The sequence below is a fragment of the Sphingobium sp. MK2 genome, assembly GCF_040170545.1.
GTDB lineage: Bacteria > Pseudomonadota > Alphaproteobacteria > Sphingomonadales > Sphingomonadaceae > Sphingobium.
This window is the reverse complement of record NZ_JAZDXA010000017.1, coordinates 1-57,671: the sequence shown is the minus strand read 5'-3', so window position 1 is coordinate 57,671 and position 57,671 is coordinate 1. Positions and strand designations below refer to the sequence as shown.

Here is a 57,671-nt window from a genome sequence, read left to right as displayed (position 1 = left end):
GAAACGCATTGACCGCTTCGGGGTGAAAAGGCGCGAGCGGATAGGCCGGGTCGGGTTCGAACCCGAACAAGGTCCGCCGCCGCGCCGCCCATTCCGCCCGCGCCGGGTGGTCCTGCGCCGGGCTGAGCGCGCTCGTCACGACGCAGCCATTGCCAAGCCCGTGGAAGATCGGCTTGCCCCGGTAAAATTCGATGCCCCGCACGATATGGGCGTGATGGCCGATGACGACATCCGCGCCCGCATCGATCGCGGCATGCGACACCGCCCGCTCATAGGGTGCCAACTGGACCGGGGTATGGACGATGCCCTTGTGTAGCGCCACCAGCACCATGTCGGCGTGGTCCCGAACGGCGGCAATGTCGCTCCTGAGCATGGCGCGTGCCTCATCCGTCAGCGTGGCCAGCGCGGCCGCGGGCGCGATCGGCGCACCGTCGGCCGTCTCGATCCGCAGCCAGGCGCATCCGGCCTTATCTTCGGTCGCCCAGCTCGCGACCGGACCCACGCAATTATAGCTGAGCAGGGCGACCCGATGTCCACCGCGCGTGACGATGGCCGGTGCGCGTGCGGCGGCGAGCGTCGGCCCCGCGCCGCAATGCGCCACACCCAGCGCCTCCAGTCCCGCCACCGTATCGGCTATGCCCTCCGCCCCGCAATCGGCGATATGATTGCCCGCGAGGCTCAGCATGGCAAAGCCTGCCTCGGCGATGACGGCCAGATTTTCGGGCGGCGCGCCGGGTGCGGGGACATCGCCTTTCAACTCTGCCCCACGCACCGTATGCGGCACCTCCAAATGGCCGATCGCCAAGTCGGCAGTGCGCAATGCAGGCGCGATCCCGGCCAGCCAATAGGCACCATCCGGCTCGTCCAGAACCAGATCGCCTGCCAGCACGATCGAAATCGCATCCTGTGTCACGCTCTTATCCGCTCCGCTTCAGAAGGACTTGCGCACGCTGACCGCGAACAGCCGCCCGATCGGGTCGCTCGCCGTCGCGTCATAACCGCCGCTGCCATTGCCACTGGGTGCCAGATTGACATAGGGCGGCGCGATATCGAACATGTTGCGCACCTCCAGCCCCAGCACGAGGCCCTTTTCGAAGAACCCGTCGGCCTGTTGGTCGCCAATCTTCCAGTTCAGCGTCAGATCGACGGGCGTATAGCTTTTCACAGATTGCACCGGATTGGTCAGGTTGTTGCGATAGCCGCCCACATGGGTCGCCAGAACCCGTGCGCTGAACGGGCCATGATCCCATGTCACGCTGGCGCGCGCCTTCAGTTTCAAGGGGTTGAAGATGACATTGCGCCGATCGACCAGCGGAGCCGCAGGCGTCACGGCGACATTATATTTGGTGAGATAGGTGCCCGACACATTGACCGTCAGCGCATCGTTCGCGCCCAGCCGCGTGTTCCAGGTGCCGGTAAAATCGATGCCGCGCGTCACCGACACGCCCAGATTCTGGCTGCGACCGTCAACGAACAGCGTGACATTCGCAGGGTCGCCGCCGGGGAAGGAGCCGCCCGCCAGCGCCACGCCTTGGGCCAGCAACTCCTGTATCCGCGCTGCGGCGGCAGCCCCGCGCAGGATGATGCTGGTCCCGGCATATTCCGCCTCATTGCCAAGGATGGTCAGGTTCGACAGATTGGCCAGCACCTGATTTTCATATTTGACGTCCCAATAGGTGATGCCGAAATTCAGATTGGGCAGGGGATCAAAGTCCGCGCCGATCGACCAGGTCGTTGCGGTTTCGGGTTTCAGGTCCAGATTGGGACCAGACAGGGCATAGCCCTGCAGCGGCGCGCCGCCCGCCGGATTCTGGTAGCTCTGGCCGAAGATATTGTTGGAATTGCCATAGATTTCAGGGATGGTCGGCGCGCGGAAGGACGTGCCGTAACTGGCGCGTAGCTTGGCCCAGCGCACGGGTTGCCAGTTGATGCCGAATTTGGGGTTGGTGGTCGATCCGACGTCGCTATATTTGTCGTGGCGCACGGCTGCGTTCAGTTCCAGCCGCTCGAACCCCGGCATCGCATTGTCCGCGCCGAAGAGGGGGATGTAGAGTTCGCCATAGACCGAATCCACCTTGCGGCCGAAATGGCGGAAGGTGATCGGGTTAGTCGGCGCGCCTCGCGCAGACCCCAGGGCGACGGTGAAATCCTGCCGTTCATAACCCGTCGCCAGCTTCACCGCGCCGCCGGGCAGGGTGAAGAGCGGTCCGTTGAGCCGGGCCTCATAGGTTTTCAGGCGACCATTGGTGGGGGCGAGGAATATCTGGTTGGCGATCGTCGCCAATAGCGTCTCGCTGGTGCGTCCCAGGCCATAGGGATCGAACGCCGCCGCAGGATCGCTGCTCGCCAGTGCCGCGTTGAGCGCCGCATTGTTGATGCCATGATAGGAACCGGAAAAATCATTGGTCTTGCCATAGCCGAACAAGGCTTCGGCTTCCCAGTCATAGGGCAGTTTGGCGCGCACGCCGGGCGTAATCTGCCAGCTTTCGGCCGATCCGAAACTGTCATTGGTCGGCACATCGTCGCGGAAATTATAATCGAGCGTATAGCTGGTGCCGGTAAAGCCCGCGGGCCGCACGAAAAAGGCATTGGTCTGCGGCACGGTCAGCCGGGCGTTGGAATAGGCCGACCGGCGATAGAAATTCCGCTTGGAATAAAAGCCGTCGTAGAAGACGCTCAGCCAATCGTTGAATTCGAACCGCCCAGTGCTGTTGACCGAGTCATAATTCTGTTCCGGCATCAAATCCTGATTGGCCAGTTCGTCGCACCGATTGATCGTGCCTGCCGCTAGCGATCCCGCATTGGCCTGCGTCACGCCACCAGCCGGGATCGCATAGGTCGTGCCATTGGCGTTGATGTTGCCGGGTGCGCAGCGCGCGATCCGGTAATCGCCGCCGCCTGACGCCCGCTGGTCGCTGGTGAAGAAGGAGCGATCATCGCCGCTTAGGTTTGATCGTTCGACATGCTCATAGGCGACCATGATCTGGCCACGATCAAACACCTTGCCGATGGCTGCGCCCAGCGTCGTTTCATGAAAATCGCCGCGCGAAGCGATGCCCGACCGGGCAAAGACTTCGCCCCCGTCCAGCGACCGACGCGGGATCAGGTTGACCACGCCAGCCACGGCATCCGATCCATAGACCGCCGATGCGCCATCCGCCACGACCTCGATCCGCTCGACACCCAAGGAGGGCAGGACCGAGGGGTCGATCGACCGGCTGTTGTTGGTCACGCGGTGGCCATCGATGATGACCAGCGTGGCATAGGGGCCGATGCCGCGCAGATTGACCGAGTTGCCATAGGTGATGTTGCCGCTGCCGCCCGATTGGCCGCGGGAATTTTCCGACACACCCAGATCGAAGACCTGCGGAATTTCCTTGATCATGCGATCGACCGTGACGGCGCTCGATGCCTCCATTTCCGCCCGGCCAAGCGTTGTTACCGTCGACCCAACGGGCGCGGCACCGCGCACGCGACTGCCGGTGACGACGATATCGGCCGTGCTCGCTTCTTCCTGCGCTGCCGCCACGCCCGATATCCCCATGGCGATCCCGCAGCAGCCGATCTGCAAAGCCGCCCGCAGGCTGATCCCATCTTTACGATTTCTGTTCATGCCATCCTCCCTCGCCGCGTTGCGCGGCCATTATCATTGCGCCGTCGTTCAATCCGCGACCGGCAGTTCGATCCACGATGCTCTCGTTCCGCCCCGCTGCACGGTGATGACCGGCGCGGGTTTCTGTTCGATATCCTTGAGGTTGCGTTGGCGCGGGTCTGCGCCCGCGATCGTCACGCGCAGCCGCGCCCCGGCCGGCACGATGCGCGACACCGGCGTCAGGTCGATCGCCAGATCCGCCTGCTGTCCCGGCGGCAAGGTCGCGACATCGGCGCGCAATCCCGAATGCCAGGGCAGCCCCATCGTGTTATAGGGCGCTTGACCCGTCTTGCGATGCGACAGCGCCAGCCGACCGAAGGCGACGACTTCCGTCGTGCCGTCGGCGGCCACCTGGTCGAGATAGGCAAAGATATTGGCGTCGGGCTTGTCCGCCGAAACACGTAACCGCACAACCGGATAGCCGATCAGCTTGGTCGCCTTGGCCAAGGGCGCGCTGGTATAGCTCAGCCCCTTGTCGTCCATCGGTTTGGCCCAAAAGGCGAAATAGTCCGCAGGTGGCAGGTCGTAGCGCACGGTGAACCTGTCCGTACCCGCCTTGCCCGACTTTGTGTCCAGCCGCCCGTCATTGACCGACCGGGCCGTGCCGCTACGCCCAGCGTCAAGGAACCAGCGGATGGGCTTCGCGGTCTCGCCGGGCAAGGCGTTGGACCGCACATAGCCGCCCTTGCCGTCCAGCCCCTCGACCCAATAGGTCGCGCGCGGTTCCGCGGCGATGCCATTGTCGACGCCTTTGAGATGATGGTCGAAATAGCGGACGACCTCGCCGGCAAAGTCGAACCCTGGCGGCGGCATGCAATGGCTGCCCGGCCCGGCGAGGAACTTCGATCCCTTCATGTTCGCTGCGCTCAGGATCGACTGGGCGGTCGGTTCGTCCTGCCAGTTGCTCCAGAAATAGGTGGCAATCCCCGCCCGCCGGATCGCGTCGAGATAGCGATAGACGCCGACCTCTTCCCAAAAGGCGTTGCCCGTCAGCGGCGACACGCTGTCGCGATACGGCATGCCATACCACAGCGCCGCCATCGGCGTATTTTTCGCATGCTGCTGCACCGCCGCCTGCAATTGCGCACCGTCGCGGTCGCCATCCACTGGCAGGCTCGCCAGATCATCGCTCAGCGGCTCGTCCGGCCGGGTGTTGAATTGTGCCGTGATCCCGCCGCGCCGAACGAAGGCATATTTGTCCAGGTCGGACGCGCCGACGAACACCGCCTTGAGCGACGGCGGCGCGGTGGTGGCGGTGTGGAAGGTGGTGCCGCCCAGATAGGAACAACCGATCATGCCGACCTTGCCGCTGGAAAAGGGCTGCCGCGCCAGCCATTCGACCAGATCATGGCCGTCGCGCGCTTCGGTCCTGTCCTGAAAACCGTGACGGCGACCAAAGGACGCGCCCTTGCCGCGGATATCGGCCACGGCGACGACATAGCCCGCCCTGATCAACGACCGTAACGCCAGCCGGTCATCGAGCGCGACTTCCCTGATCGTGTCATCCTTGTCCCGAAACCGCGCCCGATAGGGGGTGAAGACGAAGATCACCGGCAGCTTTTCGGCCGCAACCTTGTCCTCGTCGCTTGGGCGATACAGGTTGACGGCCAGCTTCGTGCCATCGCGCACCGGCACATAGACCGAGCTACGCTGCACATCGGCATAGTCCCTGGCCAGCCCCGGCATGGCGACCCCCAAGGCCGCCAGCATTGCGATCGATCGCGCCGCCTGCATCGCTCTCTCCTATTGTTGACAATTTCATCAGCGATCAGACAGGGCGATGCAACCAAAAAATCGCTGACAATATTGTTGACAATATTGTTGGATGGCGAGACTATTGGGTTATGGACGGTATGGAAAAACGGGCACCCACAGGCGTGGAAGTGGCGGATTGGGTCCGCAACCGCATCAGAAACGGGCGCTTTTCGCCGGGACAACGGCTGGTCGAGGTCGATATCATTCGCCAGACCGGCGCCAGCCGATCAAAGGTACGCGAAGCGTTGCAGCGTCTGGAAGGAGAGGGTCTTGTCCAGATAGAGGAATTTCGGGGTGCCTCGGTCAAGAGCACGGGACTGGAAGAAGTCGCGCAGATTTATCGCGCCAGGATCGCCTTGGAAGGCATTTGCGCCGGCGATTTTGCGCGCAATGCCTCGGACGAGGACAAGCGCCAGCTATGTGCGGTGCAGGACCAGCTAGACCAGTGCGTGCTTGACCGCGCGCCCGATCGCTTCGGCCGACTTAATCTCGAATGGCATCGGATCATCGTGCAAGGCTCCGGCAACATGGTCATCGCCGAACTGCTCAAACGCCTGAACGTGCCCATCCACCGGCTGCTGTTCGAAAGCTTCTACGACGAAAGCCGCCTGCGCACCGCGAACGCCGATCACAAGAAGATGCTCGCATTGCTGCTGGCGGGCGATGCGGAAGGCGCGGAAGCCGCCATGCGCGGCCATATCGCGGATGGGTTCGAAACGCTTTCAAAGATCGAGAGCGAATTTTACGGTTAGCTGATCCAATGGCGCTATTCCCTCACGGTGCGTCATTGTGGTCGCTGGACCGCGATCTCTGAGCGGTTATAATCCCAAAGTGGACTTGTACGGATTTGTGCCGGTCACCTATCTCATTATGCCACCTCGGCCTCGAAGGCGAGCGGGCTGATGCCGCCAAGATATGAATGTCGGCGGCGGGAACTAGACGTACTGGAAGATGGCAGCCTCAGGGGCGGCGAGCCTGATTGTGCTGGGCCTGCACGAAGCGGGCGGCTTCAGTCGCTTCTTGAAATGCGCAGCCAGGGTTCTGTCTGCCCAACGGGACATAGCGCGTCGGCTGCAGACGATGATCGGAGTTTGTCCGCAGACCGTCCTGGCGATCGACGCCTTTGCCCCGCCCATAGAGAACTTCCGCGATCGGCGTGACTTCGCCGCCTGGCTGGGGCTGGTCCCGTGCCAGTTTATATCGGGCGGCAACCACAGCAGTTACTCAACTGAGGGCAGCGTTTGAAGGAAGGTGCGCGCTTTTTTGCAACGATCCGTGCAAGTCATTCTATTGGATCGGTAGGGTAAGAACCGCCTAGAGAGAGCCATGGTGCGCGTCTCAAAGCCTTCCTTCCTGCCAGATTTCCTCCTGCTGTGCCTGATCGCAACGGTGGCATGTGCGTCCCTCTTCCCGGCGCGCGGTGTTGCTGTCCCGTGGGTCGAGGCCACGGCGGATATGGCAATTGCCTTGCTGTTTTTCCTGCACGGCGCGAAATTGTCGCGCGCCGCCATTCTTCAGGGTGCGGGCAACTGGCGGCTGCATCTCTATGTCCTGGCCTCGACCTACATTCTCTTTCCCGCCATCGGCCTGGCCATGGTTGCCCTGTTCCGCGGCGTGGCGGATGGCTTGCTGCTCACCGGCCTGCTCTACCTCACCCTGTTGCCATCGACGGTCCAGTCCTCGATCGCGTTTACCGCGATCGCTGGCGGCAATGTGGCGGCGGCGGTGTGCAGCGCTTCCCTGTCCAACCTCGTTGGCCTGCTTCTCACGCCGCTTTTGGTCGGCCTGTTCATGGCGCTGGATGGCGGAGGCGAAACTTTATCCTGGCGGTCGGTCCAGGTGATCGCGCTGCAACTGCTGGTCCCCTTCCTGGCGGGCCATATGCTCCGACCATGGATCGGCAGCTTTATCGACCGCCACAAGCGGGTGTTGATGCCGATCGACCGGGGGGCGATTTTGCTGGTCGTCTACAGCGCGTTCAGCGCCGCCGTCGTTGGCGGCATCTGGTCGCAGGTGGGCATCCCCGACCTGTTGCTCCTGCTGCTGCTCAGTATTGTGATGCTGCTCATCGTGATGGGCGCGAACCTGGGGCTAGCCCGCCTCGTCGGCCTGCCGCGCGCGGATAGGATCGTCCTCCTATTTTGCGGGTCCAAGAAGAGCCTGGTTGCGGGCGTGCCGATGGCGGGCGCGCTTTTCCCGGCGGCACAGGTCGGTGTCATCATCCTGCCGCTGATGATCTTCCACCAGATCCAACTGTTTCTGTGCGCCGCGCTGGCCGGTTGGTTCGCGCGACACCCGGATGATGCGCCGACCATGCAACGCCCGCCGCTTCCGCGCAGTGTGCCGGAGATTGAAAGCGCGGCGGACAAGTGCGGCCTGACCATTCCCCAAGCCTGTATGGCAGGCGTCACGGCCAATCTGGCCCTGCTGGACCGCCATGCCGACACCCTGTTTGCGACCGACCCTTCATGAAGCAGGCCGTCGAGATCGCCGCCTGTGTTCGGTCAGGGCAAATGAGCGCCATGGCGGTGCTGGACGCATGCCTTGCCGGATTAGCGGCCGAAGGGGGTCGGTTGGTTGCAGTGACGGGCATCCTGGCCGACCGGGCCCGAATGGAGGCGGCCGCCATCGACGCAGCCATCGCGTCCGGGCGCGATCCTGGGCCGCTCGCCGGTGTACCCTATGGCGTCAAGGATCTGTTCGACATTCAGGGGCAGCCGACCACCGCCGGGTCGGCCCTCTACGCCCACGCCCCACCCGCCATTGCCGATGCCGAGGCGATCGTTCGACTGCGCGGGGCAGGGGCCGTGCTGGTGGCGACGCTCAACATGGATGAATTCGCTTATGGCTTTGCAACCATTAACGCGCGGCATGGCACGACGCGAAACCCCCATGATCTAAATCGCCTTGCAGGCGGATCGTCCGGCGGGTCGGCGGCGATCGTCGCTGCGCAATATTTGCCCTTCTCGCTGGGGTCCGACACCAATGGATCGGTCCGTGTACCCGCCAGCCTGACCGGCATCTATGGGTTGAAGCCCACCCATGGCACATTGCCGATGGGTGGCGTCTTCCCCTTTGCCCATAGTTTCGACGATGTCGGCCCCTTCACACGCAGCATCGCCGACATGCAGTGCCTGTGGGATGTGTTGACCGGCGGGCATGACGTCCCGCGCGATCAAATCCGCGTCGCGCAGTTGGGTGGCCGTTTCCGTGCCAATGCCGATGAGGACCAAATTGCGGCGATGCAGGCGATTGCGCCCGACGCGCCATTGATCGACCTGCCCGATATTGCGCGGGCGCGCTCGGCTGCCTTCCTGATCACCGCCGCCGAAGGGGGCGCGCTCCACCGCGAGGCGCTCGGCCGCGATGCCATGGCGTTCGATCCGGCAACCCGCGACCGGCTGCTGGCCGGGGCGCTCCTGCCGCAAAACCTGTATGAGGCAGCCCAGGCCTTTCGCGCGGACTATAGGCAGCGGATCACCGCCCTGATCGCCGATCATGACGTGCTGCTCGCGCCTGCGACGCCTTGTGTTGCGCCGCTAATCGCGGACCCGCGCATTCTGATCGACGGCGCGCTGTCCCCCGCTCGGGCGGACCTTGGCATCCATACCCAGCCGATCAGCTTTATCGGCCTGCCATCGCTCAGCGTGCCGTTGCGCCGTCCGGGCCGTCTGCCGCTGGGGCTGCAACTGATCGGCAAGGCAGGGAGCGAGGCGACGTTGTTGCGCTTTGCCGCAATGTTGGAAGACAAGGGATTGACTGGCGTAACATCGCCGACGGACGCATATCAGGGGGACGCATAATGACGGACGTGGCGATACAGCCGGGGGGCGGGCGGCTCGAACGCTATTTCGGGCTGACGGAACGGGGGACGTCGGCCCAAACCGAAATATTGGCGGGTTTCACCACCTTTCTGACGATGGCCTATATCGTACTGGTCAATCCCGCGATCCTGGGCCAGGCCGGGATGCCGATCGCGGCTGTCGCCGCCGCCACCTGTTTTGCCGCAGCCTTCGGGTCGATCCTGATGGGACTGGTTGCCAATACACCCTTGGCGTTGGCACCGGGCATGGGCCTTAACGCCTATTTCAGTTTCACCGTCGTTCAGCAGATGGGCATCCCCTGGCCGATCGCGCTGGGATGCGTTTTCATTTCGGGCATTGCCTTTTTGATCCTAACGCTGACCGGCGTGCGCCAGATGATCGTGGCCGCCATTCCCATGCACCTGTTCGCGGCTGTCGCAGGCGGCATTGGCCTGTTCATCGGCTTCATCGGCCTTAAGAATGCGGGCATTGTCGTCGCCAATCCCGCCACCTTCGTGGCGCTTGGCGATCTCAAGGCTCCGGGTGCCGCGCTCGCCCTGTTCGGCCTGCTCGTCATCGGCGTGCTGAGCGTCTGGAACGTGCGCGGTGCGATGCTGATCGGCATCATTGCAACGACGCTGGTAGGCTGGCTGTTTGGCCAGGTGACTGTCAGTCCCGAACCCTACAGCCTGGACGCATTGACCGGCACCGCCTTCCAACTGGACCTGCCGGGCGTTTTCGGCCTGACCGGCAGCCATGGTCTTGGCCTGCTCGAAATCCTGTTCGTCTTCCTCTTCGTCGATCTGTTCGACAATATTGGCACGCTGGTCGCAGTCACCAAGCGGGCGGGCCTGATGGACAAGGCGGGGCGGATACCGAGGCTCAACCGCATCCTTATAACCGATGCCACCGCCACCATCGTCGGATCAGTGGCGGGCACCAGCACCGTCACCAGCTATGTCGAAAGCGCCGCAGGCGTCCAGGCGGGCGGGCGGACCGGACTAACGGCGGTCGTCACTGGCATCCTGTTCCTGGCCACCATGTTCGTCGCGCCCTATGCGCAGATCGTGCCGCTCGCGGCGACCGCGCCAGCGCTCATCATCGTTGGCGGCCTGATGCTGCTGCCGCTCACCGAAGTCGAGTGGGAAGACCCGCTCTCGGCGATCCCTGCCTTCCTGACCGTAGCGATGATCCCGCTCACTTTCTCGATCGCCAACGGCCTTGCCTTTGGCATCACTGCCCATGCCATATTGAAGTTCCTGCGCGGTACGGCGACCAAAGGCGACTGGTTTCTGTTCCTGCTGGCCGCGCTGTTCGTGGTCCGCTTCATCTGGATGAGCGCGGCATGATGCGGGCGCTGTTCCTCGCGCTAGGCGCGCTGTTGCTGCCGCTATCGGCGTCGGCCAGACCGCTCGACCGGACACCGCGCACCGTGGTCATGACCGCCTTCGCGCCGGAATGGGACGCGCTGGCCCATTCGATCGCGCGGCCCAAAACCCATCGCATCAATGGCCTCACGATGCTGACAGGCACCATGGCGGGCAAGCCTGTTCTGCTGATGCAAAGCGGTGTCAGCATGGTCAATGCGGCGATGAATACCCAATTGGTACTGGATCGCTTCACCGTGAAGCGGATCATCTTTTCGGGCATCGCAGGCGGGGTCGATCCCGCGCTGACGATCGGCGATGTCGTAGTGCCGGAAGATTGGGCGCAATATCTGGAGGTGTCCTTCGCGCGGCAGACCCCGCAGGGCTGGGTCGTGCCCGAACCCGTCGATGCAGAGGCACCGCCCCCTTTCGGCATGATGTTCCCGCGTGGCGTGCGGTTGGGCAACGCCACCGAAGCCTCGCGCCGCCATTATCGGCAGGCGGTCGATCCGGGCCTGCTGGCGCTCGCGCGAAAAATCGCGGCGCGCGTGACACTGCGCCGCTGCACGGACGGTCAGGCAAGCACCGCCAACTGCCTGGCCAATGACCCCAAATTCGTGGTCGGCGGCACGGGTGTCAGTGCCGGCGTCTATGCCGACAATGCCGAATTTCGGGATTATCTAGCCCAAGCGTGGAAGGCGCAGGTGTTGGACATGGAAAGCGCGGCCGTCGTGCAGGTCGCCTATGCCAATGCCATACCGACCATCGTGTTCCGTAGCCTGTCGGACTTGGCGGGGGGCGATGCGGGTGCCAACCAGATGAACACCTTCATGGCGCTGGCCTCGGTCAACAGTGCCGACGTCGTGCGCACCTTCGTCGCTGCACTGCCGGACTAGGATGATGGCGCTTTCTACCATCAGCGGCACGAACGGCATGGTGACTGCGCCCCACTGGCTGGCGGCGCAGGCGGGTTGCGACGTGCTGAAGGACGGCGGTAACGCGGTCGAAGCAGCGGTGGCTGTTGCAGCCACGTTGGCGGTGGTCTATCCCCATATGACCGGCATCGGCGGCGACAGTTTCTGGTTGGTCGCACAGCCGGACGGAACGGTCGACAGCGTGCATGGCTGCGGTGGTGCAGCGGCGCGGGCGGACCTCGGCCTCTATGCGGGGCATGGCACGGTGCCGACGCGCGGGCCGCTGGCGGCCAATACGGTGGCGGGCACCCTCTCGGCGTGGGCCGCGATATTGCAGAGCGATGGCGGGAGATTGCCGCTATCCCGGCTGCTACGCGACGCCATCGACCATGCCGACAACGGCGTGGCTGTGACCGCAGGCGGCGCGGCTATCGCGGCCGCCAAGGGCGGCGAGTTGCGCATCCAGCCCGGTGCCTATGCCGCCATCTTCGAACCCGACGGCGTTCCCTTGCGGGAAGGGGATGTTTTGCGCCAACCCGCGCTGGCGACCACGTTGCGGGCGATCGCCACCGACGGGATTGCCGATTTCTACAAAGGGGCGCTTGCCGACAAGGTGGCGCAGGATCTGGCGATGCTGGGCAGCCCAGTCGGCGGCGATGATCTGGCGATGCATCAGGCAACCCGCCCGATCCCGCTGCGCGCACGCATCGCCGGCATCGATCTGTATAACAGCGCGCCGCCGACCCAGGGCTTCGCCTCGCTGCTGATCCTCGCGCTGTTCGATCGGCTCGCGGCGGCGCAGGCGGACGGCTTTGATCATGTGCATGGCCTGGTGGAGGCGACCAAGCAGGCCTTCCTGCTGCGCGACACCCATGTCGGCGACCCGGCCTTCCATGATTTCGATTATCAGGGACTGTTGGACGATCAGGACGCGCTGGATGGCATTGCCGCGTCGATCGACCGAGGCCAAGCCATGCCCTGGCCGCGTCCATCGGCGCAGGGCGACACCTGCTGGTTTGCCGCCGCGGACAGGGAAGGGCGGGTCGTGAGCGCGATCCAGTCCACCTATTTCGAATTTGGGTCGGGCCTCGTACTGCCGCAAACCGGCATTACCTGGCAGAACCGGGGCAGCAGTTTCCGCCTGGCGACGGACGGCTGGAACGCCCTGGTGCCCGGCCGCAAGCCTTTCCATACGCTCAACCCCGCGCTGGCCCGTTTCGACGACGGGCGGGTGATGGCCTATGGCACGATGGGCGGAGAGGGCCAGCCCCAGACCCAGGCCGCGCTTTTTACCCGCTACGCCCGTTTTGGCATTGACCTCCAGCAGGCGATCAGCGCCCCGCGCTGGCTGCTTGGGCGGACGTGGGGGGAGAATAGCACGACGCTCAAGCTGGAGGACGGGTTTGACGAAGCGCTTTATGCAGATCTCGCGGCCGCGGGCCATGATGTCGAGCGGGCAGGGCCGCTGACCGCGACTATGGGTCATGCCGGTGCCATTGTCCGCCACGCCGATGGCCGCCTCGACGGCGCGACCGATCCGCGCAGCGACGGGCAGGTCGCGACATGGTGATCGCATTGCCCCCCGGCGGCTCACGTGCGGTCGCCCGCTGCGACGCACTGGGCGTTGCGCCCTATAGCGACATGGAGGGTGGCCTGTATCGCGGTTATCTGACCCCGGCCTATGCCGCGGCTCAGGAGGCGCTGGCCAGATGGATGGCGCAGGCGGGCATGGCCGTGCGCCGCGATGCCGCCGCCAACCTGATCGGCCGTTATGAAGGCACCCGGCCCGATGCTCCCGCGCTGCTGATCGGCAGCCATCTCGACAGTGTACGCGATGGCGGGCGCTATGACGGGCCGCTCGGCATCATGCTGGGCGTGGAGGCGGTGGAGGCGCTGGATTGGATGGGCCAACGCCCCCCTTTCCCGATCGAGGTCATTGCCTTTGGTGACGAAGAAGGGTCGCGCTTCCCCGCCGCCATGCTCACCAGTCGCGCCGTTGCCGGTACGCTGGCCGCCGACGCGCTCGCGATCGCCGACGCTGCTGGCGTGCCGCTGGCCGAAGCGGGTGTTAACCTCACCGACTATCTCTCCGCCGCCCGCGCGCCCGGTTCGACGCTCGCCTATCTCGAAACGCATATCGAACAGGGGCCCGTGCTGGAGGCGGAGGGGCTGGCCGTCGGCACGGTGACCGGGATCGCGGCGCAATTGCGCTATCAGGTCGTCGTCACGGGCATGGCAGGGCATGCCGGAACGAGCGCGATGCCGCTTCGGCGCGATGCTCTTGCCGGCACGGCCGAGATGATCCTGGCGATCGAAACTATCGCGCGCGACGATGCGTCCGATCTGGTGGCGACGGTGGGGCAGATTGCGGCGCTGCCTGGCGCACCCAATGTCATTGCCGGGGACATCCGTTTTTCGATCGATATAAGGTCGGGCGATGAAGCGCGGCGCGATCAGGCGGCGGAGGCGATGCTCGATACCATTGTCCGTATCGCTGAACGCCGCGGATTGGGGATCGATACCCAGCGCATCCACGACCTGCCCGCCAGTCCGTGCGATCCAGCGCTGATGGACCTGATGGACGCCGCCATTGCCGATGCGGGGCATCGGCGCTTCCGCCTCGTGTCGGGCGCGGGGCATGACGCGATGGTCATGGCCGCACATTGTCCGACCGCCATGCTGTTCATCCGCTGCAAGGATGGCATCAGTCATCATCCCGCCGAACATGTCGATCCTGCCGATGCCGATGTCGCGTTGCAGGTGATGCTCGGCTTCATCCACCGATTAGGAGCGACCTTTGACCCCGCTTGACCCTCTGCTTTTCGGTGAAATCGATCCGCCGCAGCGGCTGCTGATGGGGCCCGGCCCGGTCAATGCGCATCCGCGTGTGCTGCGCGCCATGTCGGCGGATCTTCTGGGTCAGTTCGATCCCGAGATGACCGGCTATATGAACCAGGTGATGGCGCTCTATCGCCCGATCTTCGGCACGCAGAACCATTGGACCATGTTGATCGACGGCACCGCCCGCGCGGGCATAGAGGCGGCGCTGATCTCGCTGGTCCTACCGGGCGACACGGTGCTGGTCATCAATTTCGGTCGCTTCGGCCTGTTGCTGGGCGAAATCCTGACGCGCATCGGTGCCGTCATCGAAACCGTGGACGCGCCCTGGGGGGAAGTCGTGCCGATGGCGGCGATCGCTTCCGCCATCGAACGCACCGCACCCAAAGTCGTCGCCTGCGTCCATGGCGACACGTCGACCACCATGGCCCAACCGCTCGATGGGCTGGGCGATCTATGCCGCGCGGCCGGGGCGCTCAGCTATGTCGATGCGACCGCGACCATGGGCGGGATGGAGATTGCGGCAGACCGCTGGGGTGTCGATGTCGTCACCAGCGGCCTGCAAAAATGCCTGGGTGGCCCATCGGGCTCCGCCCCCATCACGATTTCCGATCGCGCGAGCGAGCATATCTTCGCACGCCGCCATGTCGAAGCGGGAATCCGCAGTGCCGACAGCGTGGATGGGGCCGGACCGCGCATCGGCTCCAACTATTTCGATCTCGCCATGATCATGGACTATTGGTCGGACAAGCGGTTGAACCACCATACCGAAGCGACCTCAATGCTGTATGCCGCGCGGGAATGCGCGCGGGTGTTGCTCGGCGAAGGCCTCGACGCCTGCCATGCGCGCCACGCGGCAGCCGGTCGGGCGGTGAGCGCGGGCCTACGCGCGATGGGCCTGACGCTCTTTGGCGACGATGCCCACCGGATGACCAATGTGACCGGCGTTTTCATCCCGGACGGTGTCGATAATGACCGCGTCCGCATTGCCATGCGCGACCATTTCGAGATTGAGATCGGCACCGCTTTCGGCCCGCTTCAGGGACGGATTTGGCGGATAGGGGCGATGGGTTATAATGCGATGCGGCACAAAGTGCTGATAACGCTGGGCGCGCTTGAAGCCTGCCTGATGCGCGAAGGCTTCAGCCTGCCCCCCGGTGCGGCGGTGCGCGCCGCGTTGAAGGCATGGGACGCATGAGCCTGCCTCGCGACCTTGTCGGCTATGGCCAGGCGCCGCCCGATCCGTGCTGGCCCGACGGCGCGTCTATCGCCGTGCAGTTCGTCATCAATTATGAGGAGGGGGCGGAAAACAGTGTCCTCAACGGCGACAAAGGGTCCGAAGCCTTCCTGTCCGAAATGGTCGGCGCCGTCAGCCACCCGGCGCGCGCCATGGCGATGGAAAGCCTGTATGAATATGGCAGCCGTGCGGGCTTCTGGCGGCTGCATCGCCTCTTTATCGATCGCGGCCTTCCGGTGACGGTTTTCGGCGTTGCCAATGCGATGGCGATGAACCCTGCAGCGGTCGATGCGATGCTGGCGGCTGACTGGGAAATCGCCAGCCACGGTCTTAAATGGATCGACTATCAATATGTGCCCGAAGATGTGGAGCGCGCCCATATCGCGCAGGCCATTGCCCTCCACCAAAGCCTCACCGGCGCGCGCCCGCTCGGCTGGTATCAGGGCCGCACCTCGCCAAATACCGGCCGTCTCGTCGCGCAGGAAGGCGGCTTCCTGTACGACGCCGACAGCTATGCCGACGACCTGCCCTATTGGGATCATCGGCATTCGCTGCTGAACGGCGGCAAGGCCCAGTTGGTCATCCCCTACACGCTCGATGCCAATGACATGAAGTGCGTCGCGCTCAACGGCTTTACCGAAGGCGACCAGTTCTTCCGCTATCTGCGCGACACGTTCGACCAATTGCGGGGCGAAGGCGGGCGCATGATGTCGGTCGGCCTGCACGGTCGCATTGCAGGGCGACCGGCGCGCGCCGCAGCGCTCGCCCGTTTCCTGGACCATGTCATCGCCAGCGGCGACGCCTGGGTCGCGCGCCGCATCGACATTGCCCGCCACTGGATGAAGGTATACCCCGCATGATGATTGACGATCCGATCCTGCTCGCCGAAGTCACCGCCGCCTTTGCGGAATATGAGCGCGCACTGATGACGGACGACGTGCCCGCGATGGACGCACTGTTCCACAATGCGCCGACCACCAACCGTTATGGCGTGGGCGAAGTGCTCTATGGCATTGAGGAAATCCGCGCGTTCCGCAAAGGGCGGGGCGGGTCGCCCCAACGCCGACTGGGGAAAGTCGCCATCACCGTCTATGGTGATGCGTTCGCGACCGCCGATGCGGAGTTTTTTCGCGAAAACAGCGATCGGCGCGGCCGCCAGACACAAAGTTGGGTCAAGTTCTCGGATGGCTGGAAGGTCGTTTCCGCCCATGTCAGTCTGGAGGGGAACACGCATTGAGCCGCCCCAAAAATGCCCTGTTCGACCATAGTCCCTGGGTGGAGGCGCGCGCCGACGCGCGCCCTTCGTCGGGGGATCGCCATGCCGATCTGATGGCGGTTGTCCATGATGCGACAGTCGAAGAACAATTGGCGCTGATCCGTGCCCATCCCGAATTGGCAGGCAAGGCGGCGATCGACAGGACGCTGACCGACGCATCCGCTGCCGAACAGGCATCCGCCGGGCTCGATCGCCTGACCAGCCAGGAATATGACCGCTTCCATGCCCTCAACGCGGCCTATCGGGAACGCTTCGATTTCCCCTTCATCATCTGTGTGCGGTTGACGGACAAAGCGGGGATATTGGCGGCGATGGAGCAGCGTCTGGGCAATGGTCGCGATGAAGAGGTCGCAACCGCGCTCGCCCAGATTGGCGAGATCGTCCGGTTGCGCCTGGAGCAGGGCGCATGAGCGCGGCCATCGGCCTGCCCGCGCTCGAAGCGGCGCTGGCGCGGCAACTCGTCCTGATCGGCCATGGCGGCACGGACTGGACGCGGCCGCGCGTCCACCGGGAAGGCCATGTCTATGATGTGGTCATCGTCGGCGGGGGGCAGAGCGGCCTGGCCGCCGCTTTCGGCCTGCTGCGCGAACGGGTTTCCAACATCCTCGTTATCGACGAAAATCCCGCCGGGCGGGAAGGGCCATGGGACACCTATGCGCGGATGATCACGCTGCGCACACCCAAGGATCTGAACCCCATCGACTTCGGTATTCCGGCGCTGACCTACCGCGCCTGGTGGGAAGCGCAGCATGGTGCCGCAGGCTGGGACGCGGTCGACAAGATCGCACGCGGCGACTGGATGGCCTATCTGCGCTGGTATCGGCATGTGCTGGCGCTGCCCGTCCGCAACGATACGAAGCTCGCCCTCATCGAGCCGCTCGGCGATGGCCTCCATCGCCTGCATCTTGACGGCCAGTCCCCTTTGCTGGCGCGCAAGATCGTGCTGGCAACCGGCATACAGGGCGGCGGTGAATGGTATACGCCTGCCATGATCCGCGATGCTTTGCCGCGCAGCCTTTATGCCCATACCAGCGAGCCAATCGATTTTGCCGCGCTCGTGGGTAAGCGGGTCGGCATATTGGGCGGCGGGGCGTCGGCCTTCGACAATGCGAATGCGGCGTTGGGTCTAGGCGTGCGCGAGGTCGATGTCTTCATTCGCCGCCCGGTACTGCCGCGCATCAACCCGATCCGCTTCATGGAGCAAGTCGGCTTCACCGGCCGCTATCCCGCGCTGTCGGACGCGGACAAATATGCGGTAATGGCGAGCTTCTTAGGTCACAACCAGCCGCCGACCAACGACACGTTCGATCGCGCGGCGAGTTGGCCCGGCTTCGCACTGCATCTGGGCGCGCCCTGGACGGGGGTGGAGGAACGCGACGGCGGCGTCCATGTGACAACGCCCGCAGGCGATTTCACGTTCGACTTCGTCATCCTGTCTACCGGCTTGGTCAGCGATCCCGGCCTGCGTCCAGAACTGGGCCTTGTCGCACAGCGCATAGCCCGCTGGGCCGATCGCTACACGCCGTCGCCGGGTATCTCCAACGCACTGATCGACGCCCATCCCTATCTCGGCAACGGCTTTGAACTGATGCCGCGCGAAGAAGGGCAGGGCGGTGCGCTCCACGGGCTGTTTGCGTTCAACTATTCCGCGCTCATCAGCCTGGGCCTTTCCGCCTCCGCCCTGTCTGGCCTACAAGCGGCGCTGCCCCGGCTGCTGCGCGGCATCACGGACCAGCTTTTTCTGGACGATCGTACGGCGTTGGTCGCTGACCTGCTGGCCTATGACGAGGCCGAATTTGTCGGGCAATGGCCGAAGCCAACAGAGGAAGCGGCGTGATGGTCAGCCTGTCCACCCATGTCCTCGACACCATTCATGGCTGCCCCGCCGTCGGCGTCGCATTGCGGCTCTTCGACGGGGAGGGGCAATTGCTGTTTGCTGCCGTAACGGACGCCGATGGCCGCTGCCCCGGTCTGCCTACGCTGGCACCGGGGCGCTATCGGCTGGAATTTGCCGTCGCGTCTTATTTCATTGAGCGAGGCGTCGTCCTTGCCGATCCGCCTTTTCTCGATCGCATCAGTGTCGAATTCGGCATGGCGGATGCGGGCCATTATCACGTCCCCTTGCTTGTATCGCCCTATGCCTATTCGACCTATCGGGGCAGCTAAGATGAGCATTCGTTTCCTGCTGGATGGCGAGCTGGTCGAGATCGTCAATGTCGATCCCACCGCGACCCTTCTAGACCATCTGCGCTACACCATGCGCCGGACCGGGACCAAGGAGGGTTGCGCCGAGGGGGATTGCGGCGCTTGCACCGTGCTGCTCGGCGATCTGCACGGTGACGCCATCCTCTGGCGTGCGGTCAATGCCTGCATCCTGTTCCTGCCGATGCTGGATGGCCGCGCGTTGTTGACCGTCGAAAGTCTGGCCCCCGACGGCGCGCTCAATCCGCTCCAGGCCTGCATGGCCGCCAATGGCAGTTCGCAATGCGGCTTCTGCACGCCGGGTTTCGTCATGTCGCTTTATGGCCGTTGCGTGGGGGCCAGCGGCCATGACCTGCCGGTCGCCGACGTCCTGGCAGGCAATCTGTGCCGCTGTACAGGATATGGCCCGATATTGGCGGCGGCCGATGCCACCGGCCCGCTGGAGCGCGACGACACAGCGGTCATCTCGGCGCTCAAAGCTCTGTCGGACACACCGGCCGTATCGGGACAGCATGGCAACCAACGCTGGTTCGCGCCCCGCAGTAGCGCAGCGCTGGCCGACCTGCTGGTCAACTATCCTGACGCGCGGATGGTGGCGGGTGCCACCGATGTCGGTCTCTGGGTGACAAAGGGGCTACGCCATATCGACACCTTGATCTTTCTTGGTGATATCGTCGAATTGCAGGCGATCGAGGAAAGCCCTGCGGGTATCCGGCTGGGCGCTGGCGTGCGCTATGCCGATGTGCATGCTGCCTTTGCGCGCCTGCATCCCGACCTGGGAGAACTGACGCGACGGATCGGTGGATTGCAGGTCCGCAATGCCGGAACCGTCGGCGGTAATATCGCCAACGGATCGCCAATCGGCGACGGGCCGCCTGCGTTCATTGCGCTGGGCGCTGAACTGACGCTGCGCAGCCGTGACGGACGACGAACGATGGCGTTGGAAGAGTATTTTCTCGACTATGGCAAACAGGACCGCCGCCCGTGGGAATTTGTTGAAAGTCTCTGGATCCCGTGTCCCGACCCTGATGCCATCCTTCATATCACCAAATTGTCGCGTCGTTTCGACAGCGATATTTCGGCGGTTTGCGGCGCCTTTCACTTGACTGTGCAGGGCGGTACCATCAGCGCCGCGCGCATCGCCTTTGGCGGCATGGCGGGCACCCCCCGTCGCGCGCCGCTATGCGAAGCCGCGCTGGTTGGGCAATCTTTTACGCTGGCGACGATGGAACGGGCCGCCGCCGCCCTGCGTACCGACTATGCCCCGCTCAGCGACGTTCGAGGCTCCGCCGCCTACCGTCTCGACGCCGCCGCAAACTTGCTATTGCGCCTGTGGCATCGAGAACAGGGGCAGGTCGTGTCGGTCCTTGACTTGGACGCCGTCCATGGCTGATCGTGATCCCGCATGGCGCGTGCTGCCCAAGCCATCGCACCCGCATGACAGTGCCCATCTCCATGTCACCGGCACCGCGCGCTATGTCGATGACGGGCCAGAATCCTCCGATATGCTCCACCTCGCCTTTGGCCAGAGCACCTATGCCCATGCCCGCATCCGCGCCATGGACCTCTCCGCCGTCTACGCGGCGGAGGGCGTGATGCATGTATTCACCGCGGCCGATATAGTCGGCGCGAACGATGTCAGTCCGGTTGCGGGCGATGATCGCTTGCTGGCCGATGGTGAGGTCATCTACGTTGGACAAGCCATCTTCCTGGTCGCCGCCACCAGCCAGCGCGCAGCGCGCAAGGCCGCACGGCTCGCCAGGATCGACTATGAACCGCTCCCCGCCTGCCTCACGATTGAGGCCGCGCAGCTATCGAATTCGCTTATCGAACCGACCCAGCGCATGGCGCGCGGCGATGCCGATGGAGCGCTGGCCGCCGCGCCCCATAGCCTGATCGGCACCTTTGACATGGGCGGGCAGGATCATTTCTATCTGGAAGGCCAGGTCGCGGTCGCGACGCCCGGTGAGGATGGCCAGATCCATCTGCTCTGCTCCACCCAGCATCCCAGCGAAGTCCAGCATCTGGTCGCCCATATGCTTCACCGCAGTTCCGCCGATGTTACGGTAGAGGTGCGTCGCATGGGCGGTGCCTTTGGCGGCAAGGAGACGCAGGCCGCCTTGTTCGCGGCGGCGGCGGCGCTGGTGGCTGACAGGACGGGGTGCCCCGCCAAATTCCGCTGCGACCGCGACGACGACATGGTGATGACCGGCAAGCGCCATGCTTTCCGCATTGCTTATGATGTCGGTTTCGATGCGCAGGGCCACCTCCTTTCGCTACATCTGCGCCTCGCCTCGCGCTGTGGTGCTACGGTCGATCTGTCCCCGGCGATCAACGACCGGGCGATGTTCCATGCCGATAATTGCTACTGGCTGCCCGATGTCGAAATTCTGTCGGAACGCCTCAAGACCAACACCGTGTCCGACACTGCCTTTCGCGGCTTTGGCGGGCCGCAAGGGATGTTGGCAATAGAGCGCATCATGGATGATGTCGCTGCGCATCTGGGCCTTGATCCGCTGGCGGTGCGGTGCGCCAATCTTTACGGCCCTGGTCGCGATGTCGCGCCCTATGGCATGACGATCGCCGACAATATCGCGCCGCAACTCATCGCTCGTTTGCGCGCCGATGCCCGATATGACCAGCGTAGCGCCGCGATCAACGCCTTCAACGCCACAAGTCCCATCATCAAGCGCGGGATAGCGCTTACGCCAGTCAAATTTGGGATCAGCTTTACCACCACTCATCTGAACCAGGCTGGCGCGCTGGTGCTGGTCTATGCCGACGGCTCGATCCAGATCAACCATGGCGGCACGGAAATGGGGCAGGGACTCTACATCAAGGTGGCGCAGGTGGTCGCCGATGTCTTTGCCGTACCGATCGACCGGGTGCGGATCACCGCCACCCGCACCGACAAGGTGCCCAATACCTCGGCCACCGCTGCCTCGTCGGGCGCTGACCTGAACGGCATGGCCGCCTATAATGCGGCGATGACGATCCGTGACCGACTAACCGGATTTTTGGCGCGCACATTCGACTGTGCCGACACGGACGTCCACTTCACTCCGGACGGGGTAATAGCCGGGAGCGAGCGCCTGACCTTCGCCCAACTGTGCCGCAAGGCGCATATCGGCCGGATATCGCTGGCCGCCACCGGCTATTATGCTACGCCGGGCATAGCCTATGACCGTGCCGTGCATCAGGGGCGGCCCTTCTATTATTTTGCCTATGGCGCGGCGGTGGCGGAGGTCGCGATTGATACGCTGACCGGCGAGCATAAAATACTGGCCGTCGATATCCTCCATGACGTCGGCCGATCGCTCAATCGGCAAATCGACATTGGCCAGATCGAAGGCGGGTTCATCCAGGGACAAGGCTGGTTGACCACCGAGGAACTGATCTTCGATGATCAAGGTCGGTTGCTCACCCATTCGCCCGCCACCTATAAAATCCCCACTGCATCGGACCGGCCCGACCATATGACGATCAGCCTGTGGGATGGCGAGAATGTCGAGCCGACGATAAACCGATCGAAGGCAGTCGGCGAACCACCCTTCATGCTCGCCATCTCGGTCTTTTCGGCGTTGACCCGCGCCGTCGCAGCGGTCGCGCCGGATGCGCGCGCGCTCCCCCGCCTCGACGCCCCCGCCACCCCCGAACGCATATTGCGCGCTGTGACGGAGCATCGCGCGCGATGAGCGAGTGGCTGGGCTGGCTGAGGTGCGTTGCAGGCAAGGCACCGAGCGCTTTGATCAGCATCGTGGCAAGCGAAGGCTCCGCGCCGCGCGGGGCGGGAACGCGGATGCTCGTTACCGAGGAGGCGCTTCATGGCACGATCGGCGGCGGCCAATTGGAATATCGCGCAGTGGAGCAGGCACGCGCCATCCTTGCGCATTCGCCGGGCCATTGGCGGGTGCAGGATTATCCGTTGGGGCCATTGCTGGGCCAATGTTGCGGCGGGCGGGTGCGGTTGTTGATCGAACATCTCGATCCCACAGCCATGGACTGGCTGGCGGATGCGGCGGACGAACGCATTCTCGTCTCGACCTTCCTGCCGGACCGGGTGGACCGGCATGTGAGCGACCATGCCCTGCCATCCGGCCTGTCGGCGCGCGGCGATCGTCCTCGCGCGGGCGACAGTCTGGCGGAAATTATCGGGCAGCACCGCCGCCCGCTTTACCTGTTCGGCGCTGGCCATGTTGGTCAGGCCATCGCTCGCTACGCCGCCAGTCTGCCCTTTCGGTTGTCCTGGTTTGACACCCGCCCGGCATTCGAGATGATCGAGGGCGTCACCGTGGTCCCAGAAGCGGCGATCGAGCAATGCGTCGCAGACGCGCCCGATGACGCGGCCATCCTCATCCTGACCCACGATCATGGCCTCGATTATCGCCTGACCCACGCAGCGCTCAGCCGTCCGCCCTGCGCCTTTACTGGCCTGATCGGTTCCGCCACCAAAGGTGCCCGCTTTCATGCCCGGCTCACGCGCGATGGCATTGATGCGCAGGCGCGCGCACGGCTGACATCGCCGATCGGCGTGCCGGGCGTCGTGGGCAAGGAACCCGATGTCATCGCCATCGCCGTGCTGGCCCAACTGTTGCAATTGAGGGTGGCATGACAATCCGGGGCTTTCGCGGTGAACTCCTGTCGGTTTCGCGCGATCCCTATCACTACGACGATGTCATCCGCCATGAACCAGATGGGTTGCTGGCGATCGAGGATGGCATTGTCGTCGCGCGGGGCGACTATGCGACGCTAGCGGGTCGCTATCCTGGCCTCGCGATCGAGCATCTCCCTGGCCTGATCGTCCCCGGCTTCATCGACGCCCATGTCCATTATGCGCAGATGGACCATATCGCCTCGCACGGCGAACAATTGCTCGACTGGCTGGATCGCCATATCTTCCCGGCTGAAAAGGCCTTTGCCGACCGCGCCCATGCCGATCGCACGGCGGGCCTGTTTCTGGACGAACTGCTGCGCAACGGCACGACCAGTGCGCTCGTTTTTCCCACCGTACATGCCCATTCGGTCGATGCCCTGTACGACGCGGCGCTCAGCCGGAACATGCGCATCCAATCGGGCAAGATATTGATGGATATGGGACCGGACGGGCTGGCCGACACGGTCGAGAGTGCGCGCGACGAGAGCGACGCGCTGATCCGGCGCTGGCGTGGCCGTGGGCGGCTCGGCTATGCGGTGACGCCGCGCTTTGTCCTCACCTCCTCGGACGCACAGTTGCAGGTCGCGGGTGCTTTGCTCGCCGATCATCCCGACATATTGCTGCACACGCATCTGGCCGAGAATCTGCGCGAATGTGCCGCCGTGGCGGATCGTTTTCCAACGGCGCAGGATTATCTCGACGTCTATGACCGCTTCGGTCTGGTTGGCAATCGATCGGTTTTCGCCCATGGCGTCCACCTGTCCAACCGCGCCTGTACCCGGCTTGCCCAAAGCGGCGCGGGGATTGCGGTCTGCCCCAGTTCCAACCTGTTTCTGGGGTCGGGCTTCTTCGACTTCGGGCAGGCGGATGCTCATGGCGTGCGCATCGGCCTTGGCACCGATGTCGGCGCGGGCACCTCCTTCTCCTTGCTCCATACCGCAGGTCTGGCCTATCAGGCTGCCCTGTCGCGTCATTATCCGCTCGATCCGTTCCGCGCCCTCTATCTGGCGACAGCGGGCAGTGCTGCGCTGCTCCACATTGACGACCGTGTTGGCGGTCTCGAACCGGGGCAAGAGGCCGATTTCATCCTACTCGACTGTGCAGCCACCCCGCTGCTGGCGCGCCGCACGGAAAAAGCCACGCTTGCAGAACGTCTCTTCGCGCTGCAAATCCTCGGTGACGACCGCGTCATCGCGCGGACCTATATCATGGGCCAATGCGCCTGGGACCGACAAGGCACAGTATCATGACCGATCTCGACAGCTTCATCATCGGCCTGCCCAAGGCCGAACTTCATCTCCATATCGAGGGCAGCCTGGAGCCGGAACTGATGTTCGCTCTTGCCAAACGCAATGGCGTCGCCATCCCCTATACCAGTGTGGAGGATGTGCGAGCCGCCTATGCTTTTGGCAATTTGCAGGATTTTCTCGACATTTATTATGCCGGAGCGAATGTACTGCGGACGCAGCAGGACTTTCATGATCTAGCCGCCGCCTATTTCGATCGCGCGGTGGCAGACGGCGTTGTCCACGCCGAACTCATGTTTGATCCGCAGACCCATACGGATCGCGGCATCCCCTTCGCCGTGGTCATCGAAGGGCTGCTGTCCGCTTGTGGAGACGCGCAGGCGCGCCACGGCATCAGCAGCGCGCTCATCCTCTCCTTCCTGCGCCACCTGAGCGAAGAGGCGGCGTTTGAAACGCTGGCCGCCGCCGACCCCTGGCTCGACCGGATCGCCGCCGTCGGTCTCGATTCCTCCGAAAACGGCCATCCGCCCGAAAAATTCGCCCGCGTATTCGCGGCAGCAAGGGCCAAGGGTCTGCGCCTGACCGCCCATGCCGGCGAAGAAGGCCCGCCCGCCTATGTCTATGAGGCGCTGGACCTGCTCCATGTCGACCGGATCGACCATGGCAATCGCGCTTTGGAGGATGATGCGCTGGTCGAACGGCTAATGCGGGAGGAGATGACGCTCACTGTCTGCCCGCTCTCCAACCTCAAACTGTGCGTCGTGGGCGATCTGGCCGATCATCCCATCGACCGGATGCTGGACCTCGGCCTGTGCGCCACAATCAATTCGGACGATCCGGCCTATTTTGGCGGCTATATCGCCGACAATTATCGCGCTGCCGCGGCGGCGCGCGGCCTCACCCGCTCGCAACTTGGTCAGTTGGCCCGCAACAGCTTCACCGGGTCGTTCCTACCGGCCGACGCTATCGCCGCCCATCTTAAACGACTGGACGCCTATCTATGAGGCTGCTCGCGACCCTTCTCGTGCTGCTCCTGACCATCGGTCTCGCCCATGCCGACACACCCCGGCGCAAGGTCATTATCGACGATGAGGGCTTTGCGCTCATGCACCTCATGCTGTTGGAGGCACCCGACGTTGATGTGCTGGGCATCACCACCGTATCCGGCAATATATGGGCCAATCGCGCCACGGCCATGGCGCTGCGCGGACTCGAAATCGTCAACCGCACCGACGTGCCGGTCGCGCAGGGCGCGACCTATCCGCTGTTGAACTCGGAAGGCCTGACCGATCGCTGGGAAGCCCTCTATGGCAAGCTGACATGGAAGGGGGCGTGGATGAAACAGTGGGTCGAACCGACCCAGCAAAGCACGCCACCCTATTTCGGTCCCGATGATCCAGTGAACCTGCCCGAAGGCAATCCAACGACCAAGGCGCGCGACGAGATCGCCGCCAATTTCCTGATCCGCATGGTCCGCCAATATCCCGGCGAAGTGACGATCATCGCCGCCGGACCGCTCACCAATCTCGCGCTCGCCCAGCGGCTTGACCCCGCCTTCGCCACCCTGGCAAAGGAACTTGTCTATATGGGCGGCTCGCTCAATCCCCGGCAGACACTGGACAATCGCGCCGCCGCCGATTTCGCCCGCGAATTCGTTAACACGCCGCGCCGCGAATTCAACATCCGCTTCGATCCCGAAGCTGCCAGCATCGTGGCGCGCAGTCCGTGGAAAGCGATCATCGTGGTGCCGGTCGACCCTTCGACCGGCACGCAGCGCAGCCAGTCGCTGCTCGACCGCATGGCAAAGTCCGCCAGCCCTGACCTTGCCCGCTTCATCGGCGCGCTGGAACCCGGGTTCCCGCTGTGGGACGAGATCGCGGCGGGCGTCTGGCTCGACCCGACCCTCGTGACTGATCAACAGACCCTCTATGTCGATTATAACAGCCAGTTCGGCCCCGGCTATGGCGATATGCTTTCCTGGTTCGCGCCCTATCGCCCCGGCCTTGGCGAACAGCCCGCCACCGTCATACGCACGATCGATGCAGCCCGATTGGAAGCCTTGATGATCCGCCTGATGGCCAACAGCCAAGTGAAAATGACCGTCGCCAGCCAGTCTTCCCGACCCTAGGATACGCCTATGACGATCAAGCTCATCTGCCTTGATGCCGACGACACGCTCTGGCATAACATGCGGCATTTCAACGCGACCGAAGAGGCGCTGGTGGCCATGCTCCAGCCCTTTGCCGACACCCATATCGCCCGTGACACGCTCAACGCCTGCGAAGGGCGCAACCCCAAACTTTACGGCTATGGTGCCAAGGGTTTCACCCTCTCGATGATCGAGACGGCGGCCGAACTGGCCGGGGATCAGATTTCCAAAACGATGATCGAGGAGATATTGGCCGCCGGGCGCGCGTTGCTCGCGCATCCGGTTGATCTGTTCGACGATGTGGCTGACACGCTGGCGGCGCTGGCCCATCGGGGTCAGCTCGTCCTCGTGACGAAGGGCGACCTGCTGCACCAGGAATCGAAGCTGGCAGCGTCAGGGCTGGGTGACCTGTTCAGCGGAATCGAAATCGTCAGCGACAAGACGGAAAACACCTTCCGTCGGGTGTTCGCCCAATATGGCGTCGCCCCCGACGAGGCGATCATGGCGGGTGATTCCATGCGATCCGATATCCATCCGGCACTGGAGGCGGGGGCGTGGGCCGCCTACATCCCACAGGAAGGTGCCTGGGTTCATGAAATCGCGGCGTCTCCTTCCGATCACCCCCGCTTCCGTCAACTCGACCGGCTCGCCCTGCTACCTGACCTGATTGATACGATCGGTTAAAGATCGTCGGCACCCAGCCAATGTTCGGTTTGCGGCGGCAGATATCGGGCCATACGGTCGAGCAACAGTTCAGGATCATCATCGATCAGCAGCATTGCCCGGTGCCGGGGCTGGAGGAATCCTTCCCGTACCACGGAATCGATGAAGGTCGACATCGGCGTATAGAAGCCGTTGACGTTGAGCAGCCCACAGGGCTTTTCGTGATAACCAAGCTGCGACCAGCACCAGGCCTCGAATATCTCTTCCAGCGTACCGATGCCGCCGGGAAGGCACAGGAACCCATCGGCAAATTGCGCCATCATTGCCTTGCGTTCGTGCATCGTCTTGACGACGTGCAACTCGGTAAGCCCTGGATGGTCATGCTCGCGCGCACGTAGCGCTTCGGGGATGACGCCGATCACCTCGCCGCCAGCCGCGCAGACCGTATCGGCGATCACCCCCATCAACCCTACCATGCCGCCGCCATAGACAAGGCCGATGCCGCGCTCTGCCAACAGCCTGCCGACTTGTTCGGCGGCTTCACGATAGACAGGGGAATGGCCGGGCGAGGAACCTAGATAGACGCAAATTCGCATGACGCTCCCCGCATTTTAGCTCAGCCGCTCAGGCACCGACAGGGCTTCCTCGACAATGGCATCCTTCGTGCCGACTGCTTCCCAGGGGAAGACGAACCAGCGCTTATCCTCATCCCGGTCGATCATCTGTGCCCAATAGTCTACCGTCACGCGAGACCGGCTGTTGGTCACGATGACTGCGAAGCGCAAATTGTCGTCCTGGCACCCATTGTCGGCGAGCAAGCGCCGCACATAGTCGATCGTGCCGCCACTATCGTTGATGTCATCGATGAACAGCAATCGCTGGCCCGTAGCGCTCTTGGCCGCGACCTTGGCCAGGAGCTCGTCGGCAAAGCCCGGCACCTTGGAGCTATGGTCTATCGAGAGCATGGGCAGTTGCGTCTGGTGTGAGATATACACTGCGGGGACCAGACCGCCGCGCCCGATGCCGATGATGAAATCGGGTTTCCAGTCGCTTTGGTCGATCAACTGCGCCAGGCTTTGCACATCGGCCAGAAAGGCATCGTTGGTGATATAATGAAGGTGCGGCTTAGCCGATTCATGCATGACAGTTCAGTCCATTGGCGATCAAGGTTGGATATCCCGATATCGGTTCTGCACGGATTGGGCAAATGGCAGCGGACACAGGCTCACTCTTCGGCAGTGCCGTCGATCGATATCGGGTAGCTGAGTTGCGGGAAGCCGGTCTCTATCTCCTGCAATACGATACCCGCTGCATAGGAAGGTGTGCGCGCCGATGCCGTGCATAGCGCCAGCGTCATGGGCCGCAAGATCGGGTCCGAAATCTTGGTGAAGGACAGGATGCCGCGCCGAACCTCCGTGATGACGTCGAGTGACGTCAATATGCCGATGCCGACCCCTTGCGTCACCAACGAGGTGATCATCTGGATATTGTCGGACGACACCGCCCGGTCGATCTGCACGCCTGTCGCCCCTTCCAGCACGGCGATCTGCTCGTAAACGGCCAGCGGTTCGGCTGGAACGATCAATTTCGATCCGACACAGCTCGAAAAGCGCGCCTCGCGCTTGGCACCGAGCTGATGTCCTGCCGGGGTGACGAAGCCAAGCACGATCTCCACAAAGGCGCGTACCGCCAGGTCACGAACCGTCTGCGGCTCGAAGAAAATGCCGAAATCGACCTCGCCGCGTACCGTCGCCTGACGCACCGCATCATTTTCGAGCACCCGGACACCGATCGTAATGCCGGGATATTTGGTCTGGAGCGCTTGGATCGCCGTCGGGATATAGCCCTTTGCCAGAGCGTCGATGACCGCGATGTCGACATGGCCGCGCTTGAGACCGCGCAGATCCTCTATTTGCGCCCGAACATCGACCAGATTCTTTTGCCATTTGGTGCCCGCCGCCATCATGACCTCGCCTGCGGCGGTCAATCGCAGACCCGTCGGCAGCCGCTCAAACAACGGCACGCCTAGCGTGGCCTCGACATTTAATATCTGCCGATCGATCGCCGAAGCCGACACATTGAGTTCGTCGGCGGCGCGCCGGATCGATCCCAGTCGGCCTACCGCTATGAAATAGCGTAAAAAACGTGAAAGTGCCGGCATACCCACCCTATTTTTTGCAACACTGCGTCGAATTCATTGCATTTGATCGCATCACGTCAAGTCCTTAGTTGCAATGCAACAGAGCGTCTTGAGATGCGTCCAATGGATCTGGGGTGTGCAGAACCCCAATAATCGTGCGGACAGGGATGGCGGTACGTAACCGCATTGGGGGAAGCATGATGGGGCAGTTGCGCGTGCAAGAAGAGGGCTGCGACCTGGTGGCGTGCGCACGTCATTACCCTGGGCCGGGCGTCTCTGATGGTCTCAAAGTGATGTTGGTCGCTCCCTCTGCCTAACAAGCGCCTGCCGAGGCGAAGACGAGAGGGATCGATCAGCGTGACGGCCGTTCAAAGTAGCCGCTCTGAGGCCCATAAATAGTCTGTAAGAACATAAATTATCACAAGAAAATGGAGAGGAGCAGGCGAGGGTAACCAGCGGGGTGACGGTATATTTGCTGCCCCTGCGCACTAGGGGGATAATATATAGATGGCGAAATTTCACGGATTGAGCGCGCCGAGCAGCGGGTCGTACGCATCACTGACTTTGTTCACGGCCGGCCTGCTGGCCTGCACGGCGCTGACGTCGCCTGTCCAAGCGCAGGATGGTCTACCTGCCGACGCCCCGGAGCAGGGGGCAGACATCGTCGTGACGGGTGCGCTCGAAGCGCTGCCGCTCAAGGATGTCGGTTCCATTTTTGGCTTCAAAAAGACGCTCCTGGAAACCCCGCGCTCCGCCTCGACCATTAGTAGCGAGCAGATCGAACGGTTCGGCATCACCAATATCTACGATCTCGTCGCCCAGTCGCCCGGCACCTTCACAAACAGCTTCTTTGGTGTCGGCGGCGCGCTAGACATTCGCGGCACACCTGGCGAAGTCTATTTCCGCGGTGTCCGCCGTCTCGACAATCCCGGCAATTATCCCACCCCAATCGGCGCGTCCGAACGGATCGACATCGTCCGCGGTCCATCGTCCCCGATTTATGGTCCATCCAAGACCGGGGGCTATATGAATTTCGTGCCCAAATCGGCACGGGTCGCCGGCGGCGCATTGATGGGCGCGTCCGAAGGAGAGGTTAGCTATACGCGCGGCAGTTGGGACTATAATGTTCTGAAAGCCCAGGTGCGCGGCCCGGCGAAAATCGGCGCTGCCGAGTTTGGCTATAGCCTCTATGCCGAAATCGAGGATTCAGGCAGCTATTATAACAATATGTCGACCAAGCAGACGATCCTGGAAGCCGCCTTCGACAATCAGCTTACCGACAGCCTCCGCATCGAATTTGGAGGCATGTATCATAATTTCAAAGGCCAGCAGAATGGCGGCTGGAATCGCCTGACCCAGGATCTGGTCGATAACGGCACCTACATCACGGGGACCGCCAAGCCGCTCGATACTAACGGCGACGGGCAGTTGTCGCCAAGCGAATTCAACGCTGGCGGTAATTTCAACCCATTCGGTACGTTCGGGTGCGGTGGCGGCAGCACGTCCGCGGCATCCTTCACCGACGCCTGTCTTACCAGTACCTATCCCAACCTGGCACTGGAAAATACCGGCACCACGAAGCTCAGCCGCCGCAATGTCTTGACCGGCAAAAATGATCGTCTCGATAATATTGCGAAGACAGGATATTTCGACATCATTTTCGCGCCCGAAGGTGGCTACGAGATCAAGAACCAATTATTCTACGACGGCATCGATAATATGAACGAGAATGCCTATGGATTCTCGCAATTCCATAAGAGCTGGGTGATCGAAGACAAGATCGTGGTGGCCAAAAGTTTCGATACCACGGCTGGTAAAATCTCTATCCAGGCATCCCCTTCGGTGCGCTATACCAAATTCCTCCATGGCGATGATTTCAACTATGAATATTTTCACCGTGTTGATCTGACCCAAGGCTATACGCCGCTGTCCGATCGTTTGCTGTCGACGGAATGCGATTGCGATTATGCCAACTATATGAAAGGCCATTTCGTCGATTACGGCATGGCCGGTCTCGCCGACATCGATTTTAATTTCGGGCTCGGCCTGGTTCTGGGCGCGCGCTACGACAAGGTGCATGTCGAATCCACCAGCATCGTCGAAAAGCTGGAAAACGTGCCTGACGTCATTTCGGGTTCGGGCAGCAAGGGTGGCTGGTCATGGAATGCCAGCGCTTCCTACAAACTGCCCTTCGGTGTCATTCCCTATGTGACGGCTTCGCGCCAGACGACGGTGATTGCGGGGCAGGGGTCGGAAATCGATGCCGCGACTGCTGCGGGCGAGACCTTCCTTACGGCCTCCAAACTCTATGAAGCCGGTATCAAGGGCAGCTTCCTCAACAACATGCTCTATGGCGCGGTATCGGTCTACAAGCAGGAGCGGACGGACCATAATATCCAGTCGTCGACCGTCAACCAGTCGGTCGAGACCGAGGGTGTCGAGGCGGAGTTCCGCTGGTCGGTGGACAAGCATTTCCTGGTAACGGGTGCCTACACCCATACGGTCGTCACCAACCTGACCTTCCTGGACGCTGGTTCCACTTTCAGCTTCTTTGGGATCGAGGATCTGGTGAATGTCAGCGACCCGACACTGACGCTCGGCGGGCAGGTCGGCGGCCTGGTGCCCATCCCCAACAAGGCGGCCGCAGCGCGCGCGGGTATTCCCAAGAATCTCTATTCGCTGACAGGCACCTATTCATTCGACAGCGGGCTCGCCTTCTCGGCCAGCGTGGTCAAGGTGGACTCGGTCTTTTCGGGCCAGTCGCGGGTTGTGAAGCTGCCCGCCTATACACTGGTCGATGTCGGCGTATCCTATGAGATGGACAAATGGCTGTTCCGTCTGAACATCAAGAACCTGACCAACGAAACCTATTATCGCGCCAACTTCACGGAGTTGTTCGGCAGCACCATCGTCCTGCCCGAACGGCCACGCAGCTTCCAGGCGACGATTTCTCATAAATTCTGATCGGCAAGGGAGACGTCGGCCGGTGGCCGCGTCTCCCGCTCATAGAAAGGATAGGCCGTCATCATTCGCTTTCTGATACGTACCGCCACGCTGGCCAGTGCCTGCCTCCTTTCGCTGCCGCTTGGCGCAGCCCCGGTGGCCCCGGCTGATATTACCCATTGCACGCCCGGTGGTGCCTGCTCCACGCCGTTGCCGGTCCGTGTCGTCATCGTCACGATGTTCGAAATCGGTGAGGATAGCGGCGACAAGCCCGGCGAGTTTCAGCTCTGGAAGGAAAGGCGGCATCTCGATATGCGCATCCCCTTTCCTCAGTCCCATCATGACCTCTATTATGATCCCAAGACCCAGGTGCTCGGCATGGTGACCGGCATGGGCAATATCAAATCAGCAACGGCGACCATGGCACTGGGCCTGGATCAGCGGTTCGACCTGTCCCACGCCTATTGGCTGGTCGCGGGCATTGCAGGCATCGATCCGCAAGACGCATCGATCGGGTCGGCGGCCTGGGCGCGTTATCTGGTCGACGGCGACCTCGCCCATGAAATCGACGCGCGCGAAATTCCCGCAGACTGGAAGAGCGGCTATTTCGCGCTGCACAGCAAGGGGCCCGCCGATCCCAGCCCACCCGTCAGCCAGGGTGAGATTTTCGAGATCAACCCCGCCCTGCGCGATTGGGCCTATGATCTCACCAAGGACATGGTTCTGCCCGACGATCCTTCGATCCAGAAGGAAAGGGCGCGCTTCACGAACCATCCCATGGCGCAAAAGCCGCCCTTCGTGCTCAAGGGCGACCAACTGGCGGCGATGACCTTCTGGCACGGCGCGCGCCTGACCGACTGGGCCAACGACTGGGTCGATTATTGGACGCAGGGGAAGGGCGAATTCGTCACCTCCGCCATGGAGGAAACAGGTTCCTATCAGTCGATCGTCTATCTTGATCAGATCGGCCGCGTGGACAAGAATCGGTTCATGGTGCTGCGTGCGGGCAGCAACTTCACCATGCCGCCGCCCGGCGACACCGCCGCCCATTATCTGCTGACCGAAAATGAAGGTTATGCAGGCATGACCGCCGCGCTCGAAAGTCTCTATCTGGTCGGGTCCAAAGTGGTAGACGAACTGGTCGGCCATTGGGATCGTTATGAAAAGACCGTGCCCCAATAGCATGGGTCTTTCCGTCATCCGCAACGCCGACATTCTGGTCTGCATGGATGATCCCCGGCGGGAAATCGCGCATGGGGCGGTCGCGTTCCGGGATGGGGTCATCCTTGCGGTAGGGACGACCGCTGAACTAGTGCCATGGGTGGCGCAGGCCGATGCGGTGATCGATGCATCCGGGTGCGTAGTGACGCCCGGCCTCGTCAACACCCACCATCATCTCTATCAGTCGCTGACCCGTGCGCTGCCCGGCGCGATCAACGCTTCGCTGTTCGACTGGCTCAAGCGCCTCTACCCGATCTGGGCACATTATCGGCCTGATGACGTCTTTGCCGCGACCCAGCTTGGCCTTGCCGAACTGGCGCTGTCGGGCTGCACCCTGACGTCCGATCACCTTTACCTTTTTCCCAATGGCGTGACCCTGGACGACACCATCGCCGCCGCGCAGGGGATCGGCATACGCTTCCATCCCACACGCGGGGCGATGAGCGTAGGGACAAGCGCCGGCGGCCTGCCGCCCGACAGTCTGGTCGAGGATGAGCGCACGATCCTCAACGACACGATCCGCGTAATCGACCGTTTCCATGATGCCAGCGACGGCGCCATGGTCCGCGTCGGCGTCGCGCCCTGCTCGCCCTTTTCCGTCAGCCAGGGCCTGATGCGCGACGCGGCGCTGCTGGCGCGCGACAAAGGCGTGATGCTCCACACCCATCTGGCGGAGGATGCCGATGATGTGGCTTTCTCGCTCGAACGCTTCGGCTGCCGTCCCGGCGATTATGCCGAAAGCCTGGGTTGGACCGGCCCGGACGTCTGGCACGCCCATTGCGTCCAACTCGACGCGCGGGAAATCGTCCTGTTCGCGCGCACCGGCACGGGCATCGCCCATTGTCCCTGTTCCAACTGCCGCCTGGGGTCGGGCATCGCGCCGCTCAAGGCGATGTTCGAACAGGGCGTGTCGCTCGGCCTTGGCGTCGATGGATCGGCCTCCAGCGACAGCGGGAACCTGTTGCTCGAAGCGCGGCAGGCAATGCTGCTCCAACGAGCGGTCGGCGGCCCCGCCGCTTTCGATCCGCGCGACGCTTTGTTCATCGCGACCCGTGGTGGCGCGCAAATGCTGGGGCGTCCCGACTGCGGCATGATCGCGCCAGGAAAGCGGGCCGATATCGTCCTGTGGGACGGTGTGAACTTCGGCTCGACGGGAGCGTGGGACAAAGTCGCAGGCCTGATCCTTAGCCCCCCCGCAGGCGCGCGCGACGTGTTTGTCGAAGGCCGCGCTGTGGTGCGTGACGGCCAACTGGTGCAGGCCGATCGCGCCACGATCCTGCGCGCGGCCGATCGATCGCTCTCCCGCCTTATGAGCCTGGCCTGATGGCCGCCCATTCTCCGCCGTCTCGCCCGTGGAGTGCTCCATGACCCCAACCTCTCATCTGGCCATCAAAGCCGACATCGCCACGCCCAGCCGCACAATGACGGGGGCGGAGGCCCGCGATCCCGATTATTTTCCAGGGCTTGCGGTCGCGATCCCGCTTGGTGTCCAGCATGTCCTGGCGATGTTCGTCAGCAACCTGACCCCGGCGATCATCGTGGCTGGCGCGGCCGGTTTCGGTGTGGGATCGGCTGATCCGGCACCCATGATCTACATGATTCAGATGGCCATGCTCTTTGCAGGCATCGCCACGCTGATACAGACCATCGGCCTCGGCCCGGTCGGCGCGCGCCTGCCGCTCGTTCAAGGCACCAGCTTCGCCTTCCTGCCGGTGATGATCCCGATCGTCGCGGGGCAGGGGGTCGCCGCGATGGCCCAACTGACCACGGCCGCCATATTCGGCGGTCTGTTTCACGCCTGCATCAGCAGTTGCATCGGCCGCATCCGCTTCGCCCTGCCGCCGATGGTCACGGGGCTGGTCGTGCTGATGATCGGCCTGTCGTTGATGCGGGTGGGGGTGCAATATGCCGCAGGTGGCGCGGCAGTGCAGGGCACACCCGCCTATGGCGCGGCCATGAGCTGGATGCTCGCGGGCGTCGTCGTGGTCGTGACACTGGGCCTGAGCTTCTATGGGCGCGGCCTATGGTCGACGGCTTCGGTGCTGCTGGGCCTGGTCGCGGGCTATGCCGTCGCTGCGGCAATGGGGCGCGTGTCGCTTGCCCCGGTAGAAACCGCCGGGTGGTTCATGGTCCCGCAGCCCTTCCATTTCGGCTTCGCCGTGTCGTTCCCCGCGATATTGGGCTTCTGCCTGATGGGTTTCATCTCCGCGATCGAATCGATCGGCGCTGTATCGGCGATCTGCGAGGGGAGTGGCGGGCGCCCCGCCACCGACCGCGAACTGATCGGCGCGACCAGCGCGGACGGTTTGGGGACGGCGCTGTCGGGCATCTTCGGGGCGATGCCCAACACATCCTTCAGCCAGAATGTCGGGCTGATCGCGATCACGGGCGTTATGAGCCGTCATATCGTGACGATCGGCGCGCTGTTCCTCATCCTGTGCGGCCTTGCGCCAAAGATCGGGGCGTTCATCACCACCATCCCGATCGAGATATTGGGCGGCGGGGTGATCGTCATGTTCGGCATGGTCGCATCGGCGGCACTCTCGATCCTGTCCGGCGTCGATTGGTCGCAACGCAACATGCTGATCTTCGGCGTCGCCCTGTCGATCGGCATCGGGCTTGAACTGGAGCCGGACGCGGTTTCGCATCTGCCCGAAACGCTGCGTATCATCCTGACGTCAGGCGTTCTGCCCGCCGCGCTGGTGGCCGTGATTCTTAACCTGGTCGTCCCGGACCGTCTCAGCGTGGCATAGCTTCGAAGATCTGGAGATCGCGCTCCAGCGTCGCCTGCGCCGCAGCCTTGGGGCTCGCCGCCAGATAAGCGCTGCATGCCGACGCATCGATCACCAAGCAGGCAGCGACCCGTGGGCCGCCGGGGCGGTCCCGCCAAAGGCTGTCGCCGGGCAGGAAGCTATAATGCAGCCCGTTGCGCACAATCTGCTTGAGGTCCCCATAGCGCAATCCCTGTTCGGTGACGGCGCGCAGATATTCGTTGGTCATGTCGCTGCGCGATACACCCTCATCGTCGGTCGACAGCACCACCGGAACGCCCGCCTCGCGATAGAGCGAGAGCGGATGATCGCTGCCTTTCACGCCCAGGATGACGGCATTGCTGGTCAGGTTGATTTCCACCGCAATCTGGTCCCGCGCCATGCGCGCGAGCAATGCAGGCGCGTCGCTTTCATAGGCGATATCGATGCCATGGCCGATCCGCCGGGCCCCTGCAACCTGTACCGCGTCGCGGATGTGAAAGCTCAGGTCGCGCGAGGGCACCAGGCCCATCGTCAGTTCACCGGCATGAAGCGACAGCTTGACCTTTGGATGCCGGACCTTGAGGAAGGCGATCATCGCCATATGGCGCGCATAATCCCGCACCGCGACCGGATCATGTTCGGGCGCGGCGATATTGACCCCGACAAAGCGCGGGTCGGCCTCGACCAGGGCAAAGCCGAAGGCGAGTTGCGCAAACACCTGCGCTGGCGGGTTGGTGCGGATCGCCGTGTAGAGATAGCGCATCTCGACCTCGCAGCCCGGCTTGGCATTCGCCGTCCCGCACTCGGCGATCGCCGCACCCTGCGCATCATAGCTGTCATAATCGGCCTTCGCGCTGGCGATGGCGTCCGGCAAGAGTGGAACAATCCTGGCATGGAGGGCGGCAAGATCGCTGGCGTCGGCATCGGCCATCTTGACGCCGAGCGCCCAGCCTGCGCGCGCGCCGCTACCTAGTTCAACATAGGATATATGATCGGCCGCTGCCTGCTGGCGGGTTAGGGCCATGGCTTCGCCGACATGCTGACTATAGGCCGGGCCGAACGCATCGAAGGTCGCGAAGAAACGGTCATAGCCCGACACCGTCGGATCACCCACGCCCGCTTCAAAGCCGCGTGTGGAAAAGGCGTCGATCGCGCGCGAATAATGGGGATAGGCGCGTTCCAGCCCGGCCGCCGCGATCCGGCCCGGTGCGTCGCATGGCGGTTCGACAATATGATGATTGTCGGTTGCGATACACAGGCCGTCGGCCGCCGCCCAGCGCAGATAATCCTCTGCGAAATTGGCACCGCCCGCATGATTGTGCAGGTCGCCGCCCTTGGGCATCGCCTGAAGGAAAATGCGCAGACGCGGGCTGCTGCCCACGATGCTATCCAGATAGGCGGCTGTGCGCGCTTCGTTCGACATAGGGGCGACGGGCGTCCGTGCCATGACCGGCCCCGTACCCAGCATCAACGCCACCAACAGCGCAGTCGCCCGCATCATATGTCCCCCCATTTTGCGGCCCTTCTGGCGATGGAACCTGCGATGTTCAATGACGATATAGTGGACGTCCTGTTGCCAAAATCAGAGCGCTTGGGCGGAAAGACGGTATCGCGGCTTATCGACAGGGGTAGCCTAATTTTGCGATTCAACCGTCCCGTTAACGGCAATGGACGCACGGCGGAATCCTCAATAGGCCTGCGCCCACATCCAATGTGCATCGATGAACGGCGGGCGATGCGCCGCCGATCGTCCTGACTGGGTGAAAGGGTGGTGGGTGGCTGCCCGTGGAACATGGGATCGCAATAGATGGGCCTGAATTGGCGTCCGACATTACCCAGTTGCATCCTGGCGCTGAGTGCGCTGGTTGCCGCTGCGTCGGTTCTTGCCCGGCCTGATGACGTGTCACAATTGCCGACGGCAGTGACGCTGACGGGGGCGGATGTCGCCCCAGCGATCCTGGGCGACTATTGTTCGCGCTGTCATAATGACAGCGACAAGATCGCCAACCTGTCGCTCGATGATCTGCAAGATGTCGACCTGCTGCACGGCGCGAACATGGACATTTGGGAAAAGGTCCTGCGGCGCACCCGCCAGGGTGAGATGCCGCCGCTGAACAAGCCGCAGCCTACGCCCGCCCAGAGGGCCGCCTTCGTGCAATGGCTGGAAGGCGGGCTCGATGCCTATGCCGCCGCCCATCCCGATCCAGGCCGCGCCACTTTGCGTCGCCTCAACCGGGTGGAATATGCCAATGCCGTCCGCGACCTGCTGGCGCTCCGGGTCGACGTCAGCCGCGAATTGCCGCAGGATAATTCGGGTTATGGCTTCGACAATATCGCGGACGTGCTGAGCGTCTCGCCGACGCTGATGGATCGCTATATCGCGGTGGCAGGCAAGGTCGGTCGCATGGCCACGGGCCTGACGTCCCGGCGAGAATTTGTGACATCCTATGAAGTCCCCAAGGATGGGTCGGTCATGAATGCGGGTCGCCCTGCCTATAACGAGCGCGCCAGCGAGCACCTGCCGCTCGGCTCGCGCGGTGGCGGGGCCTTCACCTATTATGCCCGCTATGATGCCACCTATGAGGTCAGCGGCTGGCTGAACGCGAACACCAACAATGAAACCGACCGGCAAAAGGAAGACAAGGTCAGCGTCCGTGTACCGCTGAAGGCCGGTGCGCATGTCATCGGCCTGTCGTTCCGCCGCCAGATCGCGCCCGACGAAAGCGTCCAGACGCTACGCAACGATCTTGACAAAGTGCCAGTGCCGACCGCAGCGCCGGTGATGCTGCCGATGGACGTTTCGGTCGATGGAGTGCGCGTCGCGTCGATCGACGTGCCGTCCTACCGCATGTCGCCGCGCTATTCGCAGCAGAATTTCCCGCGCGACATACTTCAGATCGACGTGGCGGGGCCGTTTTCGCCGCGCGGGGTCGGCAAAACGCCCAGCCGCGACCGCATCTTCCTGTGCAAGCCGACGCGCGTCACCGCCGAGACCGCTTGCGCCCGGCAGATCGTCGCCACGCTCGCCCGCCGTGCCTATCGACGCCCCGTGACCGATAGCGATCTGGCACCGTTGATGCGGGTCTATGCGACCGAGAGGGGGCAGTCCGATTTCGAACATGGGGTCGAGGCGGCGGTGGAGGCCATTCTGGTGTCCCCCCATTTCCTGTTCCTGATCGAACAGGACCCGGCGGGGAGCAAGGCAGGCGGCGTCCGTCGCCTGACCGACATCGAGCTGGCGTCGCGCCTGTCCTTCTTCCTGTGGAGTAGCATCCCCGATGAAACCCTGCTGCGCCTCGCTGAATCCGGCCAGCTACAGCAACCGGGCGTTGTGGATGCGCAAGTCGCAAGGATGCTGGCCGATCCGCGATCGCAGGCGTTGACGACCAATTTTGCGGGTCAGTGGCTCTATCTGCGGAACCTGGACCAGCAGCGGCCCGATATCACCGTCTTCCCCAAATTCGACACCCGGCTGCGCAATGCAATGGCGCGCGAGACGGAGATGTTCTTTAGCCATGTGCTGCGAACGAATGCCAGCCTGCTGGATTTCATTGCGGCCGACTATACGTTCCTCAATCAGCGGCTGGCCGACCATTATGGCATCAGCGGCGTCACCGGCACCGCCATGCGCCGCGTCAGCCTGGACCCGGCATCCAATCGCGGCGGACTGCTGGGCCAGGCCAGCATTCTTACTGTGACGTCCTATGGCAATCACACGTCGGTGGTGAAGCGGGGTAAGTGGATACTCGACAATCTGCTCGCTGCGCCGCCGCCGCCGCCGCCGCCAGACGTGCCTGCCTTGCAGGACAAGCATGACGGTCGCCTGTTGACGGCGCGCGAGCAATTGGAACTGCACCGTAAAAGTCCTGCCTGTGCCGCCTGCCATGTGAAGATGGACCCGCTGGGTTTCGCGCTCGAAAATTTCGATGCTGTCGGCGCTTTCCGCCAGAGGGATGCGGGCCAGCCCATCGACGTGTCGGCACGAATGCCCGATGGTACGCAATTTGCGGGGCTAGCCGGGCTCAAGCGGATATTGCTGACGCAGAAGGATGAATTTGCCAGTGCCTTTACTGAAAGGCTGATGACCTATGCGCTGGCCCGCGGCGTGGACGCGCGCGACATGCCGGCCATCCGCACGATCGGCCGCAGTGCGGCAGCCGATGGCTATCGCATCCAGACGGTTATCAAGGGGGTCGTACACAGCGCGCCCTTCACGTTGCGAAGGACAACCGGCAAATGAGGTGGGCACGATGATAGTTCTGCGTAAGCCACTCAGCCGCCGTACCATGTTGCGCGGCGCGGGCACGATGATGGCCTTGCCATTCCTGGAAGCCATGATGCCGACGGCCAGCGCGGCTGATGTCGCGTCCCGGCCCAAGCGGCTCCAGATATTCTATTCCCCAAACGGCATGATGATGAACCAGTTTCTGCCGACGGCGCAGGGACCAGGATTTGCGCTGCCACCCACGCTGGAACCGCTGGCACCGCATCGTGCGCAGATCAGCGTCGTCACCGGCCTTGGTCATCCCAGTGCGGCGGCCATGGGGGATCGTCCCGCCGGACATGGCCGCTCCTGTCCCGCCTTCATCACCGGCGTTCATGTGCGCCAGACTGAGGGCACGGACATACGCTGCGGCATTTCGGTCGACCAACTCTATGCCGATCATCTGGGCGACGCGACCCAGCTCAGCTCGCTGGAACTGGGCATCGACCAGGCCAGCCTGCTAGGCAGTTGCGATATTGGCTATAGTTGCGCCTACACCAACGGCATTAGTTGGCGGAACCCGACCGTGCCATTGCCCGTCACCGCCAATCCGCGCGACGTGTTTGAACGCCTGTTCGGCGATGGCGACGCGCTCGATGCCAAGAGCCAGCTTGCGCAATTGCGGCGGCAATCGAGTATCCTCGATTTTGTGATGGAGGACAGCGCTCGCCTGACCGGGGTGCTGGGCATGGAGGATCGGCACAAGGTCGACGAATATCTGGAAGCGACCCGCGATATCGAACGACGCATCCAGCGCGCGATCGCATCGGGCGGCGGCGCGCAGAGCGCCGATCTGGAGCGACCGGCGGGCATTCCCGACAGTTTCGACGCACATGTCCGCATGATGATCGATCTCCAGGTTCTGGCGATGCAGGCCGACATCACCCGCATCGGCAGTTTCATGATCGGACGCGAACTTAGCAATCGCACCTATCCCGAAATCGGTGTGCCGGATTCGCATCACATGCTCAGCCATCACGGCAACAACCCGGAAAAAATGGCGAAGCTGGCCCGCATCAACCGACATCATATGGAATATTTCGCTTATTATCTCGATCGGATGAAGGCGGTGAAGGATGGTGAAGGTTCGCTGCTCGACCGGACTTTGGTACTGCGTGGATCGGCCTTTGGTGACCCCAATGAGCATGACCATATGGACCTGCCCGTTATCGTCGCGGGTGGACTGGTGCCTGGCGACCGGCATATCGTCGCTGAAAAAGGGACTACCATGTCCAACCTGCTGCTAAGCGTACTGCATCTGCTTGATGTGCCGGCGGCCCGCTTTGGCGACAGCGATGGTCCGTTCAAGGCATTGGCCGGTGGCTGATGTCACCCGCCCGATTCTCGCCTTGCTGGCGCTGCTGACGGGGTGCAGCGTTGCGCAAGCCCGCCCGGCGCAGGATGATGACAGGCTGGCGCGCGCGATCCAGGCGAACGACCTGGCCGGTGTTCAGGTGGCCCTGGCAGAGGGGGCCGACCCCAACCGGAAGCTTGCCTTTGGTGCCACGCCGCTCAGCTGGGCGGTGAACGTCCAAAATGCTGCGATGATTGGCGCGCTGCTGGCTGGTGGCGCGGGCGTTAACAATGCTGATCAGGACGGGGTCACGCCGCTGTCGCTCGCTTGTGAGTTGGGAGAGGCTATGATCGTAGCGCAATTGCTTGACGCCGGTGCCAATGTCCGCGCCACACGACCGGACGGGACAAGCCCGCTTGCCATCTGCGCCCGCTATGGCCCTTCCGACGCCGTCGCACGCATGGTGGCCATGGGGGCGGCACCGGACAGTATCGACAGCCGCGGCCAGACACCGTTGATGTGGGCGGCCGCAGCGGGCCGGACAGAGGCGATCGCCCTTCTGCTCCAGGCCGGAGCGAATCCGAACCGGGTGTCGAAGGGCGGATTCACGCCCTTATTCTTCGCGATCAAGAGCGGCGTGGTCCCGGCAACACAGGCGCTGCTCGCTGCGGGCGCGGACAGTACCTATCGTGGTCCAGAAAATACCAGCGCGGTACAACTCGCGCTCTATCAAAAAAATTTCGCTGCCGCCGCTTTGTTGGTGCCGCATGGGGTGGACGTGACGGAACGGGACCGGACCGGCGAACTACTGCTCCATGGTGCGGCGGCGGGCGGAGATGTCGATCTCGTCCGTCTGCTGCTGGCCAAGGGCGCGGATCCCAATGGCCTGACCGGCCCGTCGCGGATCACATGGGTGACGGAAGCAAATTTCGGTCGCCCGCCCCCGCCGGTGCCGCCGACACCGCCACTGCTGATTGCTGCTGCCAATGGCCGCAAGGACGTGATGGCGCTGTTGCTCGCGGCAGGGGCCGATCCGCGTTTCGTAGCAGTGGATGGCACCAATGTGCTGCTAGCCGCCGCGCGCGGAGGTAGTGCGGCCACGCTTGGCTATGCGCTGTCGCTGGCACCGGCAGTCGATGTCGCGGATGCCGACGGGATGACCGTGCTCCACGTGCTGGTGGCCGGGGGCGTCCAGCCAGAGCTTGAGGCGATGCTCCGCGTCCTGGCTGCCCATGGTGCGCGAACCGACATTCCGAGCAAATATGGTGCGACGGCCGCGCAGATGGCCGACGGAGGCATCTCCGAAGTGAAAGGAATTTTTCGCACTGTCTTTCCTGACCCGACGGCAGTGAAGATGGCGGGTGCGCTGCCCCGGACCGTTCTGACCATTGACCAGCAATAGCGCAGGGTAGACCATCGCATGACCATATCGCCAGCCTTCCGCCTCCCGCTGCTCGCGCTGTTCGGCCTCCCTCTAGCGGCGATGCCGATGATGCCGGTGCCGCTGAACGCCGCCCCGGCCGCTGCCCCAACGCCCAAGGCGGCCATCGCCGCGCGTCAGGCGGGCTATAAGAAAATGGGCGCGGCCATGAAGGCGCTGAACGACCAGCTTAAGACTGGCACCCCGATGAAGGCAACGATGGTCGGTGCGGCTCAAACGCTGGCTGCCGCCGCGCGCGAACAACCCAGGCTCTTCCCAGCCGGTAGCGGCCCGACGGCAGGCGTTCGCACCGACGCGCTGCCTAACATCTGGACAGATCGCGCGACGTTCGACGGGCAAATGGCCAAGCTGATCGCCGAGTCGGGCAAATTGATAGCCGTCGTTAATGGCGGCAATGTCGATGCGATCCGCACGCAGGCGAAGGCGACCGGGGCGACCTGCGCCGCCTGCCATCGCCAGTTCCGCGCGGACAATTGAAGATCACGTCATGGCACCCCTTGCACCATCCCGAAGCATTCTGATCTGGGACATTTATATCCGGCTGTTCCATTGGTTGCTCGTCGCCCTGCTTGGCTTTTCCTGGTGGAGCGGTGAACGACATGAGATGGAATGGCATCGCCTGTCCGGCTACGGCATTTTCTTCTTGCTGATCTTTCGTGTTTACTGGGGGGTTTTTGGCACCGGGACAGCCCGCTTCGCGCATTTCGTGCGCAGCCCACATGCTACTTTTGTCTATCTTAAGGCGCTCGGACAGCACCCCCATCGCACCACGGTCGGTCATAATCCAGCGGGCGGCTGGAGCGTGTTGCTACTGCTCGCCACCGTGATGGCAATGGTCATTGCAGGCCTGTTCGCGGTCGATGTGGACGGCCTCGAATCCGGTCCACTTTCCGACTATGTCAGCTTTGATCAGGGGCGCATGGCCTCTGACTTGCACGCAATGCTATTTAGTCTACTCCTCCTCCTTGTGGCGCTGCATATTGCTGCAATCCTGTATCATCTGTTACGATTGCGCGATGATCTTGTCGGTCCGATGTTTCACGGCCGCCGGACCTTAGCGGTCGAAGAAGAGGTCGACCTTCCGGCCGGAACGCCTTGGAGAGCCTTGGTTGGTCTGCTCATCGCCGCCGCCTGCACTTGGGCGATCGGTTTCAGGTAAGCATTTCCAATCGTCAAAGCCGTCGAATGATGTCATCTGTCTGGTTTTCGGGGAGCCTGCCGAGGCCCGTCAGCCGCTTCTACATCAGTCATATCCGATGGATATCATAGTCCCTCCCGGCTATGCTCGCACCGGGCAATACCAGTCCATGTCACCATTCACTCCATCTCTTCGTAATGAGGCGTGAATCACAATATGCTGATATTACTCAATAATCTTCGAAAATTGCTCTAAAATCTGCATAATATTAACCATTAAAATTTATAAAAAATCAATTAATGTAAATTTTATGCCGGTTAATATTGGTGTTATAACTTGATCCAAATTTAGACAGTTTCACAAAATGCTGATTTTGCAGCAGTTTTAGCTTGAATGATTTATTTGTTATTTGCAGAAATCGCATAGGGGGTATCCTATGCATCGAGTTGCAAAAAAATTACTGGGAAATTTGTTAACCATTGCCATTACTATTGCCTTGGCGGCACCTGTAGGCGCTGCCCCGGTATGGTCCGGTGCCGACCCTATGCGCACCATTCTAAAGGGGCTGATCGATCAAAATGGACGCCCGGTGAATGATGGGCGGTTTGCCGGTCGCTATGTGCTGGTCAACTTCATCTTCACAGGCTGCGGCACAACCTGCCCCACGCAAGTTGCTGAATTGGCGCAGTTTGAACGCAAACTGCCGCCCGTCATCCGCAACAAGCTGACCATCCTTTCGATCAGCGTCGATCCGGGCAATGACAAGCCGCAAAGGCTCAAGGCCTATGCAAAGGCATTTGGCGTGACATCCAAAAGCTGGACATTTGCCACCGGTCGGCCGGATCACGTCATGCGCGTCGTCAAGACATTTGCTGCGATGCGACCTGGCAAAGCCGGGTTTGATTTCCACTCCACCGAAGTCCGGCTGTTCGATAGCCGCCACCGTATGATCCAACGTTATTCCGGCGCGCCGCTCGCGTCCCAACAGATACGGAATGATCTGGAAGCGCTCATGGAGATGAGCCGCTGATCTTCACCTCGTCTTTACCCCTGATAATTCTGCGTATCTCTGGAGATTTCCGATGTCGTTCAAGTCTACCGTTGCAGTTTGCCTCCTTGCCACCGGGCGCGCGCTGCCGGTCGCGGCTATGCTGATGGCTGGTGCTAGCGCTGTGCCCGCATTGGCCCAACAGGCCGTGTACCCGGTGGTTGTCGACAACTCTAGCACGGATCCCCTGCTGTCGAACCTGTCGATCCCGGCCAAGGCCGCGCAGGCAGGCATGTGGTCTGGTGTTTATAGCTGGCCCAGCATTCCCATCCATGCCTCGCTGCTGCCGGATGGCCGTGTGCTCACTTATGGAGCACCTCCAGGGGGCACGGTGCAGGATGGTCGCTCGCTGGTATTCTGGGACCCGCGCAAAGGCATTGACAGCGCATCTTTCCAGGTTCTGCCCAATGCGCAGAACGTGGACAGCTTTTGCTCTTCGGCAACCCTGTTGTCAGACGGCAAGCTGCTCGTTTCGGGCGGAGCGAGCACTATTTCCGGCTTTTCCAGCCGCGAAGGCATGGTGCTCGACTGGCGGACCTCGCAGCCGCAGCGCGACTATAACCTCAATGCGCCGCGCTGGTATGGCACTATGACCAAGCTGCCGGATGGTCGTGCCATCATCACCGGCGGTTCTGCCCCCTATGCGATCAATGATCCCAATGTGCCCGAAACGCCGCTTCCGACCATTTCCTCAACCCCTGAGGTCTATACCCCTGGCCAGGGTTGGCGCAGCCTGGTGGGCGCGTACAGCACCGATGCCTTCGGCCCGCGCAGCGAACGCTGGTGGTATCCGCGCCAATGGGTTTCGCCCGCAGGCACTCTGTTCGGCATCTCGACCGAGAAGATCTGGGAAATGCGGCTGGGCGGCAATGGCTCGATCCGTACCCTGCGCGACTTCAAGACCAGGGTCGACAACAACACGCGTCCCAATGTCGGCCCGACCTCGACCGCAGTGATGTTCGATACCGGCCGCATCCTTCAGGTGGGCGGCAATGGCTATAATAACGGCTATCAAAGCCCTTCCAGCGCCGCCGCCACCGTATTTGATATCAACAAGCTGGGAGCGGGCCAGCTCACCATCACTGAAACCGCGCCGATGAACAATCCTCGCCAGTGGGCCAATGCCGCAGTGCTGCCCAATGGCCGCGTGCTCGTCACCGGCGGAACGCGCTATGCCGATGAAGCGGGCAACAATGCGGTGCTGTCTGCAGAAATCTGGGATCCAGCCAGTGGGCGTTGGACGCTCGGCGCATCGGGCCGGGTCTATCGCGGCTATCACTCCAACTCGCTGCTGCTGCCCAATGGCGCGGTTCTGGTTTCGGGCGGTGGCGCGCCTGGACCTGCGACCAACCTGAACGCCGAAATCTATTATCCGCCCTATTTGTTCCGCAGCGAAAATGGCCGGTCGGTGCTGGCACAGCGCCCCCGGATCATCAGCCTATCCACGGTCGCAGCCAATTTCGGACAAAATATCGAGGTTCAAACCGCGACTGGCGACAATATCATCAGGGTTTCGCTGATTGCCGTAGGATCGGTAACGCACAGCTTTGATTCAAACCAGCGCCGCCTGAAGCTATCCTTCACGCGTACAGCAAGCGGCATCAATGTAACTATGCCGAGCAATCCCAATCTGGCACCTCCGGGCTATTACCAGCTTTCGACAGTCGATGCGGCAGGCGTGCCTTCGCGCGGCGTGATCGTGTCGATTGGCGCAGCGGCTCCGGCCCTACCTGGTGCCACACCCGCAACCCCCTCAGTCCCTGCTCCGGTCAATCCGCAACTGCCGGGTGATGCGGCGACGCAGATCGGGACGGGCGCGGTGGCGATTGCCGCTGGCGCAGATGGCACCATCGCAACCGCCAATGTCCAGAACAATATCTGGGTGCTGCCTCCCAATGGTCGCTGGACCATGCTGGAATGGAACTTCAAGGATGTGGCCATTATCGGTGAGAACCGTTATTATGCGGTGGGAACCGACAATAACGTCTATCGCCGCGATAATAACCGCTGGGTGCAGGTGGCACAGGACAGCCGAGCTGTGGCGGCCAGCGCCGATGGCACGGTCGCCCATATCAATGCCAGCGGAAGCAAAGTGTGGGTCAAGAGCGCCGACGATAACAACAACCAGTGGTTCTGGGCACCGAATGTCTGGGCCAAGAAGATCGCGCTCGTCCGCAAGGGTTCACTCTACTATATCGGCGGCGAAAACAACGTGTGGCGCTCCGACTTTATAAATGGCCCAGTGTTGGTCGGTCGTAACGCTGTCGACATCGCAGCATCTTCCGATGGAACAATTACTGTATTGTCTACCGATGGATCAATCTGGCGCAAACAGAACGATGACAATGTCGAGGCCTGGGTGAGGGTTAGCGGCACCGCCACCCGCCTTGCCACACCCAATGCGGGCACGATGATCTACACCGATAGCTCGGGCAATATCTACCGCCGCTGATTGAAGCACCTTTGGAGCCCGATCTGTAATTGCAGAGCTCTGGCGGTGTGATCCGTTGAGGGTTTCATGGATATGTCCGCACTGACCGAACTGCAGTTCGGTCAGTGCTTTATCGGGTCTCGCAAGAACGAACGTTGTATTGATTCGAAGCGGGCTATGGGCGCCCATCGGACTACTTCGCAAAACGTTCGTCCCTGCGTTCCCTCGCGGGACACCGCCCTCCGATCAGCTTTGGTGCCTCACCGCTGGCAAACTGCCTTTGTTGCGAGCTCTAATCGCTCAGGTGACCGGCACAAATCCGTTACAAGTCATATCCCGTCACGGGCATACCTACCGAGATAGACAGTCTCCCGCCCGCCGTTCAACCGATAGTCGAGCCTGAACGAGATGGCACCCGACGGTGCGACGCGCACATACATGCTGTCACGATCAGATACTTTGTACATTTTTGCTTTTTGTTCCGATCACTTAAGTGCTGTATCGGTCAACATTTCGGACCTTCTTGCGGAAAAGTACCGTCATTGGCCTCGTTTGACCTGACGGTAGTTTCGTTTTTCCGGTTGATAAATGGGGGCGAGGCCCGTCAGCGAGGCCGACGAACACGATCTATGTCCACCGATAGATATCGATAGGCATGGGAAGGATCTATTTTTATTTTCAGTATGTTATGTCGTACTCTAGCGTATTTTCGGATACGCTCGGATAGGTCTGAATCATTCCCACTCGATCGTGCCGGGGGGCTTGCTGGTATAGTCGTAGACGACGCGGTTGATGCCCTTGACCTCGTTGATGATGCGGGTTGCGACGCGGCTCAGGAAGGCGGCGTCGAAGGGGTAGATATCGGCGGTCATGCCGTCGGTCGAGGTGACGGCGCGCAGCGCGCAGACGCTGTCATAGGTGCGAAGGTCCCCCATCACGCCCACGGTGCGGACGGGGAGCAGTACGGCGAACGCCTGCCAGATCGCATCATAGAGGCCCGCATTGCGGATTTCCTCCAGATAGACCGCGTCGGCCTTGCGCAATATGTCGCAGCGTTCCTTGGTGACTTCGCCGGGGATGCGGATGGCAAGGCCGGGGCCGGGGAAGGGGTGACGGCCAACGAAAATGTCGGGCAGGCCCAGTTCCTTGCCCAGCACGCGCACTTCGTCCTTGAACAGTTCGCGCAAGGGTTCGACCAGCTTCATGTTCATGCGGTCGGGCAGGCCGCCGACATTATGATGCGACTTGATCGTGACCGAAGGCCCGCCGGTGAAGGACACGCTTTCGATGACGTCGGGATAGAGCGTGCCTTGTGCCAGGAAATCCGCACCGCCGATCTTGGCGGCTTCCTCCTCGAACACGGCGATGAATTCGCCACCGATGAATTTGCGCTTCTTTTCGGGGTCAGTGAGGCCCGCCAGGCCGTCGAGGAAGCGGGCTTCGGCCTCCACATGGACCAGCTTGATACCATAATGTTCGCGGAACAGGCTGACCACCTGTTCGGCTTCGCCCAGGCGCATCAGGCCATGGTCGACGAATACGCAGGTCAGCTGGTCGCCGATCGCTTCGTGGATCAGCACCGCCGCCACTGCGCTGTCGACGCCGCCGGACAGGCCGCAAATGACCCGGCCTTCGCCAACCTGGGCGCGGATGTCGGCGATCTTGGTCGCGCGGAATTCCGCCATCGTCCAGTCGCCCGCCAGGCCGCAGACATGGCGCACGAAATTGGCGAGCAGCTTGCCGCCATCGGGGGTGTGGACGACTTCGGGATGGAATTGGGTGGCGTAGAAGCGCTTGGTCTCATTGGCGGTCACGGCGAAGGGCGCGCCTTCGCTGGTCGCGACGACCTCGAAACCGGGGGCGAGCTGCGTCACCTTGTCGCCATGGCTCATCCACACCTGATGGCGCTCGCCCTCGCTCCACAGGCCGTCGAACAGCGCGCAACTCTTCTTTACCTCGATGAAGGCGCGGCCGAATTCGCCGCTCTCGCCGCCTTCGACATTGCCGCCCAATTGCTGCATCATCGTCTGCTGGCCATAGCAGATGCCCAGCACAGGCACGCCCGCGTCGAAGATCGCCTGCGGTGCGCGGGGACTGTCTTCCCACATCACCGAAGACGGCCCGCCTGACAGGATCACCCCCTTGGGCTGCATCCGGGCAAAGGCCTCGGCGGCGCTGTTGAAGGGGGCGATTTCGGAATAGACGCCGGCTTCGCGCACGCGCCGGGCGATGAGCTGGGTCACCTGGCTGCCGAAGTCCACGATAAGGATGGAATCCTGAAGGGGCAGCGTCATAGAATCGCCTTTGTCAGTCCGAGGGATAGGGATTCGCGTCCGGTTACTGTCCTGTTGCGTTCTTGTCCAGCACAGGTGCGCGCGCGCCGCGCCCGGCGGTCCATCCCAGCAGCGCGCCACCGGCCAGAACAGCGGCGGCGATCAGGAAGGCGCTGCCGATGAAGGGCAGGATCGGCGCGGTGCCGACCGAGGCGGAGTAGACCGCGCCGAAGAAGAGCGGCGAAGCGATGCCCGCAATGCTGGAGACGCTGTTGTTCGCGCCCTGCAACTGGCCCTGTTCGCTTTCGGACACGCGCCGGGTCATGAGCGACTGGAGGGTGGGCATGGCAAGGCCCCAGAGCGCATTGGGCAGCATGGCGGCGACGAACAGCCATCCCGTCGGCGCAAGGCCCATCGCCGCAATGCCGACCGCGCCGAACGACAGGCCGACGACCATCGTGGTCCGGTCGCCCAGCCGCTTGACCACTGGCCCCACGAGCAACCCCTGCACCCCCATGTCCATCAGGCCGACGAGCGCCAGCAGGGTGCCGACCTGCCACGCGCCCCAGCCATAGCGGTCGCCCGCATAGAGGACGAACACCGCCGAAAACAGGTGATGGGCGAAATAGAGCAGGAAATTGACGGTCGCGAGGCTGGCAAGGTCAGGGTGCGAGCGCAGCAGCCGGAGCGCGCCGAACGGATTGGCGCGCCGCCAGCTAAACGCCATACGCTTGTCGCGCGGCAGCGATTCGGGCAGCACGATCAGGCCGTAGAGGAAGGCGAGGCCCGACAGGCCCGCCGCCGCCCAGAAGGGCGCACGCAGCGATATCTCCCCCAGCACGCCGCCGATCAGCGGCCCGGCGACGAAGCCGCCGCTGAACGCCGCGCCGATCAGGCCATAGCCCCTGGCGCGATCTTCCGGTGCGGTGATGTCGGCCATATAGGCGAAGACCGAGGTGAAGCTGGACGAGGTGATCCCGGCGAGGATGCGCCCCACGGCCAGCCACCACAGGCTCGGCGCAAGCGCCATCAGCACATAATCGAGCGCCAGCCCGCAGACGGACACCAGGATCACCGGCCGTCGCCCGAACCTGTCGGACAACGACCCGATCACTGGCGAGCAGAGAAATTGCATCCCCGCCCACAGCGCCACAAACAGCCCGTTCCAAAGGCCTGCAGCGCTGGTCGCGCCGGAAAGCTGCTCGATAAGTTGGGGCAGCACCGGAATGACGATGCCCATCGACATGACGTCGAGCCATGCCGTCACCAGGATGAAGAGGATCGCAGCGTTGCGTGCGGGGGCGGGCGGGGCGGACATGACCGCCCCGCTAATCAGTCCAGGCCGATAAAAAGTCTAGAAACTTTCCTCGGCATAGACTTTGCTGACATCGTCGCCCCATTCGCCATGATAGCGATCGAGCAGCCGTTCGGCGTGGGTCTTGCCCGATGAGACGACATCTTCCAGCGCGGAAAGATAACCCGTCTCATTGTCGCCCGCTGCATTGTGCCGCCCACGCGCCGCCAGGCCCGATCGCGCAATATCCAGCGCCGGCCGCGCAATATCGCGCAAGGTGCGGCCCTTGCCGACTGGCGCGTCCAGGCCGAGCCGCGGCACGGCATCGCGCAAGACCTGCCGATCCTCCATGCTCCAATCCTTGACCAGATCCCACGCCGCATCGAGCGCACCCTGGTCATAGAGCAGGCCGACCCACAAGGCGGGCAGGGCACAGATGCGGCCCCACGGACCGCCATCGGCCCCGCGCATTTCGAGAAAGCTTTTCAGCCGCACTTCGGGGAAGGCGGTGGAGAGATGATCTTCCCAATCCTTCTCGGTCGGCTTTTCGCCGGGCAGGACGCTAAGTTTTCCGTCGAGGAAGTCGCGGAAACTCAGCCCTGACGCATCAATATATTTGCCGTCGCGAAAGACGAAATACATCGGCACGTCGAGCGCATAGTCGGCATAGCGTTCATAGCCAAAGCCATCCTCGAATACGAAGGGCAGCATGCCGGTGCGCTTGGGGTCGGTATCCGACCAGATATGGCTGCGATAGGAGAGGAACCCGTTGGGCTTGCCCTCGGTAAAGGGCGAATTAGCGAACAGCGCTGTTGCCAGCGGCTGCAAGGCCAGCGAGACGCGGAATTTCTGCGCCATGTCCGCTTCGCTGCCATAGTCCAGATTGGTCTGGATGGTGCAGGTGCGCAACATCATGTCGAGGCCGAGCGACCCGACGCGCGGCATGTGGCGCAGCATGATCTCGTAACGCCCCTTGGGCATGATCGGCAGCTCAGCGCGCGTCTTGTCGGGCCACATGCCAAGGCCGAGAAATCCCAGGCCCAGCATATCGCCGACATATTTCACCTGTTCCAGATGCCGCCCGGTTTCAGCGCAGGTCTGGTGCAGATTGTCGAGCGGCGCGCCCGACAGTTCCAGTTGGCCTGCCGGTTCCAGGCTGATCGTGCCATCGGCCCCTGACAGCGCGATGATATTCTCGCCCTCGAACACCGGATTCCAGCCATAGCGGGTCAGGCCGATCAGCAGCGTGTGGATGCCGCCCTTTTCCTCATAGGAAGGGGCGTGATGATCCTTGCGGCTATAGACGAATTTCTCATGCTCGGTGCCGATGCGCCAGCGGTCCTTGGGCTTTTCGCCCTTGGCAAAGGCCGCGATCAACTGGTCGCGGCTTTCGATGACGGGATCATGCTCCCCTGAGTCGGTTCTGGTGCTCATGCCCCGCCCTTACTGCTTCCCCTCTGCCCGTCAAACAATGCGGGCCTCGATCAGATAGGCTTTGTGTCCGTCCGGTTCAATCCAATAGCGAAATGAAACTATTTCCAGTCGCCATTGATCGTCATCCACGCCGCCGTAGCGGCGATAGCAGCCGTTTCCGCGCGCAGGATTCGGGGACCAAGCGAAACCGGCACGGCCTGGGGGTGGGCGCGGATCGCCTCGCGCTCAGTGGGATCAAATCCGCCTTCCGGTCCGATCAGGAAGGCCGCTGCGCCCGGATGTGCAGCAAAGGCCTCCGTCAGAGGCGCGCCGCCGGTTTCATCAGCGAAGAAAAGACGGCGATCGCTGGGCCAATCGCGCAGCAGCGCATCGAGCTTCACCATGGCGGCAAGTTCGGGCAGCGCAGTGCGCCCGCATTGTTCGGCGGCCTCGACCAGATGGGCGTGCAGCCGGTCGAGGTTCAGCTTGTCCACCACCGCACGACGGGTCAGCACGGGCTGCAATTTCGCTACGCCCAATTCGCACGCTTTTTCGGCGATCAGGTCGATGCGCCCTTTCTTGATCGGCGCACAGCAGAGCCAGAAATCGGGCACCGTCTCCGGCCCCTTGGTCTGCGCCACACATTCCAGCACCAGATCGCGCTTGCGGACGTCGCGCGCGCGCGCGGCCCACTCGCCCGACCGCCCATCGAAGAGCAGCACGATGTCATCGGGCTTCACCCGCATGACGGCGATCAGATAATGGGCCGGATTACCATCCACCGGCACCACCACGCCTTCGCCCAACTGGGTTTCGACATGCAGGCGCGGGGCGCTTTGCGGTGGCCAGGCGGGGGTGGCGGTCATTTCGGTCTTTCCGTATGGCAATGCGGCCCCTAATGCCGTTCCTATCAAGGCAAGTCGAGACGTGCCCCGCGATCAGTGGCGAAACGGAGATAGTGTGAGCAGTAGCATCGTCCCCGACACCCAAGCGCGCGGCCTTCTATCGCGCCTGCCGGACACGCCGCGCGCCCTCGCGCTGCTCGCCCGATTCGACCGGCCGATCGGCTGGTGGCTGCTTTTCTGGCCGGGTGCCTGGGCCGTGGCGCTGGCCGGGGGCGGGTTTGTTCGCTGGCCGCTCATCCTGTGGTTTCTACTGGGCAGCATCGCGATGCGCGGCGCGGGCTGCGTGTTCAACGATATCGTCGATCGCGATCTTGACGCCAAGGTCGCCCGCACCGCCTCGCGCCCGCTTGCCAGCGGCGCGATCTCGCTCAGAACCGCATGGCTCTGGCTGCTGGTCCTTTGTGCGGTAGGGCTTGTCGTGCTGTTGCAATTGCGGCCCTATGCGCAGGTCATAGCCTTGACCTCGCTCGCGCTGGTCGCGGCCTATCCTTTCATGAAGCGGATTACCGGCTGGCCGCAAATCTGGCTGGGTCTCGTCTTTTCCTGGGCGGCCTTGGTCGGTTGGAGCGAAGTGGCCGGTACGCTGACTATGGCTGGCCTATTGCTTTATGCGGGAACCATTTTCTGGGTGGTGGGCTATGATACCATCTATGCGCTGCAGGATCGGGAGGATGACGCGCTGATCGGGATCGGTTCCAGTGCCTTGTCGATGGGGCGGCATGTCCGCATGGGCGTCGCGCTCTGCTATGGGCTGGCGCTGGCTCTGTGGGCGATCGCCATCTGGCAGGTGCGGCCCGACGCTCTTGCGCTCGTCGCATTGCTCCCCATCGCCGCGCATCTTCTTTGGCAGGTCGTAACCTTGCGGGATGATGGCATCGACCCGCTTGCCAAGTTCCGTTCCAATCGTTTTGCCGGGCTGCTGATGTTCCTTGCCTGCCTCGTGGTGGGCAGCGCATGAGCGCGCATTCGACGGGGCCGGTGCCCGGCGACGATTGCTGGAAGATCGCGACAGCCACCCGCGCCAGTGTCATCATCGACGCGGATACCTATTTTCGCCATGCTCGCGCTGCGATGCTCAAGGCGCGCAAGCGGATCATGCTCATCGGCTGGGATTTCGATGCCGCGATCAGCCTTGTTCGCGAAGATGAGGTCAAGGACGGCGCGCCCGCCATCATCGGTGATTTCATCAGTTGGCTGGTCAATCGCTCGCCCGACCTCGAAATCTTCCTGCTGCGCTGGGATGTCGGCGCGATGAAGTCGATGGTCAGCCCCGTCAACCTCTTCACCACACTCAAATGGATGGCGCATCCGCGCGTCACGGTGAAGCTGGACGGGCATCATCCGCCTGCGGCCTCCCATCATCAGAAGATCGTGATAATCGACGATTGTTTCGCCTTTTGCGGCGGCATCGACATGACCGGCGATCGCTGGGACACGCGCCACCATCGTGACGAGGAGCCAGGGCGTCATCATCCCGACGGATCGCCCTATGGGCCATGGCATGATGCCACGACGGCGCTCACCGGGCCGGTTGCCGCTGCGCTGGGTGCCCATGCGCGGATGCGCTGGAAGATGGCGGGCGGTGACGAGTTGGAGCCAGTGGAGGGCGGGGAGGATTGCTGGCCTGATCGGCTGTCCGTGCAATTTGAAGGCGTGGAGGTCGCCATTTCCCGATCCGCGCCGCAAATGGACGATCAGGATGGCGTGACCGAGATTGAAAACCTCTATTGCCACCAGATCGCGGCGGCCAAACGCTGCATATACGCCGAAAGCCAATATTTCGCGTCTCGCCGCATCGCCGAGGCGATCGCCAAGCGGCTGGCCGAACCCGATGGCCCGGATATCGTCATTGTCAATCCGGAACGGGCCGACGGCTGGCTGGAACAGCAGGCGATGGATACGGCACGCGCGCGCCTCTACGAAGCGCTCAAGGCGCGCGATACCCATGGTCGCTTCCGGATTTATCACGCCTTCACCACGCGCGGCGTGCCCATCTACATCCATGCCAAGATCTTGATCGTGGATGACCGGCTGATTCGGGTCGGCTCCTCCAACATGAACAATCGGTCAATGCGGCTGGACACCGAATGCGATGTAACGATCGACACGGCCCTGCCCGCCAACGCCGGACGGCAGGACCGGATATTGGCCATTCGCAACGACCTGATCGCCGAACATCTCGACATGCCGGTCGAGCGCGTCGCCGCCGTGATCGCGGAGCGCGGACTGGTGGCGGGTATCGAGGAAATGCGTCAGAAGTCGGGGCGGACGCTGCGCCCCTATGTCACCCCTGACCTGAACGATGTACAGGCATGGCTCGCCGACCATGAATTGCTCGACCCCGAAGGCCCGGAAGAAATGTTCGAGGCCATCAGCGAACGTGGCCTGTTCCGCCGGATGAAGGGCTGGTTCGGCAGGAACTGAGGGTTAGAGGCCGAGCGCCATACGCAATTCGGCATTGATCCGGCTTTGCCAGCCGGGGTCAGTGGCTCGAAAACCGCCCAGCATGGCAGCGTCGAGGCGGAGCGTGACCTGCTGCTTGGGATCGTCGGATTTGGGACGGCCGGACGGGTTAGCGTGCCGGTGGCGGGACGGATGACCTGATCGCCCATGCGGATTTCGGCATGGCGGAAAAAATCTTCTCCCAATTCGGGTAAATCGTCCGGGTTAATCCAAGGCTGCTTCGTAATAAGCTCTTTCGCGGTCATTGGCGTATCTCATCGAAATGATACGACGACCCTCGTGGCGAGGGGGCCACACCAAGATCACCGCCCGCTCATTCAGATAGCCGCAGATGATATAACGGTCCTCACCATAATCGATTCGGTGGTCGAGCGCGGTGAGGATGCGCCCGGCGAAAACCTGACCAGCATCAGCGAAATAAAATCCCCATTTCTGCAAGGTTTTCAATCCATTGGCTTGGTATAAACTCAATTCCACATCAAACTCCTAGTCACCCGGAACCGTAGTTCGTATCATTGACGCTGGTTTTGTTGGGAGGTGATGCGATGGCGGGCCGTGTGGCGGGTGCAGTGGTGCTGAGCGCGCAGGAGTGCTCTTTCCTCGATGCCCAAGCGCGGCGACACAAGGCGGCTCGTTCGTTGTCGGATCTTTGCCGAATGATCCTGCTATGTGCTGGTGGGCTTCAGAGTAAGGAGGTTGCCGAACGCCTTGGGGTGTACGAGCATACTGTCGGCAAATGACGGCGGCGGTTTGTGGAAGGCCGCCTAGAAGGGTTCACTGACGAATACCGGGCGGCCGCCCGCGCACCGTCTCCGTTTGTCAACGGCACAGTAATTTTCCCCGGAACGGACAAAGTAAAATTCCCCACTTTGCGGTTTGAGGTTCAGGAGCCG

The 57,671-nt window shown here is 62.6% G+C and carries 46 protein-coding genes and 2 pseudogenes (1 of these 48 running past the window's edge); 34 read left to right on the top strand and 14 right to left on the bottom strand.

The annotated features are described in order from the left end of the window. The 3 genes in view from V2I08_RS09950 to V2I08_RS09940 are tightly spaced (at most 48 nt apart) and all read right to left on the bottom strand, a layout consistent with a single transcriptional unit that may run on beyond the window. Positions 1–913, bottom strand: partial view of a CapA family protein gene (locus tag V2I08_RS09950; RefSeq protein ID WP_349634955.1) — the 5' portion only. Its footprint begins 203 nt before the window's first position; 913 of the gene's 1,116 nt are visible here — the first part of the coding sequence; its start codon is at positions 911–913; its stop codon lies off the left edge, out of view. 18 nt (positions 914–931) lie between these two features. Further along, the gene (locus V2I08_RS09945) at positions 932–3,613 is read right to left on the bottom strand and encodes a TonB-dependent receptor domain-containing protein (RefSeq protein WP_349634954.1); all 2,682 of its coding nucleotides are present in this window, start codon (positions 3,611–3,613) and stop codon (positions 932–934) included. 48 nt (positions 3,614–3,661) lie between these two features. After that, positions 3,662–5,386, bottom strand: a complete 1,725-nt coding sequence (locus tag V2I08_RS09940; protein WP_349634953.1) for a CocE/NonD family hydrolase — start codon at positions 5,384–5,386, stop codon at positions 3,662–3,664. 110 nt (positions 5,387–5,496) lie between these two features. Between V2I08_RS09940 and V2I08_RS09935 the strand changes: the two genes are divergently transcribed. From V2I08_RS09935 to V2I08_RS09835, 21 genes and pseudogenes are all read left to right on the top strand, one after another. After that, on the top strand, positions 5,497–6,159 hold the full coding sequence (locus V2I08_RS09935; RefSeq protein WP_349634952.1) for a GntR family transcriptional regulator: 663 nt from the start codon (positions 5,497–5,499) through the stop codon (positions 6,157–6,159). 307 nt (positions 6,160–6,466) lie between these two features. After that, a pseudogene (locus tag V2I08_RS09930) lies at positions 6,467–6,616 on the top strand (transposase); the annotation flags it as partial. A gap of 117 nt (positions 6,617–6,733) precedes the next feature. Beyond that, positions 6,734–7,879 carry a bile acid:sodium symporter family protein gene (locus V2I08_RS09925; RefSeq protein ID WP_349634951.1) on the top strand — a complete coding sequence of 382 codons (1,146 nt, stop codon included), beginning with the start codon at positions 6,734–6,736 and terminating at the stop codon, positions 7,877–7,879. Continuing rightward, on the top strand, positions 7,876–9,210 hold the full coding sequence (locus tag V2I08_RS09920) for an AtzE family amidohydrolase (protein WP_349634950.1): 1,335 nt from the start codon (positions 7,876–7,878) through the stop codon (positions 9,208–9,210). The genes V2I08_RS09925 and V2I08_RS09920 overlap by 4 nt, the downstream gene beginning before the upstream one ends. After that, positions 9,210–10,559 carry an NCS2 family permease gene (locus V2I08_RS09915; protein WP_349634949.1) on the top strand — a complete coding sequence of 450 codons (1,350 nt, stop codon included), beginning with the start codon at positions 9,210–9,212 and terminating at the stop codon, positions 10,557–10,559. Before V2I08_RS09920 ends, V2I08_RS09915 begins: the two co-directional genes overlap by 1 nt. Continuing rightward, positions 10,556–11,473 carry a 5'-methylthioadenosine/S-adenosylhomocysteine nucleosidase gene (locus V2I08_RS09910; RefSeq protein WP_349634948.1) on the top strand — a complete coding sequence of 306 codons (918 nt, stop codon included), beginning with the start codon at positions 10,556–10,558 and terminating at the stop codon, positions 11,471–11,473. Before V2I08_RS09915 ends, V2I08_RS09910 begins: the two co-directional genes overlap by 4 nt. 4 nt (positions 11,474–11,477) lie before the next feature. Next, a complete protein-coding gene (locus tag V2I08_RS09905; protein WP_349634999.1) occupies positions 11,478–13,061 on the top strand; it encodes a gamma-glutamyltransferase in 1,584 nt (527 codons plus the stop codon). Continuing rightward, complete coding sequence (locus V2I08_RS09900) at positions 13,055–14,302, top strand: allantoate amidohydrolase (RefSeq protein WP_349634947.1); 1,248 nt, start codon at positions 13,055–13,057, stop codon at positions 14,300–14,302. Before V2I08_RS09905 ends, V2I08_RS09900 begins: the two co-directional genes overlap by 7 nt. Further along, a complete protein-coding gene (locus V2I08_RS09895; RefSeq protein WP_349634946.1) occupies positions 14,289–15,527 on the top strand; it encodes an alanine--glyoxylate aminotransferase family protein in 1,239 nt (412 codons plus the stop codon). Before V2I08_RS09900 ends, V2I08_RS09895 begins: the two co-directional genes overlap by 14 nt. After that, positions 15,524–16,426 (top strand): allantoinase PuuE, encoded by a 903-nt coding sequence (gene puuE / locus V2I08_RS09890; protein ID WP_349634945.1) that lies wholly within the window; start codon positions 15,524–15,526, stop codon positions 16,424–16,426. The genes V2I08_RS09895 and puuE overlap by 4 nt, the downstream gene beginning before the upstream one ends. Beyond that, positions 16,423–16,803 carry an oxalurate catabolism protein HpxZ gene (gene hpxZ, locus V2I08_RS09885; protein WP_349634944.1) on the top strand — a complete coding sequence of 127 codons (381 nt, stop codon included), beginning with the start codon at positions 16,423–16,425 and terminating at the stop codon, positions 16,801–16,803. Before puuE ends, hpxZ begins: the two co-directional genes overlap by 4 nt. Beyond that, entirely contained in the window at positions 16,800–17,252 is a 453-nt protein-coding gene (uraD, locus tag V2I08_RS09880; RefSeq protein WP_349634943.1) for a 2-oxo-4-hydroxy-4-carboxy-5-ureidoimidazoline decarboxylase, read from the top strand. Before hpxZ ends, uraD begins: the two co-directional genes overlap by 4 nt. Beyond that, positions 17,249–18,679, top strand: a complete 1,431-nt coding sequence (locus V2I08_RS09875; protein WP_349634942.1) for an NAD(P)/FAD-dependent oxidoreductase — start codon at positions 17,249–17,251, stop codon at positions 18,677–18,679. The genes uraD and V2I08_RS09875 overlap by 4 nt, the downstream gene beginning before the upstream one ends. Then, the gene (gene uraH, locus V2I08_RS09870; RefSeq protein ID WP_349634941.1) at positions 18,679–19,008 is read left to right on the top strand and encodes a hydroxyisourate hydrolase; all 330 of its coding nucleotides are present in this window, start codon (positions 18,679–18,681) and stop codon (positions 19,006–19,008) included. Before V2I08_RS09875 ends, uraH begins: the two co-directional genes overlap by 1 nt. Before the next feature lies 1 nt (position 19,009). Continuing rightward, a complete protein-coding gene (xdhA, locus tag V2I08_RS09865) occupies positions 19,010–20,437 on the top strand; it encodes a xanthine dehydrogenase small subunit (protein ID WP_349634940.1) in 1,428 nt (475 codons plus the stop codon). Continuing rightward, the gene (gene xdhB / locus V2I08_RS09860; RefSeq protein WP_349634939.1) at positions 20,430–22,739 is read left to right on the top strand and encodes a xanthine dehydrogenase molybdopterin binding subunit; all 2,310 of its coding nucleotides are present in this window, start codon (positions 20,430–20,432) and stop codon (positions 22,737–22,739) included. Before xdhA ends, xdhB begins: the two co-directional genes overlap by 8 nt. Continuing rightward, on the top strand, positions 22,736–23,656 hold the full coding sequence (gene xdhC / locus V2I08_RS09855; RefSeq protein WP_349634938.1) for a xanthine dehydrogenase accessory protein XdhC: 921 nt from the start codon (positions 22,736–22,738) through the stop codon (positions 23,654–23,656). Before xdhB ends, xdhC begins: the two co-directional genes overlap by 4 nt. Next, entirely contained in the window at positions 23,653–24,948 is a 1,296-nt protein-coding gene (gene guaD, locus V2I08_RS09850; RefSeq protein WP_349634937.1) for a guanine deaminase, read from the top strand. The genes xdhC and guaD overlap by 4 nt, the downstream gene beginning before the upstream one ends. Then, on the top strand, positions 24,945–25,949 hold the full coding sequence (locus V2I08_RS09845) for an adenosine deaminase (protein WP_349634936.1): 1,005 nt from the start codon (positions 24,945–24,947) through the stop codon (positions 25,947–25,949). The genes guaD and V2I08_RS09845 overlap by 4 nt, the downstream gene beginning before the upstream one ends. Then, positions 25,946–27,073 carry a nucleoside hydrolase gene (locus V2I08_RS09840; protein WP_349634935.1) on the top strand — a complete coding sequence of 376 codons (1,128 nt, stop codon included), beginning with the start codon at positions 25,946–25,948 and terminating at the stop codon, positions 27,071–27,073. The genes V2I08_RS09845 and V2I08_RS09840 overlap by 4 nt, the downstream gene beginning before the upstream one ends. Positions 27,074–27,082: 9 nt before the next feature. Beyond that, the gene (locus V2I08_RS09835; RefSeq protein ID WP_349634934.1) at positions 27,083–27,778 is read left to right on the top strand and encodes an HAD family hydrolase; all 696 of its coding nucleotides are present in this window, start codon (positions 27,083–27,085) and stop codon (positions 27,776–27,778) included. Here the strand turns inward: V2I08_RS09835 and V2I08_RS09830 are convergent. The 3 genes from V2I08_RS09830 to V2I08_RS09820 form a co-directional block, all read right to left on the bottom strand. Beyond that, entirely contained in the window at positions 27,775–28,353 is a 579-nt protein-coding gene (locus V2I08_RS09830; protein ID WP_349634933.1) for a TIGR00730 family Rossman fold protein, read from the bottom strand. The genes V2I08_RS09835 and V2I08_RS09830 overlap by 4 nt on opposite strands. A gap of 15 nt (positions 28,354–28,368) precedes the next feature. Continuing rightward, a complete protein-coding gene (locus V2I08_RS09825; RefSeq protein WP_349634932.1) occupies positions 28,369–28,899 on the bottom strand; it encodes a phosphoribosyltransferase domain-containing protein in 531 nt (176 codons plus the stop codon). A gap of 83 nt (positions 28,900–28,982) precedes the next feature. Continuing rightward, the gene (locus V2I08_RS09820; RefSeq protein ID WP_349634931.1) at positions 28,983–29,918 is read right to left on the bottom strand and encodes a LysR family transcriptional regulator; all 936 of its coding nucleotides are present in this window, start codon (positions 29,916–29,918) and stop codon (positions 28,983–28,985) included. A 486-nt stretch (positions 29,919–30,404) separates the two neighbouring features. Between V2I08_RS09820 and V2I08_RS09815 the strand changes: the two genes are divergently transcribed. From V2I08_RS09815 to V2I08_RS09800, 4 genes are all read left to right on the top strand, one after another. Next, on the top strand, positions 30,405–32,861 hold the full coding sequence (locus tag V2I08_RS09815; RefSeq protein WP_349634930.1) for a TonB-dependent receptor plug domain-containing protein: 2,457 nt from the start codon (positions 30,405–30,407) through the stop codon (positions 32,859–32,861). A 135-nt stretch (positions 32,862–32,996) separates the two neighbouring features. Continuing rightward, entirely contained in the window at positions 32,997–34,022 is a 1,026-nt protein-coding gene (locus V2I08_RS09810; protein WP_349634929.1) for a purine nucleoside permease, read from the top strand. 1 nt (position 34,023) lies between these two features. After that, positions 34,024–35,385, top strand: a complete 1,362-nt coding sequence (locus V2I08_RS09805; RefSeq protein WP_349634928.1) for an 8-oxoguanine deaminase — start codon at positions 34,024–34,026, stop codon at positions 35,383–35,385. 40 nt (positions 35,386–35,425) lie between these two features. Further along, entirely contained in the window at positions 35,426–36,814 is a 1,389-nt protein-coding gene (locus tag V2I08_RS09800; RefSeq protein ID WP_349634927.1) for a nucleobase:cation symporter-2 family protein, read from the top strand. Here V2I08_RS09800 and V2I08_RS09795 read toward each other — a convergent pair. After that, a complete protein-coding gene (locus tag V2I08_RS09795) occupies positions 36,801–38,315 on the bottom strand; it encodes an adenosine deaminase (protein WP_349634926.1) in 1,515 nt (504 codons plus the stop codon). The two genes, V2I08_RS09800 and V2I08_RS09795, sit on opposite strands and share 14 nt — an antisense overlap. Before the next feature lie 306 nt (positions 38,316–38,621). Between V2I08_RS09795 and V2I08_RS09790 the strand changes: the two genes are divergently transcribed. From V2I08_RS09790 to V2I08_RS09760, 7 genes are all read left to right on the top strand, one after another. After that, a complete protein-coding gene (locus V2I08_RS09790; RefSeq protein ID WP_349634925.1) occupies positions 38,622–41,054 on the top strand; it encodes a DUF1592 domain-containing protein in 2,433 nt (810 codons plus the stop codon). Between the two features lie 10 nt (positions 41,055–41,064). After that, complete coding sequence (locus V2I08_RS09785; protein ID WP_349634924.1) at positions 41,065–42,405, top strand: DUF1552 domain-containing protein; 1,341 nt, start codon at positions 41,065–41,067, stop codon at positions 42,403–42,405. Beyond that, entirely contained in the window at positions 42,398–43,774 is a 1,377-nt protein-coding gene (locus tag V2I08_RS09780) for an ankyrin repeat domain-containing protein (RefSeq protein ID WP_349634923.1), read from the top strand. The genes V2I08_RS09785 and V2I08_RS09780 overlap by 8 nt, the downstream gene beginning before the upstream one ends. A gap of 18 nt (positions 43,775–43,792) precedes the next feature. After that, on the top strand, positions 43,793–44,290 hold the full coding sequence (locus V2I08_RS09775) for a cytochrome c (protein ID WP_349634922.1): 498 nt from the start codon (positions 43,793–43,795) through the stop codon (positions 44,288–44,290). 10 nt (positions 44,291–44,300) lie between these two features. After that, positions 44,301–44,972, top strand: coding sequence for a cytochrome b/b6 domain-containing protein (locus V2I08_RS09770; protein ID WP_349634921.1), 672 nt, complete (start codon positions 44,301–44,303; stop codon positions 44,970–44,972). Between the two features lie 415 nt (positions 44,973–45,387). Beyond that, positions 45,388–45,981: an SCO family protein gene (locus tag V2I08_RS09765; protein ID WP_349634920.1), complete on the top strand. Its 594-nt coding sequence runs from the start codon at positions 45,388–45,390 to the stop codon at positions 45,979–45,981. A 52-nt stretch (positions 45,982–46,033) separates the two neighbouring features. Continuing rightward, entirely contained in the window at positions 46,034–48,451 is a 2,418-nt protein-coding gene (locus tag V2I08_RS09760; protein ID WP_349634919.1) for a galactose oxidase-like domain-containing protein, read from the top strand. 311 nt (positions 48,452–48,762) lie between these two features. Here the strand turns inward: V2I08_RS09760 and V2I08_RS09755 are convergent. The 5 genes and pseudogenes from V2I08_RS09755 to V2I08_RS09735 form a co-directional block, all read right to left on the bottom strand. Further along, positions 48,763–48,897, bottom strand: a pseudogene (locus tag V2I08_RS09755) (Arm DNA-binding domain-containing protein); the annotation flags it as partial. A 267-nt stretch (positions 48,898–49,164) separates the two neighbouring features. Further along, positions 49,165–50,724, bottom strand: a complete 1,560-nt coding sequence (gene guaA / locus V2I08_RS09750; RefSeq protein ID WP_349634917.1) for a glutamine-hydrolyzing GMP synthase — start codon at positions 50,722–50,724, stop codon at positions 49,165–49,167. A 43-nt stretch (positions 50,725–50,767) separates the two neighbouring features. After that, on the bottom strand, positions 50,768–52,021 hold the full coding sequence (locus V2I08_RS09745; protein ID WP_349634916.1) for a TCR/Tet family MFS transporter: 1,254 nt from the start codon (positions 52,019–52,021) through the stop codon (positions 50,768–50,770). Between the two features lie 36 nt (positions 52,022–52,057). After that, positions 52,058–53,431 carry a glutamate--cysteine ligase gene (locus V2I08_RS09740; protein WP_349634915.1) on the bottom strand — a complete coding sequence of 458 codons (1,374 nt, stop codon included), beginning with the start codon at positions 53,429–53,431 and terminating at the stop codon, positions 52,058–52,060. A gap of 98 nt (positions 53,432–53,529) precedes the next feature. Then, positions 53,530–54,276: a 16S rRNA (uracil(1498)-N(3))-methyltransferase gene (locus V2I08_RS09735; protein WP_349634914.1), complete on the bottom strand. Its 747-nt coding sequence runs from the start codon at positions 54,274–54,276 to the stop codon at positions 53,530–53,532. Positions 54,277–54,370: 94 nt separating this feature from the next. Here V2I08_RS09735 and ubiA point away from each other — a divergent pair, with 94 nt between their 5' ends. Together ubiA and V2I08_RS09725 are read left to right on the top strand one after the other, a co-directional pair. Then, entirely contained in the window at positions 54,371–55,273 is a 903-nt protein-coding gene (ubiA, locus tag V2I08_RS09730) for a 4-hydroxybenzoate octaprenyltransferase (protein ID WP_349634913.1), read from the top strand. Continuing rightward, the gene (locus V2I08_RS09725; protein ID WP_349634912.1) at positions 55,270–56,739 is read left to right on the top strand and encodes a phospholipase D-like domain-containing protein; all 1,470 of its coding nucleotides are present in this window, start codon (positions 55,270–55,272) and stop codon (positions 56,737–56,739) included. The genes ubiA and V2I08_RS09725 overlap by 4 nt, the downstream gene beginning before the upstream one ends. 3 nt (positions 56,740–56,742) lie before the next feature. Here the strand turns inward: V2I08_RS09725 and V2I08_RS09720 are convergent, their stop codons facing one another. Both V2I08_RS09720 and V2I08_RS09715 read right to left on the bottom strand, forming a co-directional pair. Then, a complete protein-coding gene (locus V2I08_RS09720; protein ID WP_349634998.1) occupies positions 56,743–56,964 on the bottom strand; it encodes a BrnA antitoxin family protein in 222 nt (73 codons plus the stop codon). 18 nt (positions 56,965–56,982) lie between these two features. Next, entirely contained in the window at positions 56,983–57,255 is a 273-nt protein-coding gene (locus tag V2I08_RS09715) for a BrnT family toxin (protein WP_349634911.1), read from the bottom strand. Positions 57,256–57,671 lie beyond the last annotated feature (416 nt).

Coding starts and splice junctions, on each gene's coding strand:
- V2I08_RS09945 (WP_349634954.1), bottom strand. CDS start 3,613: ATGAACAGAAATCGTAAAGATGGGATCAGCCTGCGGGCGGCTTTGCAG.
- V2I08_RS09940 (WP_349634953.1), bottom strand. CDS start 5,386: ATGCAGGCGGCGCGATCGATCGCAATGCTGGCGGCCTTGGGGGTCGCC.
- V2I08_RS09935 (WP_349634952.1), top strand. CDS start 5,497: ATGGACGGTATGGAAAAACGGGCACCCACAGGCGTGGAAGTGGCGGAT.
- V2I08_RS09925 (WP_349634951.1), top strand. CDS start 6,734: ATGGTGCGCGTCTCAAAGCCTTCCTTCCTGCCAGATTTCCTCCTGCTG.
- V2I08_RS09920 (WP_349634950.1), top strand. CDS start 7,876: ATGAAGCAGGCCGTCGAGATCGCCGCCTGTGTTCGGTCAGGGCAAATG.
- V2I08_RS09915 (WP_349634949.1), top strand. CDS start 9,210: ATGACGGACGTGGCGATACAGCCGGGGGGCGGGCGGCTCGAACGCTAT.
- V2I08_RS09910 (WP_349634948.1), top strand. CDS start 10,556: ATGATGCGGGCGCTGTTCCTCGCGCTAGGCGCGCTGTTGCTGCCGCTA.
- V2I08_RS09905 (WP_349634999.1), top strand. CDS start 11,478: ATGGCGCTTTCTACCATCAGCGGCACGAACGGCATGGTGACTGCGCCC.
- V2I08_RS09900 (WP_349634947.1), top strand. CDS start 13,055: ATGGTGATCGCATTGCCCCCCGGCGGCTCACGTGCGGTCGCCCGCTGC.
- puuE (WP_349634945.1), top strand. CDS start 15,524: ATGAGCCTGCCTCGCGACCTTGTCGGCTATGGCCAGGCGCCGCCCGAT.
- hpxZ (WP_349634944.1), top strand. CDS start 16,423: ATGATGATTGACGATCCGATCCTGCTCGCCGAAGTCACCGCCGCCTTT.
- V2I08_RS09875 (WP_349634942.1), top strand. CDS start 17,249: ATGAGCGCGGCCATCGGCCTGCCCGCGCTCGAAGCGGCGCTGGCGCGG.
- uraH (WP_349634941.1), top strand. CDS start 18,679: ATGGTCAGCCTGTCCACCCATGTCCTCGACACCATTCATGGCTGCCCC.
- xdhA (WP_349634940.1), top strand. CDS start 19,010: ATGAGCATTCGTTTCCTGCTGGATGGCGAGCTGGTCGAGATCGTCAAT.
- xdhB (WP_349634939.1), top strand. CDS start 20,430: ATGGCTGATCGTGATCCCGCATGGCGCGTGCTGCCCAAGCCATCGCAC.
- xdhC (WP_349634938.1), top strand. CDS start 22,736: ATGAGCGAGTGGCTGGGCTGGCTGAGGTGCGTTGCAGGCAAGGCACCG.
- guaD (WP_349634937.1), top strand. CDS start 23,653: ATGACAATCCGGGGCTTTCGCGGTGAACTCCTGTCGGTTTCGCGCGAT.
- V2I08_RS09845 (WP_349634936.1), top strand. CDS start 24,945: ATGACCGATCTCGACAGCTTCATCATCGGCCTGCCCAAGGCCGAACTT.
- V2I08_RS09840 (WP_349634935.1), top strand. CDS start 25,946: ATGAGGCTGCTCGCGACCCTTCTCGTGCTGCTCCTGACCATCGGTCTC.
- V2I08_RS09835 (WP_349634934.1), top strand. CDS start 27,083: ATGACGATCAAGCTCATCTGCCTTGATGCCGACGACACGCTCTGGCAT.
- V2I08_RS09830 (WP_349634933.1), bottom strand. CDS start 28,353: ATGCGAATTTGCGTCTATCTAGGTTCCTCGCCCGGCCATTCCCCTGTC.
- V2I08_RS09825 (WP_349634932.1), bottom strand. CDS start 28,899: ATGCATGAATCGGCTAAGCCGCACCTTCATTATATCACCAACGATGCC.
- V2I08_RS09820 (WP_349634931.1), bottom strand. CDS start 29,918: ATGCCGGCACTTTCACGTTTTTTACGCTATTTCATAGCGGTAGGCCGA.
- V2I08_RS09815 (WP_349634930.1), top strand. CDS start 30,405: ATGGCGAAATTTCACGGATTGAGCGCGCCGAGCAGCGGGTCGTACGCA.
- V2I08_RS09805 (WP_349634928.1), top strand. CDS start 34,024: ATGGGTCTTTCCGTCATCCGCAACGCCGACATTCTGGTCTGCATGGAT.
- V2I08_RS09800 (WP_349634927.1), top strand. CDS start 35,426: ATGACCCCAACCTCTCATCTGGCCATCAAAGCCGACATCGCCACGCCC.
- V2I08_RS09795 (WP_349634926.1), bottom strand. CDS start 38,315: ATGATGCGGGCGACTGCGCTGTTGGTGGCGTTGATGCTGGGTACGGGG.
- V2I08_RS09790 (WP_349634925.1), top strand. CDS start 38,622: ATGGGCCTGAATTGGCGTCCGACATTACCCAGTTGCATCCTGGCGCTG.
- V2I08_RS09785 (WP_349634924.1), top strand. CDS start 41,065: ATGATAGTTCTGCGTAAGCCACTCAGCCGCCGTACCATGTTGCGCGGC.
- V2I08_RS09775 (WP_349634922.1), top strand. CDS start 43,793: ATGACCATATCGCCAGCCTTCCGCCTCCCGCTGCTCGCGCTGTTCGGC.
- V2I08_RS09770 (WP_349634921.1), top strand. CDS start 44,301: ATGGCACCCCTTGCACCATCCCGAAGCATTCTGATCTGGGACATTTAT.
- V2I08_RS09765 (WP_349634920.1), top strand. CDS start 45,388: ATGCATCGAGTTGCAAAAAAATTACTGGGAAATTTGTTAACCATTGCC.
- V2I08_RS09760 (WP_349634919.1), top strand. CDS start 46,034: ATGTCGTTCAAGTCTACCGTTGCAGTTTGCCTCCTTGCCACCGGGCGC.
- guaA (WP_349634917.1), bottom strand. CDS start 50,724: ATGACGCTGCCCCTTCAGGATTCCATCCTTATCGTGGACTTCGGCAGC.
- V2I08_RS09745 (WP_349634916.1), bottom strand. CDS start 52,021: ATGTCCGCCCCGCCCGCCCCCGCACGCAACGCTGCGATCCTCTTCATC.
- V2I08_RS09740 (WP_349634915.1), bottom strand. CDS start 53,431: ATGAGCACCAGAACCGACTCAGGGGAGCATGATCCCGTCATCGAAAGC.
- V2I08_RS09735 (WP_349634914.1), bottom strand. CDS start 54,276: ATGACCGCCACCCCCGCCTGGCCACCGCAAAGCGCCCCGCGCCTGCAT.
- V2I08_RS09725 (WP_349634912.1), top strand. CDS start 55,270: ATGAGCGCGCATTCGACGGGGCCGGTGCCCGGCGACGATTGCTGGAAG.